Origin of the sequence: Streptomyces durocortorensis (assembly GCF_031760065.1) — a bacterium.
GTDB lineage: Bacteria > Actinomycetota > Actinomycetes > Streptomycetales > Streptomycetaceae > Streptomyces.
In genome coordinates, this window is sequence record NZ_CP134500.1 from 2,685,928 (window position 1) to 2,743,598 (window position 57,671).

44 protein-coding genes, 1 tRNA gene, 2 pseudogenes and 1 riboswitch (1 of these 48 running past the window's edge) are annotated in these 57,671 nt (G+C 71.2%); of the genes and pseudogenes, 19 read left to right on the top strand and 28 right to left on the bottom strand.

Features of this window, described 5'->3' with window-relative positions:
• Window positions 1-1,009 carry the end of an ABC transporter permease gene (locus RI138_RS11780; protein WP_311119875.1) on the top strand. Its footprint begins 1,526 nt before the window's first position, so 1,009 of the gene's 2,535 nt are visible here — the last part of the coding sequence; its start codon lies off the left edge, out of view; the stop codon is at window positions 1,007-1,009.
• Window positions 1,010-1,114: 105 nt separating this feature from the next.
• Here RI138_RS11780 and RI138_RS11785 read toward each other — a convergent pair whose 3' ends face one another.
• The 15 genes from RI138_RS11785 to RI138_RS11855 form a co-directional block, all read right to left on the bottom strand.
• Window positions 1,115-2,458, bottom strand: a complete 1,344-nt coding sequence (locus tag RI138_RS11785; RefSeq protein WP_311119876.1) for a cyclopropane-fatty-acyl-phospholipid synthase family protein — start codon at window positions 2,456-2,458, stop codon at window positions 1,115-1,117.
• 287 nt (window positions 2,459-2,745) lie between these two features.
• A complete protein-coding gene (locus RI138_RS11790; protein WP_030730565.1) occupies window positions 2,746-4,131 on the bottom strand; it encodes an NAD(P)/FAD-dependent oxidoreductase in 1,386 nt (461 codons plus the stop codon).
• A gap of 374 nt (window positions 4,132-4,505) precedes the next feature.
• Window positions 4,506-5,450: a Ppx/GppA phosphatase family protein gene (locus RI138_RS11795; protein WP_311119877.1), complete on the bottom strand. Its 945-nt coding sequence runs from the start codon at window positions 5,448-5,450 to the stop codon at window positions 4,506-4,508.
• Window positions 5,447-5,986 (bottom strand): DUF501 domain-containing protein, encoded by a 540-nt coding sequence (locus tag RI138_RS11800; protein WP_096627003.1) that lies wholly within the window; start codon window positions 5,984-5,986, stop codon window positions 5,447-5,449. Before RI138_RS11800 ends, RI138_RS11795 begins: the two co-directional genes overlap by 4 nt.
• A 58-nt stretch (window positions 5,987-6,044) precedes the next feature.
• Window positions 6,045-6,515, bottom strand: a complete 471-nt coding sequence (locus tag RI138_RS11805; protein WP_096627002.1) for an FtsB family cell division protein — start codon at window positions 6,513-6,515, stop codon at window positions 6,045-6,047.
• 93 nt (window positions 6,516-6,608) lie between these two features.
• Window positions 6,609-7,889, bottom strand: coding sequence for a phosphopyruvate hydratase (gene eno, locus RI138_RS11810; RefSeq protein WP_096627001.1), 1,281 nt, complete (start codon window positions 7,887-7,889; stop codon window positions 6,609-6,611).
• A 357-nt stretch (window positions 7,890-8,246) separates the two neighbouring features.
• A complete protein-coding gene (locus RI138_RS11815) occupies window positions 8,247-8,942 on the bottom strand; it encodes a transglycosylase family protein (RefSeq protein WP_311119878.1) in 696 nt (231 codons plus the stop codon).
• A 5-nt stretch (window positions 8,943-8,947) separates the two neighbouring features.
• A riboswitch (cyclic di-AMP (ydaO/yuaA leader) is annotated at window positions 8,948-9,102 on the bottom strand.
• 290 nt (window positions 9,103-9,392) lie between these two features.
• The gene (locus RI138_RS11820) at window positions 9,393-10,460 is read right to left on the bottom strand and encodes a transglycosylase family protein (protein ID WP_311119879.1); all 1,068 of its coding nucleotides are present in this window, start codon (window positions 10,458-10,460) and stop codon (window positions 9,393-9,395) included.
• A gap of 175 nt (window positions 10,461-10,635) precedes the next feature.
• Window positions 10,636-11,937 (bottom strand): cytochrome P450 family protein, encoded by a 1,302-nt coding sequence (locus RI138_RS11825; protein WP_311119880.1) that lies wholly within the window; start codon window positions 11,935-11,937, stop codon window positions 10,636-10,638.
• On the bottom strand, window positions 11,934-14,324 hold the full coding sequence (locus tag RI138_RS11830) for a tetratricopeptide repeat protein (RefSeq protein WP_311119881.1): 2,391 nt from the start codon (window positions 14,322-14,324) through the stop codon (window positions 11,934-11,936). Before RI138_RS11830 ends, RI138_RS11825 begins: the two co-directional genes overlap by 4 nt.
• Window positions 14,325-14,365: 41 nt before the next feature.
• Complete coding sequence (locus RI138_RS11835) at window positions 14,366-15,358, bottom strand: nucleoside triphosphate pyrophosphohydrolase (protein ID WP_096626997.1); 993 nt, start codon at window positions 15,356-15,358, stop codon at window positions 14,366-14,368.
• 52 nt (window positions 15,359-15,410) lie between these two features.
• On the bottom strand, window positions 15,411-16,067 hold the full coding sequence (locus tag RI138_RS11840) for a SurA N-terminal domain-containing protein (RefSeq protein ID WP_311119882.1): 657 nt from the start codon (window positions 16,065-16,067) through the stop codon (window positions 15,411-15,413).
• A 141-nt stretch (window positions 16,068-16,208) separates the two neighbouring features.
• Window positions 16,209-17,849, bottom strand: a complete 1,641-nt coding sequence (locus RI138_RS11845) for a serine/threonine-protein kinase (protein WP_311119883.1) — start codon at window positions 17,847-17,849, stop codon at window positions 16,209-16,211.
• A complete protein-coding gene (locus tag RI138_RS11850; protein ID WP_311119884.1) occupies window positions 17,846-18,394 on the bottom strand; it encodes a hypothetical protein in 549 nt (182 codons plus the stop codon). The genes RI138_RS11845 and RI138_RS11850 overlap by 4 nt, the downstream gene beginning before the upstream one ends.
• A 186-nt stretch (window positions 18,395-18,580) precedes the next feature.
• Window positions 18,581-20,827 carry an N-6 DNA methylase gene (locus RI138_RS11855; RefSeq protein WP_311119885.1) on the bottom strand — a complete coding sequence of 749 codons (2,247 nt, stop codon included), beginning with the start codon at window positions 20,825-20,827 and terminating at the stop codon, window positions 18,581-18,583.
• Between the two features lie 221 nt (window positions 20,828-21,048).
• Here RI138_RS11855 and RI138_RS11860 point away from each other — a divergent pair, with 221 nt between their 5' ends.
• Window positions 21,049-21,780: a hypothetical protein gene (locus tag RI138_RS11860; RefSeq protein ID WP_311119886.1), complete on the top strand. Its 732-nt coding sequence runs from the start codon at window positions 21,049-21,051 to the stop codon at window positions 21,778-21,780.
• A gap of 341 nt (window positions 21,781-22,121) precedes the next feature.
• Complete coding sequence (locus tag RI138_RS11865) at window positions 22,122-22,604, top strand: GNAT family N-acetyltransferase (RefSeq protein ID WP_311119887.1); 483 nt, start codon at window positions 22,122-22,124, stop codon at window positions 22,602-22,604.
• A 43-nt stretch (window positions 22,605-22,647) separates the two neighbouring features.
• On the opposite strand, the pseudogene RI138_RS32380 reads toward RI138_RS11865, so the two are convergent.
• Window positions 22,648-22,774, bottom strand: a pseudogene (locus tag RI138_RS32380) (IS481 family transposase); the annotation flags it as partial.
• Window positions 22,775-22,884: 110 nt separating this feature from the next.
• On the bottom strand, window positions 22,885-23,631 hold the full coding sequence (locus RI138_RS11870) for an N-acetyltransferase (protein ID WP_311119888.1): 747 nt from the start codon (window positions 23,629-23,631) through the stop codon (window positions 22,885-22,887).
• Between the two features lie 165 nt (window positions 23,632-23,796).
• Between RI138_RS11870 and RI138_RS11875 the strand changes: the two genes are divergently transcribed.
• On the top strand, window positions 23,797-24,453 hold the full coding sequence (locus tag RI138_RS11875) for a hypothetical protein (RefSeq protein WP_311119889.1): 657 nt from the start codon (window positions 23,797-23,799) through the stop codon (window positions 24,451-24,453).
• Between the two features lie 60 nt (window positions 24,454-24,513).
• On the opposite strand, the gene RI138_RS11880 is transcribed toward RI138_RS11875, so the two are convergent.
• The 5 genes and pseudogenes from RI138_RS11880 to RI138_RS11900 all read right to left on the bottom strand — a co-directional run bounded on the left by RI138_RS11880 (window position 24,514) and on the right by RI138_RS11900 (window position 33,283).
• Window positions 24,514-25,287: an HNH endonuclease family protein gene (locus RI138_RS11880; protein ID WP_311119890.1), complete on the bottom strand. Its 774-nt coding sequence runs from the start codon at window positions 25,285-25,287 to the stop codon at window positions 24,514-24,516.
• 131 nt (window positions 25,288-25,418) lie between these two features.
• Window positions 25,419-25,671: pseudogene (locus tag RI138_RS11885) on the bottom strand (UTRA domain-containing protein); the annotation flags it as partial.
• A gap of 251 nt (window positions 25,672-25,922) precedes the next feature.
• Window positions 25,923-29,456 (bottom strand): transcription-repair coupling factor, encoded by a 3,534-nt coding sequence (gene mfd, locus RI138_RS11890; RefSeq protein WP_311119891.1) that lies wholly within the window; start codon window positions 29,454-29,456, stop codon window positions 25,923-25,925.
• Window positions 29,457-29,912: 456 nt separating this feature from the next.
• Window positions 29,913-32,498 carry an ABC transporter permease gene (locus RI138_RS11895; RefSeq protein ID WP_311119892.1) on the bottom strand — a complete coding sequence of 862 codons (2,586 nt, stop codon included), beginning with the start codon at window positions 32,496-32,498 and terminating at the stop codon, window positions 29,913-29,915.
• The gene (locus RI138_RS11900) at window positions 32,495-33,283 is read right to left on the bottom strand and encodes an ABC transporter ATP-binding protein (RefSeq protein ID WP_096630763.1); all 789 of its coding nucleotides are present in this window, start codon (window positions 33,281-33,283) and stop codon (window positions 32,495-32,497) included. Before RI138_RS11900 ends, RI138_RS11895 begins: the two co-directional genes overlap by 4 nt.
• Before the next feature lie 819 nt (window positions 33,284-34,102).
• Between RI138_RS11900 and RI138_RS11905 the strand changes: the two genes are divergently transcribed.
• The 3 genes from RI138_RS11905 to RI138_RS11915 are packed head-to-tail and all read left to right on the top strand — an operon-like array spanning window position 34,103 to window position 36,381.
• Window positions 34,103-35,650, top strand: a complete 1,548-nt coding sequence (locus RI138_RS11905; protein WP_398864253.1) for an MFS transporter — start codon at window positions 34,103-34,105, stop codon at window positions 35,648-35,650.
• Between the two features lie 51 nt (window positions 35,651-35,701).
• Window positions 35,702-35,995: an ArsR/SmtB family transcription factor gene (locus tag RI138_RS11910; RefSeq protein ID WP_311119894.1), complete on the top strand. Its 294-nt coding sequence runs from the start codon at window positions 35,702-35,704 to the stop codon at window positions 35,993-35,995.
• The gene (locus tag RI138_RS11915; RefSeq protein WP_311119895.1) at window positions 35,992-36,381 is read left to right on the top strand and encodes a VOC family protein; all 390 of its coding nucleotides are present in this window, start codon (window positions 35,992-35,994) and stop codon (window positions 36,379-36,381) included. Before RI138_RS11910 ends, RI138_RS11915 begins: the two co-directional genes overlap by 4 nt.
• A 250-nt stretch (window positions 36,382-36,631) precedes the next feature.
• On the opposite strand, the gene RI138_RS11920 is transcribed toward RI138_RS11915, so the two are convergent.
• Entirely contained in the window at window positions 36,632-37,672 is a 1,041-nt protein-coding gene (locus tag RI138_RS11920; RefSeq protein ID WP_311119896.1) for a terpene synthase family protein, read from the bottom strand.
• Window positions 37,673-37,919: 247 nt separating this feature from the next.
• On the opposite strand from RI138_RS11920, the gene RI138_RS11925 reads away from it, so the two are divergent.
• The 3 genes from RI138_RS11925 (at window position 37,920) to RI138_RS11935 (ending at window position 41,291) form a co-directional block, all read left to right on the top strand.
• A complete protein-coding gene (locus RI138_RS11925) occupies window positions 37,920-38,867 on the top strand; it encodes a peptidoglycan DD-metalloendopeptidase family protein (RefSeq protein ID WP_311119897.1) in 948 nt (315 codons plus the stop codon).
• A gap of 154 nt (window positions 38,868-39,021) precedes the next feature.
• Window positions 39,022-39,798, top strand: a complete 777-nt coding sequence (locus tag RI138_RS11930; protein ID WP_311119898.1) for an FHA domain-containing protein — start codon at window positions 39,022-39,024, stop codon at window positions 39,796-39,798.
• A 38-nt stretch (window positions 39,799-39,836) separates the two neighbouring features.
• A complete protein-coding gene (locus tag RI138_RS11935; RefSeq protein WP_311119899.1) occupies window positions 39,837-41,291 on the top strand; it encodes a serine/threonine-protein kinase in 1,455 nt (484 codons plus the stop codon).
• A gap of 128 nt (window positions 41,292-41,419) precedes the next feature.
• Here RI138_RS11935 and RI138_RS11940 read toward each other — a convergent pair whose 3' ends face one another.
• The 3 genes from RI138_RS11940 to RI138_RS11950 all read right to left on the bottom strand — a co-directional run bounded on the left by RI138_RS11940 (window position 41,420) and on the right by RI138_RS11950 (window position 46,090).
• Window positions 41,420-42,337: a coiled-coil domain-containing protein gene (locus RI138_RS11940; protein WP_311119900.1), complete on the bottom strand. Its 918-nt coding sequence runs from the start codon at window positions 42,335-42,337 to the stop codon at window positions 41,420-41,422.
• A gap of 217 nt (window positions 42,338-42,554) precedes the next feature.
• Window positions 42,555-45,107, bottom strand: a complete 2,553-nt coding sequence (locus RI138_RS11945; protein ID WP_311119901.1) for an SUKH-4 family immunity protein — start codon at window positions 45,105-45,107, stop codon at window positions 42,555-42,557.
• A 5-nt stretch (window positions 45,108-45,112) separates the two neighbouring features.
• Window positions 45,113-46,090: an SMI1/KNR4 family protein gene (locus RI138_RS11950; protein ID WP_096630778.1), complete on the bottom strand. Its 978-nt coding sequence runs from the start codon at window positions 46,088-46,090 to the stop codon at window positions 45,113-45,115.
• Between the two features lie 235 nt (window positions 46,091-46,325).
• Here RI138_RS11950 and RI138_RS11955 point away from each other — a divergent pair, with 235 nt between their 5' ends.
• A complete protein-coding gene (locus RI138_RS11955) occupies window positions 46,326-46,850 on the top strand; it encodes a YwqJ-related putative deaminase (RefSeq protein ID WP_096630780.1) in 525 nt (174 codons plus the stop codon).
• Window positions 46,851-46,860: 10 nt separating this feature from the next.
• The gene (locus RI138_RS11960) at window positions 46,861-47,391 is read left to right on the top strand and encodes an SUKH-3 domain-containing protein (protein WP_311119902.1); all 531 of its coding nucleotides are present in this window, start codon (window positions 46,861-46,863) and stop codon (window positions 47,389-47,391) included.
• A gap of 198 nt (window positions 47,392-47,589) precedes the next feature.
• Here the strand turns inward: RI138_RS11960 and RI138_RS11965 are convergent, their stop codons facing one another.
• A complete protein-coding gene (locus RI138_RS11965; RefSeq protein ID WP_311122863.1) occupies window positions 47,590-48,915 on the bottom strand; it encodes a sensor histidine kinase in 1,326 nt (441 codons plus the stop codon).
• A 156-nt stretch (window positions 48,916-49,071) separates the two neighbouring features.
• Between RI138_RS11965 and RI138_RS11970 the strand changes: the two genes are divergently transcribed.
• The 7 genes from RI138_RS11970 to RI138_RS12000 all read left to right on the top strand — a co-directional run bounded on the left by RI138_RS11970 (window position 49,072) and on the right by RI138_RS12000 (window position 54,872).
• The gene (locus RI138_RS11970) at window positions 49,072-49,965 is read left to right on the top strand and encodes a hypothetical protein (protein ID WP_311119903.1); all 894 of its coding nucleotides are present in this window, start codon (window positions 49,072-49,074) and stop codon (window positions 49,963-49,965) included.
• A tRNA-Gln gene (locus RI138_RS11975) sits at window positions 49,966-50,037 on the top strand.
• A gap of 108 nt (window positions 50,038-50,145) precedes the next feature.
• On the top strand, window positions 50,146-51,594 hold the full coding sequence (glmU, locus tag RI138_RS11980) for a bifunctional UDP-N-acetylglucosamine diphosphorylase/glucosamine-1-phosphate N-acetyltransferase GlmU (protein ID WP_311119904.1): 1,449 nt from the start codon (window positions 50,146-50,148) through the stop codon (window positions 51,592-51,594).
• Between the two features lie 119 nt (window positions 51,595-51,713).
• Window positions 51,714-52,691 (top strand): ribose-phosphate diphosphokinase, encoded by a 978-nt coding sequence (locus RI138_RS11985; RefSeq protein ID WP_096630787.1) that lies wholly within the window; start codon window positions 51,714-51,716, stop codon window positions 52,689-52,691.
• Window positions 52,692-52,916: 225 nt separating this feature from the next.
• On the top strand, window positions 52,917-53,507 hold the full coding sequence (locus tag RI138_RS11990; protein WP_096630789.1) for a 50S ribosomal protein L25/general stress protein Ctc: 591 nt from the start codon (window positions 52,917-52,919) through the stop codon (window positions 53,505-53,507).
• Between the two features lie 112 nt (window positions 53,508-53,619).
• Complete coding sequence (gene pth / locus RI138_RS11995; RefSeq protein ID WP_096630790.1) at window positions 53,620-54,213, top strand: aminoacyl-tRNA hydrolase; 594 nt, start codon at window positions 53,620-53,622, stop codon at window positions 54,211-54,213.
• A gap of 188 nt (window positions 54,214-54,401) precedes the next feature.
• A complete protein-coding gene (locus RI138_RS12000) occupies window positions 54,402-54,872 on the top strand; it encodes a hypothetical protein (protein WP_311119905.1) in 471 nt (156 codons plus the stop codon).
• Between the two features lie 42 nt (window positions 54,873-54,914).
• Here RI138_RS12000 and ppc read toward each other — a convergent pair whose 3' ends face one another.
• Window positions 54,915-57,644, bottom strand: coding sequence for a phosphoenolpyruvate carboxylase (gene ppc, locus RI138_RS12005; protein WP_096630793.1), 2,730 nt, complete (start codon window positions 57,642-57,644; stop codon window positions 54,915-54,917).
• Between the last annotated feature and the right edge of the window lie 27 nt (window positions 57,645-57,671).

Here is a 57,671-nt window from a genome sequence, read left to right on the forward strand (position 1 = left end):
CGGCGTCACCCTCGGCCAGGCCATCGACAAGATGACCACGGACAACATCAAGGCCGACTACATGGTCACGATGGCCAGTGGCGACTCGCTCGACCGGTCGGCGCTCACCGCCCTGGAGAAGGCCGACGGGGTCTCCGCGATCTCCCCGCAGCAGGCTGCCTGGTTCGAGGTCGACGGGGAGTTCCAGTCCGCCTCCGGCGTCAACCCGGGCGATGTGGAGAAGGTCTTCTCGCTGGAGACCGTCTCCGGTTCGCTGAGCTCGCTGAAGGACGGCCAGGTCGCGGTCGGCTCCAAGACCGCGAAGTCGAACGGCTGGAAGACCGGCGACACCCTCCCGGTGAAGTTCGACGACGACAAGAAGGGCGAGATCACGGTCGGGGCGGTCTACAAGGAGAACGACTTCCTGTCGACCTTCGTGATCCCCAAGGAGCTCGCCGACAAGCACAGCGCGTCCTCCCGCCCCGAGATCCGCGAGATCTGGATCAAGACGGACGGCGGCGCGAGCAAGGCCAACGAGCAGTCCATCGTGGACGCGCTCGGCGACAACCCGGCGATGAGCGTCATGGACCGGCAGGACATCCGTGACATGTTCGGCGGCTTCATCAACACCGCCCTGAACATCATGTACGGGCTGCTCGCCATGGCCCTGCTGATCGCGGTCCTCGGGGTCGTGAACACCCTCGCGATGTCGGTGTTCGAGCGGCAGCAGGAGATCGGCATGCTCCGCGCGATCGGTCTCGACCGCGGTCGTGTCAAGCGGATGATCCGTCTGGAAGCCGTCGTCATCTCGGTCTTCGGCGCGGTGATCGGGGTCGGCCTCGGGGTCTTCCTCGGCTGGGCGATCGGGCGGACGCTGTCCGCCGACATCCCCGGCTACGCCCTGGTCATCCCGTGGGACCGGCTCGCGCTCTTCCTGCTCCTCGCCGGACTGGTGGGCGTCCTCGCCTCGCTGTGGCCCGCCCGCAGCGCGGCGAAGCTCAACATGCTGACGGCGATCAAGACCGAGTAGGCGGGCGGCCCGAGGGCCGGGACGAGGGGACGACGAGGGGCCGGTGCACCGCTGGGAGAGCGGAGCACCGGCCCCTCGCCCGTACCGGAGGCGTACGCGTACGGGTCAGCCGCCCGTCCGCTCCGTCCAGGCGCGGGCGCGCAGCGGCGACCGGGAGCCGCCGCCCTCCAGCGGGCGCACCGCGAGGATCTGGTTGACGCCGATCTTGTTGTGCTCGAAGGAGAGCGCGGAGGCGGCCATGTAGAGGCGCCAGACCCTGGCCCGGCCCGGAGATGTGGCTGCCACCGCCCGCTCCCAGTGCCGCTCCAGGTTGGCCACCCACTGGCGCAGGGTCAGCGCGTAGTGCTCGCGCAGCGCCTCGACGTCCCGCGCCTCGAACCCGGCCTCCTCCAGGGTGGTCAGGGTGCGGCCGACCGGGGCCAGTTCGCCGTCGGGGAAGACGTAGGAGTCGATGAACGCGTCGATGCGGTAGGCGGCCTCGTCCTGCTCGGGGCGGCGGGCGATCTGGTGGTTCAGGAGGCGGCCGCCGGGCTTCAGGAGGGCGTAGAGGTCATCGGCGTACTCGCGGTAGCGGGCCGAGCCGACGTGCTCGGCCATGCCGATCGAGGAAATCGCGTCGTACGGTCCGGGTGGGGTATCCCCTGTTCGAGCGGAGCCGAGAGCTTGGGGAAGGACGTCCCGGTAGTCCTGGACGCGGATCTCGATCCGGTCGGTCAGGCCCTCCTCGGCGATGCGCTTGCGGGCGTGGGCGGCCTGTTCCCGGGAGAGGGTGACGCCGGTGACCCGCGCCCCGTACTCGCGGGCGGCGTGGATGGCCATCGAGCCCCAGCCGCAGCCGACGTCCAGAAGGCGGTCGCCCTCCTTCAGGGCGAGCTTGCGGCAGACCAGGTCGAGCTTGTCGCGCTGGGCGTCCTCCAGGGTTCCGCCGTCCTGCCAGTAGGCGCAGGAATAGACCATGGACGGGCCGAGGACCAGGGCGTAGAAGTCGTTGCCGACGTCGTAGTGGTGGCTGATGGCCTCCTTGTCGCGGCGTCTGGTGTGCAGCGGCCCGGTGCGGCGGCGCACCTCCTCGGCGGGCGGGGCGGGCGGCGGCCAGGGGCCCGCCAGCTGGAGGAGGCCGCGGGCGAAGGCGCGGGCGGCGGGGTCGCGGACCGGGTGGACGGTGCCCTTGGCGTCGGCGCCCCGGTCCCACAGGAGCCCGGCGATCCGGGCGAGCACTTCGTACAGATCGCCGTCGACGTCGATCTCCCCGGCCACCCAGGCACGGGCCAGGCCCAGTTCGCCCGGCTTCCACAGGAGCCGGCGCAGGGCACGGCGGTGCCGGATCACGAGCACGGGGGCCCCGGGCGGCCCCGATTCGCTGCCGTCCCAGGCCCGGATGCGGACCGGGAGGGGTTCCGAGAGCAGCTCCTCGGCGAGAGCGGTCAGCCGCGACGCGGCGTCGGCCATGGCGCACACCTCCGTGTGGTGTTTCCCCGATATGCACGTATCACGATGCGTAGGACATGCTCACTGCCTCGCCGCGACACGCCCCCCGGTGCCACGCGAGGTACATCTGCGTCAACTGTCTCCGTACGCTCCGTCATCCCGCTACCGGGCAACGAATCGGCAAAGCGTGTACGAACGGCACAGACAGCGCCCGGGAACGCCGAAGGGGCCGTCCGCACCACGGATGGCGGACGGCCCCTTCGGGCGTCGTACGGGTGTGCTCCTTGCGGAGCTGCCTCACCGGGAGGTCAGGAGGCCTTGGCCTTCTCGCCCTCGGGCTTGGCGGCGGCCGGAGCCGGGGCCGGCTTGGCGGCCTCGTAGAACTCCTCGCGCGGCGTCTCCATGGCGCCGAGCGAGACGACCTCGCGCTTGAGGAACATCGCCAGCGTCCAGTCGGCGAAGATCCGGATCTTGCGGTTCCAGGTCGGCATGGCCATGCCGTGGTAGCCGCGGTGCATGTACCAGGCGAGACGGCCCTTGAGCTTGATCTTCACCTTGCCCATGACGATCATCGCGACGCCCTTGTGCAGGCCGAGACCGGCGACCGCACCCTTGTTGGCGTGGCTGTACTCCTTCTGCGGGAAGCCCCGCATACCGGAGATCACGTTGTCGCCGAGGACCTTCGCCTGACGCAGCGCGTGCTGGGCGTTGGGCGGGCACCAGGCGTTCGGGTTGCCCGCGCGGCGGCCGACCATGTCCGGCACCTGGGCGTTGTCGCCCGCGGCCCAGATGTAGTCGGTGCCCTGCACCTGGAGCTTCTCGGAGGTGTCCACGTGACCACGGGGGCCGAGCGGCAGACCGAAGCGGGCGAGCGCCGGGTTCGGCTTCACACCGGCGGTCCACACGATGGTGCTGGAGTCGACCTCCAGGCCGTTCTTCAGGACCACGTGGCCGTCGACGCAGGAGTCCATCGAGGTGGAGAGGTAGATCTCCACACCGCGGCTCTCCAGGTGCTCCTTGCCGTAGGCGCCCAGCTTCGGGCCGACCTCGGGAAGGATCTTGTCGGCGGCGTCGACCAGGATGAAGCGCATGTCCTCGCGCTTCACGTTGGTGTAGTACTTCGCCGCGTCGCGGGCCATGTCCTCGACCTCGCCGATGGTCTCCGCACCGGCGAAGCCGCCGCCCACGAAGACGAACGTGAGCGCCTTGCGGCGGACGTCCTCGTCGGTCGTGGAGTCAGCCTTGTCCAGCTGCTCCAGGACGTGGTTGCGCAGGCCGATGGACTCCTCGATGCCCTTCATGCCGATGCCCTGCTCGGCGAGGCCGGGGATCGGGAAGGTACGGGAGACCGCGCCCATCGCGATGACCAGGTAGTCGAAGGGCAGCTCGTAGGCCTCGCCGACGAGCGGCGCGACCGTGGCGACCTTGCGGTCCTGGTCGATGGTCGTGACACGACCGGTGAGAACCTCAGCCTTGGGCAGCACGCGTCGCAGCGGGACGACGACATGCCGAGGCGAGATGCTGCCTGCGGCAGCTTCGGGGAGGAAGGGCTGGTACGTCATGTACGACCGCGGGTCGACGACCGTGACGGTCGCCTCTCCGTACCGCATCTTCTTCAGAATGCGACGAGCTGCGTACAGGCCTACGTACCCACCGCCTACAACGAGGATCCTGGGACGCTCCGTGGTGCTCATGCCATCGAGTATCCACCCCGCCCGGAGGGGGTGCTCGTGAGCCCCTTCACAAGGATTGAGTGGCCCTCTGCTACACTTCGCCGCCCACGTGACCCAGGTCATGGGCACAAAAGGGAACCACGACCCCGCGGAAGACGTTGTTCACCGCTTGTGAGCTGGCCCTTGGCCCTCCGGACCGGGTGAACCACCGCCCCCTTCCATGCGCGCGCAATGCGTACGGAACATGTCCGGAACCGTTCGTTACGGCCCTGCGGGCGACCCGTACGGCCCGCGAGAGGCCGAACTGCACCCGACAGGGCCGAATTCCTTGTGAAGAAGTTCACGAACTTCCTCGCGGCGCAGGTGGCCGAGCGGTTGAGAGCGGTCGGCCCGGGTCAGCCCGCCGCACTCCAGGCGATGCCGTCGAGGATGTCGTGCTCGCTGACGACGACCTCGTGGGCGCCGGTCCGCTCCATCACCGCGAGCAGGACGAGCGCCCCGGCCCCGATCACGTCGACCCGGCCCGGGTGCATCACGGGGATCGCGGCGCGCTCCTCGTGGGTCGACCGGAGCAGATGCTCGGTGATCGCGCGGACCTGGCCGCGGGTGATCCGGGAGTGGTGGATGGCCTCGGAGTCGTACTCCCCCAGCTCCAGCGCGATCCCGGCGACCGTGGTCACGGTGCCCGCGAGGCCGACGAGCGTCGCCGCCTCGGTGAGCGGCACGCTTCCGGCGGCGAGGTCGAGCGCGGCGTCCACGTCCGCACGGATCGCGGCGACCCGCTCGGGCGTCGGCGGGTCCACCACCGCCCCGTCCGCGACCAGGTGACGCTCGGTCATCCGGACGCAGCCGATGTCCACGGAGCGGGCCGCTGCCACCGTCTCGGAGCCGAGGACGAACTCGGTGGAGCCGCCACCGATGTCGACGACGAGATACGGCTTCGCCAGGTGGTCGCCGCCGGCCAGCTCCTTGGTCGCCCCGTCGAAGGAGAGCTGGGCCTCCTGGTCGCCGGTGATCACCTCGGGCTCGACGCCGAGGATGTCCAGGACACCGGCCACGAACGCGTCGCTGTTCTCGGCGTCCCGGGAGGCGGAGGTGGCGACGAAGCGGACGCGTTCCGCGCCCAGCTCCTTGATCACGGCGGCGTACTCCCGGCAGGCCGCGAACGTCCGCTCCAGCGCCTCGGGGGCGAGCCTGCCGGTCCGGTCGACACCCTGGCCCAGGCGGACGATCGTCATCCGCCGGTCCAGCTCGGTGAACGTGCCGGTCGCGGGGTCCGCGTCGGCGACGAGCAGCCGGATGGAGTTCGTACCGCAGTCGACGGCGGCGACCCGGGTCATGCGTCCGGCCCCTCGGAGTCGGTGCACGGGGTGACGCACGGGCCCTTGGCCCACCACTCCGGCAGCATCGCGATGGCCTCGTCGCCGAGCGGGTTCACCCCGGGCCCGGCCGCCAGCGAGTGGCCGACCAGGACGTGCAGGCACTTGACCCGGTCCGGCATGCCGCCCGCGCTCGGGAAGCCCTCCAGGACCTCGATGGCGTCGCGGCGGGTGATGTAGTCCTCGTGCGCGGCCCGGTAGGCCTCGGCCAGCTCCGGGTCGGTCTCCAGACGGGCCGTCATCTCCTTCATGACCCCGTTGGCCTCCAGCGTGCCGATCGCCGAGGCCGCCCGGGGGCAGGTCAGGTAGTACGTCGTCGGGAACGGCGTGCCGTCCTCCAGACGGGGCTGGGTCTCCACCACGTCCGGGTTGCCGCACGGACAGCGGTGCGCGATGGCGCGCAGGCCACGCGGCGGACGGCCGAGCTGCTGCTGGAACGCGGCGATGTCCGCGTCGGTGGGCTTGGTGGACTCGGTCTGCGGAGGGGGCGTTTCCATGCCTGCCTTGGTTCTGCTCGGAAGCTCGTCGGAGGGGAGGTCGGATGAAGTAGGTACGTCAGTCGCGGTCGGCGCTGTCCACGCCGTCCCAGAGGTTCGTGTGCCAGGGGCGGTCGTTCGCCCCCGGCTCGCCACGGCGGTCCTTCGCCGCGTCGGGGTCGGCCACGGTGTAGCCGGTCTCCCCGGGGAGTACGTAATGGAGGTGCTGGCGGGCCAGCCGCATGATGTACGCGTCGTCCTGGAGCCGCGCCTTCTCGTCCCGCAGCTCCTCGGTGCGCCGCTCCGCCTGCCGCGAGAGCCGCTCCTGCTCGGCGATCTCGTCGCGCTGGGAGACGTACTGCCGCATCGGGTAGGCGAGCGCCACCACCAGGGAGCAGACGATCAGCGCGAGGAACGCGGCCCGGCCGGTGAGCCGGGAGCGACGGGCCTGACGGCGGCTCTGCGAGCGGTACACGCGGGCCGCGGTCTGCTCGCCGAGCAGGCGCAGCCTGGTCGCGGTGGAGAACCGGTCGCGGTTCTTCCCGGCCATGTCTCCCGCCTCCCCGTTACGCACGTCCGTCCCCGCACACGGTACGGGACCGGGTGCGGGGACGGGCGGAGGCTACCGTCTCGGGGCTACGGGTCAGCCCTTGAAGCGCGGGAAGGCGGAGCGGCCCGCGTACACCGCGGCGTCGTCGAGGATCTCCTCGATGCGCAGCAGCTGGTTGTACTTGGCGACGCGGTCCGAGCGGGCCGGGGCACCGGTCTTGATCTGGCCGCAGTTCACGGCGACGGCGAGGTCGGCGATGGTGACGTCCTCGGTCTCGCCGGAGCGGTGCGACATCATGCACTTGAAGCCGTTGCGCTGGGCCAGCTCGACGGCGTCCAGGGTCTCGGTCAGCGAACCGATCTGGTTGACCTTGACGAGCAGGGCGTTGGCGGAGCCCTCCTCGATGCCACGGGCCAGGCGCTCCGGGTTGGTGACGAAGAGGTCGTCGCCGACGATCTGGACCCTGGAGCCGATGCGGTCGGTGATGATCTTCCAGCCCGCCCAGTCGTCCTCGTACAGCGGGTCCTCGATGGAGACCAGCGGGTACGCGGAGACGAGCTCCTCGTAGTACTCGGTCATCTCGGCGGCCGAGCGGGACTTGCCCTCGAACTCGTAGACGCCGTCCTTGTAGAACTCGGAGGCGGCCACGTCGAGCGCGAGCGCCACGTCACGGCCCGGGACGTAGCCGGCCTCCTTGATGGCCTCGACGATGAGGTCCAGGGCGGCGCGGTTGGACTCCAGGTTCGGGGCGAAGCCGCCCTCGTCGCCGAGTCCGGTGGACAGGCCCTTGGTCTTGAGGACCTTCTTCAGCGTGTGGTAGATCTCCGCACCCCAGCGCAGGGCCTCGGAGAAGGACTCCGCGCCGATCGGGGCGATCATGAACTCCTGGATGTCCACGTTGGAGTCGGCGTGCGAGCCGCCGTTCAGGATGTTCATCATCGGAACGGGCAGCAGGTGCGCGTTCGGGCCGCCGAGGTAGCGGAAGAGCGGCAGGTCGGACGCCTCGGAGGCGGCGTGGGCGACGGCCAGCGAGACGCCGAGGATGGCGTTCGCGCCGAGCGAGGCCTTGTTCTCGGTGGCGTCCAGGTCGAACATCGCCTGGTCGATGAGGCGCTGCTCGGTGGCGTCGTACCCGACGAGCTCCGGGCCGATCTGCTCGATGACGGCGAGGACGGCCTTCTCGACACCCTTGCCCTGGTAGCGGTTGGGGTCACCGTCGCGAAGCTCGATGGCCTCGAACGCACCGGTGGAGGCGCCGGACGGAACGGCAGCACGACCCGTACTGCCGTCGTCGAGGCCAACCTCGACCTCGACCGTGGGGTTCCCCCGGGAGTCGAGGATTTCCCTGGCTACGACGACGTCGATGGACGGCACGAGGCATCTCCTTCTGGGATATGACACTGGTTGTGCAGGGTCACTGTGGCCTTGCGACACGAGCCTAACCGGCCCGGCCGCGTGAGCCGGCCGACCGCCCGCCTCCTGGGACGAAAAAGGACCCAAGGACCCGCATGACGGGACAAAACTCCAAAAATCTACTGAGCAGTAACAAGTACTGCCGGCAAGCTGCCGACAAGAGGTGAACGCATCCGGCCCCTGGCGCACGCCGCACCCGCGCCCCGCACGCCCAAAGACCCCGGCCCGGCGCGCACGGGGGTGAGCGCGCCGGGCCGGGGAGCCGTGCGAGGGAGGGGGCCGCCGGACATCCTCCCTCCGGGGAGGAGAGACGGCGTTCTACTTCAGGTGGAGCTGCTGACCCGGGAAGATCAGGTCCGCGTCCTCGACGATGTCGTCGTTGAGCTTGAAGAGCTTGCTCCAGCCGCCCTTGACGTCTTCCTTCTCGGCGATGCTGCTCAGCGTGTCGCCGGGCTTGACCTCGTACTCGCCATCACCCTTCTTGACCTTCTCGCCGGTCGGGGTGGTGACGGTCTCCTTGCTCTCGGCCTTCTTCTCGGCCTGCGGAGCGGTGCGCTGCTCGCTGCGCGTGGTGGGCTGCTCGGCCTGGCGCTCGGGCTGCGCCTGGCCGGAGCCGGTGTTCACACCCGGGTCCACACCGTCGTTGGTGAGACCGCCCGCACCGGCGCAGGCCCAGGCGCCCGGGCCCTGCATGTCGAGGAGCTTCTCGGCGGTGGCGATCTGCTGGCCCTTGGTGGCCAGGTCGGCGCGCGGGGCGTACTGCGTACCTCCGGCGGCGGCCCAGCTGGACTGCGAGAACTGGAGCCCGCCGTAGTAGCCGTTGCCGGTGTTGATGGACCAGTTGCCGCCGGACTCGCACCGGGCGACGGCGTCCCAGGTCTCGACGGAGGCCGCGGAAGCGCTGGTCGCACCCATCAGCGGGACGGCGACGGCGGCACCGGCGACACCCGCGAGGGTGGCGAGACGGACGGCCTTGGACGGGCGGCGGTGCTTGCCCTTGCTGTTCAGCAGCATGGAACGAATCTCCTCACCGACGCCTACGAGGTGAGCTGTCGGGTTCGGGCTGATGAGTTGCCCGGTCGCGCGGCTCGCACGACTTCACCCCAAGCCGGTCCCGTACGGATCCGGCGGCCTACCTTGGTTCCCCCGCTCCTGCCTACGGCGCTTACGCGTCTGTTCCCCTCGACCGACGGCAGGATTCGGCGTGACGGTCGACGGGGCCCGCGGTGCGAGCGGTTCCGACCGTAAACACAGGCAACCCCGACATTCAAAGATGGACATAGGGGGCAATAAGCCCGAACTCGCCAGGAGCGGCAGACCGTTTCCGCAGGTCGGAGGCGATGCGTGCGGACGAGCCGGGCGAGCTGGGTCAGTTGAAGCAAAGAGACCCATGTCTCACTTACACAAAAGTGGACATAGGCCTCTGAACTGCCCGGGATTTCGGGGCGTTTTCCCGAATTTGAATCAGTTGGCGGCGGGCTCCCCCGCGGCCTCGGAAGCACCCTGCCCCAGCCCCACGTCCAGGCTCTGACCGGGGAGGATCAGGTCCGGGTCGGAGCCCAGGAGGTCCTTGTTGGCCTCGTACAGACCGGTCCAGCCCTGGGGAAGTTTCTGTGCGTCAGCAATCGCCCAGAGGTTGTCCCCGGGCTGCACGACGTAGTCACCGGCGGCCGCGCCGCCGTCCCGCACGTCGCCCTCGCCCCGCGAAGCGTGCCGGCCGGACTCACGGGGGCCGCCCCCGCCCGCGGCGTCGGCCTCCTCGGGCGCGGGGGCGCCCCGGTGCTTGCCGCCGGCCTCGCGCTCGTCGCCCGTCGAGGCGTCGGGGGCGGTGGAGGGCTCCGAGGCGTCGGGCACCTCGGACGCCGGCGGGGCGGAAGGGGTCGTCGAGGGGGCGGGGTCACCGCTCTCCTCCCCCGCACCGCCGTCGCCGTCACCCTTGGCGGCGTCGCCCGCACCGGCGGACGCATCAGGCGTATCGCCCTTACTTCCCTTATTGCCCTTGTCGTCCTTGTCGTCCCCGTCGCCCCTGCCGCTTCCATCAGCCTGGTCGACCGTGTTCGATTCACCCGTCTCGCCGGATGCGTCCGTCCCGTCGGTCGGGGCTGACGTCGGCTCACCCGAGGGCGCGGTGCCCGGGTCGACTCCCGGCAGGCTGCCGTCCACCGCGAGGCCAGAGATCACCGCGCAGCTCGGCCAGGCCTTCGCCCCCTGGTCGTCCAGGACCTTCTCGGCGACGGCGATCTGCTGCGAGCGACTGGCGAGGTCGGCCCGGGGCGCGTACGTGGTGCCGCCGTACGCCGACCAGGTCTCCTGCGAGAACTGGAGCCCGCCGTAGTAGCCGTTGCCGAGATCGGCGCTCCACATGCCGCCGCTCTCGCACTCCGCGACCCGGTCCCAGGTGGCGGACTCGGCCGCGTGTGCGCCGCTCGCGCCGAGCAGCGGGATGGCGATGGCCGATCCCGTGACGCCTGCGGCGACGACGATGGCGGGTGCCTGGCGAGGGCGGCGGTGTCTGCCGTTCGCGGAGCCCATGGGTATGCCTTCCGTGCGACTGACAAGCGAGTGACTTGAGCACCGCGCCGCGGGAATCCGCGCATGCACGGTGCGCAAGTGACGCGTGGGCAACATGCGACCGACGCGTCGAACCGTGAACCTAGCGGGACTCGAACGCATGTCACAAGTCGATGCAGCGCAGATCACGTGAAAGTCACAGAGTTGACAGCGAGTCACTTTTTCCGAGACGGCTTCCGGGCTCGAACTCGACCGGGAGAGTCCGCAGTCCACGCATGATCAGGCCGCCACGCCAACGCAAATCGGCAGGTTCCGCCGCAAGTCGCAGGCCAGGAAGCCGCTTCAGCAGCGTGGCCAGTGCGGCCTGGCCCTCCAGCCGGGCCAGCGGCGCTCCCAGACAGTAGTGGATGCCGTGCCCGTAACCGAGGTGCTGATTGTCACTCCGCGCGAGGTCCAGAGTGTCCGGTTCCGCGAACCGCTCCGGGTCCCGGTCGGCGGCCGCCAGCACCACCAGTACGGGATCTCCGGCGGCGATCTCCTGCCCGCCCAGGGTCAGCGCCTCGGTGGCGTACCGCCAGGTCGCGAGCTCCACCGGCCCGTCGAACCGGAGCAGTTCCTCGATCCCGGTGGCCAGCAGTCCGCTCTCCCCCGCGTCCAGGGAGGCTTCCAGCCGGGCGCGCTGCTCGGGGTGGCGCAGCAGGGCGTAGGTGCCGTTCCCGATGAGGTTGACCGTCGTCTCGAACCCGGCGAAGAGAAGGATGAACGCCATCGCCGCGGCCTCGTTCTCCGTGAGGTGCTCGCCGTGGTCGCTGGCCCGGATCAGCCCGGAGATCAGGTCGTCGCCCGGATTCTCCCTTTTACGGTGGATGAGTTCGGCGAGATAGCCGCGCATCTTCTTCACCGACCGCGCCACCCCGCCACGCGGACCGCCGCCGTGCCGGATCATCATGCCCGCCCAGTCCCGGAAGTCGTCCTGGTCCTCGCGCGGGACGCCGAGCAGATCGCAGATGGCGTAGATGGGGAGCGGGAAGGCGAAGTCATGGATCAGATCGGCCTCCCCCTTCTCGACGAAGTCGTCGATGAGCCGGTCCGTCAGCTCCTGCACCCGGGGAGCGAACTCCGCGACCCGGCGCGGGGTGAACGCCTTGGACACGAGCCGGCGCAGCCGGGTGTGGTCCGGCGGGTCGATGTTCAGCAGATGCGTCATCAGGTCCGCTTTGCGCTCGCCCGGAATGCCCGTCTTCCCCTTGGCGTGCGGCGACTCGGCGTGGTGCGCCGGGTTCTTGGACAGCCGCGCGTCGGCGAGCGCCTGCCGGGCGTCCCCGTACCGCGTCACGAGCCACGCCTCGACCCCGCTGGGCAGCGCGGTCCGGTGTACGGGGCTGTGCTCGCGGAGCCAGGCGTAGGCGGGGTAGGGGTCGGTGGCGAACTCCCAGGTGAAGAGTTCGGGGGCACCTTCGGGGGAAGCGGCATGGGGGCAGGCGGGGCTGTCGTTCACTCCTTGACGGTATCCGGAGTCCCGCCGGTGGAGCCGTCGAGCCGGGGGCCACCGCCCCGCGCCGCCTTGAGGTCGGCCAACTCGCGCTCGGCGTAGTGATGGCCCACCTCCTTGGCCTTGCGGAACCATTCCTCGGCCTCGCCGTACCGCTTCTCCGCCGTCAGGGAGCGCCCGAGGAGGTAGGCCGCGGCGTAGTCACCCAGTTCGTGGGCCTTCGCGAACCACTTCCGGGCCTCTTCCGGTTCGCCCCGTTCATCCAGGAGCAGGCCGAAGTTGCTGGCCCCGGTGGCATCCCCCTGTTCGGCGGACTGCTGGAACAGGAGGGCCGCCTCCTCCGTCTCACCGCGCTGCTCCAGGGCCAGGCCGAGATCGTTGACCGCCTGGCTGTCCCCCTCTCGCACCGCGATCCGGTGCCATCGCACCGACTCCTCGTAATCGCCCCAGGAGTAGTACAGCGAGCCGATGCGTGAGGCGACGTCCTTCACCCGGCCCCACTCGGCGGCCCTCTGGTACCAGTGCAGGGCCAACTGGTGGTCCCCGTCGCCCCGGAGCAGGTCGCCCAGCCAGAACGCGGAGACCGCGTCACCGCTCTCCGCCGCCGCCCGCAGCCAGTGCTCCGACCGCTGGGCGAGGGCGATGCCCAGCAGCCGCTGAGCCTCGACGTTCCCGCTCTCCGCGGCCTCCTCCAGATACGGGGTCGCGGCCGCCAGGTCCTCCCGGTCGAACAGCAGACTCCCCAGCCGGCCCGCGGCCTCGGTGCTGCCCGCCTCCGCGGCCCGGCGGAACCAGACCCCGGCGGCCGCGTCGTCCCCGTACTCCTCCTCGATGCGGCCGAGGGTCAGCAGCGCCTCCGGGTCCCTGTCCGCCTGCGGCCCCAGGACGGCGCGGGCGGATTCGAGGACGACGTCCACCGCGGGCGACGCGGCGTCCTCGCGCGCCACCGCCTCGAAAGCGCGCGGCCACAGCTCCAGCGGAACAGGGCCGAAACCCGGCAGACCGTCCCGTGCGTCCTCGATCAGGGAGCCGTACACCCGCCAGGTGCCGCCCTCCGCGCCGGGCACGAGCATGCCCGTGACACCGTGACGGATACCGGACGCCCAGGCGAGGGCCTGATCGAAGTCCTCGTGCGGGGCGCCCGGGACCGCGTTCTCGTAGAGGTCGCTCGCCGCGCGCAGCACGTCCACCGGGACCGCCGCCTCGACCCCGCAGCGCGCCAGGTCGATCGCGGCGAGCACGAGGCGGTGGCCGAGCGGGTGCGCGTTCGCCCGACGGGCCCGCCGCCACTCGCCCAGGAGTTCCGGCCCGACCGTGAGGTACGCGGGGGTGCTGTGCCGGGTGCGATGTGTGTACGCGCCCGCCAGGCGAAGGTCGTCGCGGGCGGCGGCCGCGAGCCGTTCCTGCTCGGCCGGGGACCATTCCGTGCTCAGCTCGACGGGTTCCACGCCGCTCAGGAGCCGGGCGTGCGCTGGGCTGCCGAAGCGGTGGGCGTCGTACGCCTCGTCACTCATGGTGGCGAGCACCGGGACGCGCAGGCGGACGAGTTCGGCGAGGAGGGCGGCGGTCAGCCCGTGCTCGCCGAGGTGGCCGTCCAGGTCGTCGAGCCAGAGCACGCACTCCGCGCCGCCCCGGGCGCGCAGCACGGCGGGCAGCTGGCGCAGATCCGTGCCCGGCACCGGGGTGAGGACTCTCGTCGTGCCGGAGAGATTGGTGAACAGCGCGGACCAGAGCGTCCTGGTCCTCCCGGAGAGAGGCTCACCGGTCACCAGCACCAGCCCGCCGTTCCGCGCCGCCGTCCGGACCTGGGCCTCCAGTCCGGGGTCGCAGTCCCGTACCACGTACCGCGGCAGGGGCGGTTCGTCGGCGATACGGCGCGGGCGGCGCACGCCGAGGTCGATCGGGTCGGCCAGGTCCAGCTGCGGCCAGTCGGTGACCGGGGGCAGGCCGGAGTGCGGCGGCTGTCCGTAGTAGGTGTGCATGCCGCCGGTGACGGTCCCGGCCTGGATCACCGGTTCGTGGAAGGTGCCGCCGGAGACGGCGTTGCGCGTGGAGGTGACGCCTACGGCGGGTGAGGGCTCCCGCTCGGCGGGCCACCGCGCCACGACCTCACGAGCGCGGCGCAGCTCCGCCGTTCTGCGGTCCTCAAGTATCCGACGCAGTCGCCCGGTCTCCTCCGGGTGCTCGTTCCCCATTCTCTGGAGCATCGCCCTGACCCTGCGTCGGGTGGCGGACCTCTGGAGCGAGGTGTCCCCCAGGCGCTGCCACTCCCGGACCTGGCGGAGAAAGTCCCCGAGCGGTGCGCTCACCCCGGCGGGCTCCTCGCGCCACCACTCGGCGTCCAGCGTCGCCCCCATCAAGGCGTCCGTCAGCGCCTCCAGTTCAGCGTCCACACCCGTTCCCCGCCCCTCGTAAAGCCCCTGCTGCCACGGTACTAACCCGCCTCGCCCTCCGCCGCCACGATCGCGTCCCGGTAGGCGCGGGCCGCCGCGCGGAGGGCGGCCTCCGGGTCGGCGCCGTCCGCCTCGGCGCGCACGGCGAGGGCGAGGAGCTCGTAGCCGATGGTGTCGCCGACGGGCAGGGGAACCGTGAGTCCCGCGGTACGGACACGGCTCGCGAGCTTCGCGGCGAGGGCCAGGCCGGGCTGTCCGAGGGGGACGCCTTCGGTGACCGAGGTGCGCTGCTTCTCGATCGCCTTGGTGCGCAGCCAGTGCGCGTGGACGTCCTCCGGGGTCTCGGCGCTCTCGTCGCCGAAGACGTGCGGGTGGCGGTGGATCAGCTTCTCGACGAGGCCGCCCGCGACATCGTCCACGTCGAACGGTTCCTCGGGATGCTCCTCGGCGATGCGCGCGTGGAAGACGACCTGGAGGAGGACGTCACCGAGCTCCTCGCGCAGTTCGTCCCGGTCGCCGTCCTCGATCGCCTCGACCAGTTCGTACGCCTCCTCGATCGCGTACTTGGCGAGGCCCTTGTGCGTCTTCCGTGAGGTCCAGGGGCACGCGCGGCGGATTCGGTCCATGACCTGGACCAGGTCCAGAAGGCGGGCGCCGGGCAGGTCGTACGAGCCGGGGAGCAGCTCCAGGTCCGGCATGGCCACCCGGCCCGATCCGCCGAGCCGGGCCAGGCCGTCGGTCAGACGGCTGTCGCCCTCGCCGCCGACCAGGACGACCACGCTCCGCCCGCCCGCGCAGGCGGCGACCAGCTCGTCGGCGGAGGGGGCGGCCTGCTCGACGCGGACGCCCGCCTCGCGCAGGTAGGGCAGTTGGGGCTGGTCCGGGTCGGTGCACAGGACCCGGTCGGCCGCGTGCAGGGTCTGCCAGGCGGGCCAGGACAGCAGCCCGGGGGCGACCCGGTGGCTGGCGGTGAGCAGGACGATACGGCCGGTGTCGGGCGAGCTGTCGGGGGCGGCGGGGGCTTCGGCGTTCACCCTGCGAACCTACCCCGGGCTCCCGGGCCCCGGCGGACGGCTCCGCGTCGGCTCAGGCGCCCGCCTGGGGGTCCTGCGGGGCGAACGTGGTGACCTGGCTGATCCAGGGCGCGCTGTAGTTGCCGAGCTGCATCTTCTGGTCGTCCCAGGTGCCGAAGCGCGGGTTGACGTCGATGTCGAGCGCCTTTGACGCCTTGGTCAGCGCCTCGCCGACGACCTGCTGCCCGGCAGGCGTTCCGAGGTCCGCGCCGAGCGCCTCGGCGAGCTTCGGGAGCTGGACCTCCTGGCGCATGTCGGCGTCGATCTGGTCCGGGGCGACCCAGCGCTGCTGGAGCATCATCGCCCGGAGCTGCTCCTCGCCGCCGTACTGCGCGCGGTTGGCGAGCCGCATCTCCTGGATCTCCTTGCGGGTGACCGTGACGCCGGCGTCCTCGGCGGCCCGGTCCAGAATGCGGCTGAAGATCAGCCCGTGCAGCTTGGCGCGGTTGAGCTGGCCCGACTTGTTCACCAGCTGGACGGCCTGCGGGGAGCTCTCCTGGGCGCTGCGGACGTCCGCCGCCTGGGCCTGGACCGCCGACACCTCGATGCGCTCGCCGCCCACGACGGCCGCGGCGCCGGGGTGGGCCTGGTTGCCGCAGGCCGAAAGGAGCGGCGCGGCGACGAGTGTTGCGGCGAGGATGGAGAGCGCGGTGCGATGACGGCGGTGCAAAGGAGCCTCCCGGGGAGAGTTTGTGCATCGGTGCACAAAGCCTTGCGGTGATCGATGTTAGGCAGTGGATGTGGCCTGTGCCACTGATTCGACCAACGATTCGGGAGGAGTTGGGGATGTGGCCGGGGACGGGTGCCGCCCTCAGCCGCCGCGGACGTCCCGCTGGTGGCTGAGGAGGCGGCGCAGGTCCGCCGGCAGCGGGTGGTGCGGCCCGTAGGTGCGCTCGGCGTCGTACAGGAGCGACTGGAGCTGGGCCCGGCCCGCCGTGTGGTCGCCGACCGCCAGGAGCAGCTGTCCGATGCGATGCCGGATGTCGAGGGCCCGGCCGGGGTCGGAGGTGGCGCCCCCGTAGGCGTTCTCGTAGTACGGGAGTACCGCGCGGTACTCCCCGAGCGCGGCCACGGATTCGCCGAGCTGTTCGAGGCACTGGGCGGCGTCGTAGCGGAACTGGAGGACCTGGGCGTCGGCGGGGCCCGCCTCGGCGGCGCGGTCCTCGGTGAGGCGGCGCAGCTCGGGCAGAGCGCGGCGGTACTGCCCGTCGTCCATCAGCGTCGCGGCGTACTGCTTGCGCAGGATACGGACGACCGGTGAGTGCTCGCCGTGCTCGGCGGCGGCGGCCGGGAGGGTCGCGCCGAGGATGTCCACCGCCTGCGTGATCCGCCCCTCGCCGAGCAGCCGCTTCACCTCGTCCACGGCGCGCGCCACGTCCGGCCGGGCGGGCTGCGGTACGGGGGTGGGCTGCGGTACGGGGGTGGGTTGCGCGGGTGATCCGAAGGCGACCGGGGACGGGGTCGGGGCGGGCGACGCGCCGGTGAAGGACGTGGGCGCGGGGGTGGCAGCGGGCGCCATAGCGGCCGCCGCGGCGGCCCGGTCCGGCCACGGGGCGTGCGGCCGCAGGAACGGGCGGGTCGGGTCGAGCGGCCCGGCGGGAGCCCCGTGCTTCGGCAGCAGCGGGGCCAGCTCCTCGTACACCTCCTGCGCGGAGGCGGGCCGGGCCTGCGGGTCCTTGGCGAGCAGCCGCAGCACGAGCGCCTCCAGCGCGGCGGGGATCTCGGGGCGGGCGCGGCGGACCGGGACCGGCGGTTCGTAGAGGTGGCGGTGCAGGACGCCGAGCGCGGTGGACCCGGCGAACGGCACGTCGCCGCTGAGCAGTTCGTGCAGCAGCACTCCCAGTGCGTACAGGTCGGTGTACGGGCCGACCGCGCCCCCCATCGCCTGCTCGGGGGCCATATAGGCCGGGGAGCCGATCGGTGAACCGGTGTGCGTGAGGCGGGTGGTGTCCGTGTCGAGGACGGACGCGACACCGAGGTCGAGCACGGTGACGGTGCCGTCGGGGCGGACCATCACGTTCCGGGGCTTGAGGTCGCGGTGGACGATCGGCACGGCGTGCACCGCGCAGAGGACGGCACAGAGCTGGGCGGCGACCGCGACGGCCCAGGGCCAGGGGTACGGGTCCTGTTCGGCCAGGTGGTCGGCGAGGTCGGCGCCCTCGACGTACTGCATGACGAGGTAGAGGTCCTCGCTGTCGCTGCCCGCGTCGTGCACGGTGACCAGGCCCGGGTGGTCGACCTGCGCGGTGACCCGGCACTCGCGGACGAACCGGCGGCGCAGTTCGTCGGCCGCGTCGCTGCCGGTGGGCCCGGCGACCCGGTCGGGGCGCAGCAGCTTCACGGCGACGCGGCGGTCCAGCCGCCGGTCGTACGCCGTCCACACCTGGCCCATGCCGCCCTGGCCGAGGATGGTCGCGAGCTCGTACCGGTCGGCGATGATCCGCCCGCTCACCGACCCTCGCCCTCCTTGCGGAGGTAGTCGCTCAGCTCGTCCAGCTCGGCCCGCACCTGGTCGAGGCGCCGGGGCGCGGGGGCGGGCGGCGGGGCCTGGACGGTGTACGGGTTGGGCTGCTGGTACGCGGGGTGCACGGGGTGCACGGGCGACACGGATTGCACGGGTTGCACGGGGCCGCTGTAGGGCTGCGGGGTGCTGTAGTGGCGGATTTCCGCGTACAGGTAGTAGGCGACAACTCCGGCCAGCACGCCGACGAGCCAGAAGAAAAGGATCAGCGCCTGGGCGTCCGTCATCTCGTCGGGGTCGTCCGGGGTGGCCATGATGAAGGCGAACAGCCCGGCGTTGAGGACGACCACGACCGCCAGCAGAACCCAGTCGCGCGGCCTGCGGGTGACGATCGCGAGCCGCAGCATCGCCGCCCAGCCCAGCAGACCGCAGCTCAGGACGGTCACGACGACAAGGATCACGCGCACCGCGACGAGCGTCCCCGAGGACGGCCGGGGCGTCGGCGGCTGCTGCGGCGGATAGCCGTAGCCGTGCATGTGCTGCTCCTGGGGGCGTATGTCGGACGTGTGCAGTGAGCGTATACACCGACACCGACAGGCCGTCCCCGGATGTACCCAACCGTTGTGCACGAGCGGTGTGCACGAGCGTGTGCCGAGCAGTGTGCGCCAGCGCCGCACACGGGCGGTGTACACGAGGGCCGCGCACGAGCTGTGCGCCGGGCCTCAGCCCGGCGCGACCGTGCCGTCCGTCAGGCCGTCGTACATCCCCTGGACCAGCAGCCCGCCGAGCCGCCCCGCCGTCCGCAGTGCGTCCTCGAAGGCGGCCAGGGCGCGGAACCGCTCCCCGTACCGCTGCTGTTCGGCCAGCGGCAGCCGGGGCAGCTGGAGGCGTCGGGCGTCCAGCCGGGCGGCGGTGGAGGCATAGCTGCTGGCCTGTCGGTTGTTGGCGGTGCCGCGCAGGAACCCGGCGAGGAACCACGGGTCGAGGGCGGCCGGATCGGGCCGCAGCAGCTGGAGGTTGCGGCCCAGGGCTGCGCCCGCGTCGGCCTCGTCGACGACCCGGACGACGGCCCCGCCGCCGAGCACGGGCACGACGACGTCACCGGGTTCGAGCAGGACGGGTTCGTCGGGGGCGGAGGGCGTTGCGGGGGCGGAGGGCGTTGCGGGGTCGACGGTTCCGGTTCCGGTTCCGGCGGGGGCGGCCGGGGTTCCGGTGAGGACGTCGTGCTCAGTGAGGACGGGCCCCCCGCCGCCGCCCGGGAAGGCATTGCCGGTGCGCAGCGACAGCGCCCCGGCGCGGGCGAGTTCGCCGACGGTGGTCAGCGGGCGGCGGGCGGGGGCCGAGGGCTCGGCGGGCGGTGGAGTGAGGCGCGCGGTCAGCCGGAGCGTCTCGGCGAGCTGCTCCCGTACCTCTCCGAGTCCGGACGCGCCTCCGGGCGCGGGCCGTGGCAGATGGCGGGCCGGGGTCAGGTCCACATCGTCGTCGAGGAGGGCGACCACGGGCACGACGCGGCTGACGCCCGGAAGGTCCGCCCGGTCGCGCCAGGCGTCGAGCACGGCGGTGTGCACGGCGGGCCAGTCGAGCCGGTCGCGCCCACCGCCGCCCACCGCCTTGCCGGGCCCGGCGCCCGGGTCAGCGGCGGAGCCCGCGGGGTCGGCGGTGTCGACCAGGAGCAGGTCCGCACCGGCCCGGACGTCGGCCTCCGGCCTGCGCAGGACCCAGAGGTGGAGCGGAATGCCGTACGGGGGCGCCGCCCCGGCCGGGAGGGCGATCACCGCGCGGAGGGCTCCCCGGCGCAGGAGATCGGCGCGGATGCGGCGGCCGGAGCGCCGGGAGGCGGCGGCGGGCGGCATCAGCAGGACGGCGGTGCCGCCGTCGCGCAGGCGGGCCAGGGCGTGCTGGACCCAGGCGAGTTCGGACTCGGTGCGGGCGGGGAAGCCGTACTCCCAGCGCGGGTCGTAGGCCAGTTCGTCGTGGCCCCAGTTGCGTTCGTTGAAGGGCGGGTGGCAGAGCACCGTGTCGGCGGCGAGCCCGGGGAACGCGTCGGCGCGCAGGGTGTCGCCGGTGCGCACGACCCGGGCAGGGGCGTCCCCCCCGGGACCGTCGCCGTACAGCACCAGGCGCAGCGCGGTCAGGGCGGCGAGGGCGGGGTCGGCCTCCTGGGCGTACAAGGCCGCGGGGCCGTCGACCGCGCGGAGCAGGGCGCCGGTCCCGGCAGCCGGGTCGAGGACCGTACGGACGGACTGCCTGCCGCCGGGAGCCCGCCCCGGTTCCTTCGCGGGGGTGGCCAGGGCGGCCATCAGCGCGGCGAGATGCGGCGGAGTCAGCGTGTACTGACGGGGGTTGGCGTCGAGCTGCCGCCCGAGCAGGAACTCGAAGACCTGCCCCGCCCCGATCCCGGCGGCCAGTTCGGCGGCCGCGCGCAGGAGCGGTACGGACGGCAGGAGGGCGCTCGCGGTGGGGATCTGAACAACACGGTCTGTGTGAACAACACGGTCAGTGTGAACAACACGGTCGGTATGCACAGCACGGTCAGTGTGCACAGCACGGTCGGCCTCGGGCTCCGGAGCGGCCGGGCCGAGGCGGTCCGCGAGGACGTGCTCCAGGGCGTGCGGCAGGAGGGCGGCCATCCGCTCGTCGGGGGCGGCGGTGAGCTCCAGCCAGGCGGTGGGCCGGTCACGGACGAGCAGCAGGGCGCAGCCGGTGTGGATCAGTGCCTCGACGGCCCCTGCCGGGTGTCCGGCCGCCTGCTGCCAGACCCGCTCGCGGAGGGGGACCTCAGCAAGTTTCCCCTGGTCGCGCAGCCACTGCTCGACCTCGGGCAGCGAGAAGGACGGACTGGCGCCGGTGCCACCGACGGGCTGGGGGAAATCGGCGTGGCGGCGGCGCCAGTTACTGACGGCGGCACGCCCCACCCCCGCGAGCCGCGCGATCCCGGCCGCGGTGACCTCGGTCGAGTTCTCCGGCACTGGCTCTCTCCCTGGTCTGTCCACGTAGTACGTCCGCGCACTGCCTGCCCGCGAGCATAGCGACTCTCCCGCACCACACCCACAAAGACCATTACCCAACCCGTCACTCGTGAACCGTGTTGACTCGGTTCACAGCTTCTGTTGTTATTGACCCGTCCTCACCGGGCCACTTCCGCTCACTCTGTTCGGCGCCCCGCGCCCCTCTCCCCGGAGCCCTGACCATGCGTCTCATCACCCGCATTTCCGTCAACACCGTCTGCGCGCTGTCGCTGTTCGGCCTCGCCGCATGCGGCGCGGGCTCCGGGCCAGAGGAGACCGGGCCGTTCGCGAACCAGTCGGGGCCGGAGGTCGCCAACAAGGCCCTCACGGCCACGAGCAAGGTGAAGTCCCTGCGGATCGGCCTCGACATGACCACCTCCGACGGCCGGATCAAGGCCGACTTCGCCACAAGCCTGGGCGGCGACTGCACGGGGACCATGAGCATGGGCGGTACGGGCACGATGGAGGTCATCAAGACCGGCGACAGGGTCTACACGAAGCTCGACGAGGCCCTGTTGCGCGAACAGGGGAAGGGTGAGCCGAAGGCCGACATCGACGCGGCGGTCAAGCTGATAGCGGGCCGCTGGATGGAGTCGAAGGCCTCGGACCCGGACGCCGAGGAAGCGACCGAGTTCTGCGATCTGAAGGCCATCCTGAAGGAGTTCGAGGCGACCGACAACGCCGCTCGCAAGGTGGGCCCCTCGGAGGTGACGGGCAAGCCGGCCCTGCGCCTCACGGAGAAGGACGGCAAGGAGACGTTCACCTTCGACGTCGCCGCCGAGGGCGAGCCGTATCTCCTGCGCGTCACGTCCAAGGGCGGCGAGGAACCGATGACGATGAACCTCTCCGACTTCGACGTGCCGGTCGTGGCGAAGAAGCCCGCCGCGAAGGACATGGTCGACCTGGAGGGCTGAGGCTCAGGTCGACCTGGAGGGCCAGGCAGTGTCCGGCGGATCATGAGGCCGTAGGGGCTGACCGTGAATACCGACCTCTGGCGTCCTGAGGTCTGGATATGCGTCGGGGCCGTGACGTGATCCGTCCGGGCTGGTGCGCCGGATGCCCGCGGTATCCGGCGCGCCCGGCAGTCGACCGGCGGCTGGGCGCAGGGGCGGCTCAGCGATGCGCCGCGCGCTACGCGGCAATTCAGCGTTTGGGATCTGCGACGATCATCCCGCCCCGCCGCGTGCCGCGGTAGCGGCGTAAAACGCGTTGCGCCGGCTGTGGGTGGACCGCGAGGATCGGGAGCATGCCGCCCGTGAAGATCGAGATCCGGCCTTACGCCAACGATGACTGGGACGCGATCGCGCGAATTCACGATGCCGCGCGCCTTGACGAGTTGCGCGATTCCGCCGGTGTCGAGGCATTCCTGACGCTCGCGCAGACCGCTGAGCAGGAGGGGCTGTTCGACGGCCAGTTGTGGGTGGCGGAGGCCGACGGGAGCGTAGCCGCTTTCGTCGCGCTCGATGACGACGAGGTCACCTGGCTGTACGTCGACCCGCAGCGCTACCGACAGGGAATCGGCAGGGCACTGCTGCGCCACGCACTTGCCGCTGCCGGCCCGAGGGTTGAAGTCACCGTGCTCGACGGCAACCCAGCCGCCGAGGCGCTCTACGCCAGTGAGGGATTCGTCGTCACAGAGACCCGGACCGGCGCACTGGTCGGCAATGAGGCGTTCACCGCCACCGGCCACATCATGCACCGCGACACCACGACGGCACCCACCAGCGTCACTGGCTGATTCAAGTCTTCTCACGGCCCAACCCTGCTGCGGGGACAAGGGCCCTACTGATGAACTGTCCGGCGGGCCGGTCGAGGAACCAGACGATTGAGGCCGTGCCGGGTGAGGACACGGTGCACCGTCGAGGCGGGCAGGCCGAGGACCGGCCCGAGTCGTACGGGTCCGAACCTCCACCACACACGGGGGCCTTCGCCATGATCAAGCCCGACCAGCGTCAACAACGCCCGTGATCAACGCACCCAGGGCCCGGAGCGGCCCGGAGCGGTGAAGGGCCCCGCCCTCACACCCGGTGGCGCACCCAGACGTTGGGCTCGGTGTACACCGCGTACCCGTGCGCGAGCGCGCAGTGCACCGGGACCAGCGCCCCCGGCACCTCCACCGGCCCGTCCGTGTCGAACGGGAGACCGGTCCACTCCCGCCACTGCGCGAGGGAGCCGCTCACCGTCATCGACACCGGCGCGACCGAGTCCACCAACCCGCCCGCCCGGACATGGACCCGCAGCCACGGGTCCTCGGGCAGCCCGTCCTCGGGCCGGGTGCGCCGGACGTACTCCTCCATCGGCAGTGCGGCCCGCAGATGCTTGCCGCTCGGCCGGACCGGGGCGACGACCTCCCGGAAGCCGAGCCGCTCCGCGTTGGCCCGCACAGCCGCGAGCATGCGCCCCGATATGCCCCGCCCCTGGCGGCCGGTGGCCACCGTGATCTCGATCGCGCCGACGGTGTCGGGGGTCCGCCCGCGCCGCAGGTCCGAGAACGCCCACAGCAGCATCCGGTCCCAGCCGCCGACGGGCAGCTCCCCGCGCCCGGGAGCGTCCAGGGCGAAGGGGACGCTGTAGGCACGGGCGACCACCGCGCCCTCCTGGTCGGTGGCGACCAGAACGTACTGCGGGAACTCGACGGCGATCCGCGGGAAGTTGGCCCAGCCGACGATGTCCTCCAGCACGAACTCCGGCCAGGTGTCCGGCATCCGGTCCAGGGCGGCGGCGAGTTCGGGGCGCTCGGCAAGCGTGGTGATGTTCAGCTCCATGATGCCGACCTTAGAAGGCCGTCACCCGCCCGACCAGCGACTTTCCGTGCCGTCGGCGCCCGGCCGCGAGCACGGCCCGCCCGGCCGACCGGAACCGTGAGGTGCACATGCCGCGTCCCCACCCGTGACTTCGTACCCGCGCGTCACCCGACGAGGAGCAGCACCATGACCCAGCCAGGCAGTACACCGCCCCGCCCCCGGAGAGCTGCCGGGTGCCTGCAGAGCCTGGTGGTACTCGCGGTGATGCTCGGACTGGCATACGGCGCGTCCAAGGTCTTCGGCGACGACTCCTCGAAGTCCTCGTCGTCCTCGTCCTCTTCCGCCTCGGACGGCAAGGGCGGTTCGTGGGAGGTCGGCGACTGCGGAGGTCCGGACCCCGACAACAAGCCGGACGGCTACCGCGCCTTCGACTGCGACGAGTCCGGAGCGACGTTCAAGGCGCTGGAGATCAAGCCCGCGAGCATCATGCCCAACGCCATCCAGTGCCCGGCCGGAACGGACCTGATCATTCAGGTCTCCCGGGTCTTCGGCTCCGGCGACGACAAGAAGGCCGGCGGCATCCCCACCAACACTGTCTGCGGCCGGAACCTGTCCGGGGACCACCCCGGCGACGCGGGTGCCGGTGGCGGCCAGTTGGTGGAGGGCGACTGCGTGACGTCGACCGCCAAGGAGATCGCCTGCGCCTCGGCCGGGTCGGACGCCTTCAAGGTCCTCGCCCTGGTCAAGGAGAAGGAGGAGTGCCCCGCGGCGACGACGGAACCCATGCAGCTGATGATGGCGATGGGCAGGCCGTACGACGTGATCTGCGGCGGAAAGGCCTAGGAGTCATTCCGGCGGGGCCACGGGACCGTGACCCCGCCGGACGAAGGCCGCGCGGACGGCTCAGCCCCCGCACTGGGCGAGCATGGCCTCCTTGTCCGCCGCAGTGACGGGGAGTTCGTACTTCAGCGAGACCTGGGCGAACCGCACCGCGTACGAGCAGCGGACCGGCTTGTACGGCGGCAGCCAGGAGGCGGGGCCGGAGTCGCGCTTGGCGTTGTTGGCCGGGCCGTCCACCGGGAGGAGGTTGAGCGGGTCGTTGGCGATCTGCTCCCGCTTGGTGTCGTTCCAGCGGGCGGCGCCCATCTGCCAGTTGTAGGACAGCGGCATCACATGGTCTATCTGCACCGCGGTCGCCTGCTGCTTGCGCCAGTCGATGCTCCGGCCGGTGTAGGGGTCCTTGAGCTTCATCGAGACGACGACGCAGTCGGAGCCCGACCGGTGCTCGATGTCCTTGCCGTCCCGGGCGAGCAGGTCGTTACGGGTGTCGCAGCCGTTCCGGGCGAGCGGGATGCCGTCGATCCCGTCCTTCCAGGCGGAGCCGAACTTCTTCCGCTCGTACCCGGTCTTCGGGCCTCGCCCCTTGGTGGCCACCTTCTCGATGACCTTGCGCGCGGCAGCCCGGTCCGCGTCGGTGGTGAGGGGGGCCAGGCCCGGCTTCGTACCGTCGGGGTTGTCCAGCGGGCTGGCGCCGAAGCCCTCGGCGGACTGCGCCCCGCCGCTGCCCCCATCCTCCTCGGCCGCGAGGTCGCCGGGGTTGCACCCGGCCAGGGCGAGCACGACGAGGGCACTGAGGGCGGGCAGGGCCGCTGTTCGGTACGTACGGGGAGCTATCACGTGGAGCCATCCTGACGGGCCTGACTGGCCTGGCGGGGAGAAACCGGACGCGGAGAATCCTATGGGCGTCTGCCCCGCCGTGGACGCGTTCATGACCGGCCCCGGCCGGGCGGCGGCTCCGCGCCGTGGGTTCAGCCGGATTCCGGGGTGCACTCGTACTGCACCTCGTACAGATGCCCCGCCTTGACCATCACCGTGGCTTCGACGGTCCGGTCGTGGTCGCTGAACACCACCCGCAGGGTGCGCAGGACCGGCAGGTCTCCTGGGAGGCGGAGCAGGCGGTACCGATCCTGCGTCGCGACGCGGGCCGAGACTCGGTCCACGCTGAGCCGGGGCGGGGTAGCCGGGCGAGGCCAGGAGCGTGGGCGTGCCACCCGTGCACCGTCATCCGACCCTGATCCGTGCACCGTCATCCGATCCTGATCTCGTACCGCAGCCGGAGGACTACAGCTGCTCAGGGCGCGGTCTGTTCCTCGTCAGTGAACTCGCCGCGGACTTCGGCATCGACCACCACGTCGTGGGCGAGACGGTCCGGGCCGCGTTCAAGCTGCCCTCGGCGCCCTCGCGGGCCGCACCAGCGCATCGGGCCTTGCCGGACCGGTCCGGCAAGGCCCGATGGGGTCTGGAACCCGGACCTACGACCCCAGGATCGTCGTCAGGAACTCCCCCGTCCACGCCAGCAGTTCGCGGCCGATGACCGGCTTGCCGCCGATCTTGCCCGTCGTCGGGCGCGGGACCAGGATCTGGTGGGCGGCCGGCTTGATGACCGACTTGGGGTGCAGGCGCTTGAGGCGGAGTTCCTGGGACTCTCGGAGTTCCACCGGGGCGAAGCGGATGTTGGGGCCCTGGAGGACGATCTCGCCGACTCCGCAGGCGCGGGCCAGCATGCGCAGGCCTGCGACCAGGAGGAGGTTCTCGACCGGTTCGGGCAGGGGGCCGTAGCGGTCGGTCAACTCCTCGCGGACCGCGCGGATGTCGTCCTCCGAGGAGGCCGAGGCGATCGCACGGTAGGCCTGGAGGCGGAGGCGCTCGCCGGGGGCGTAGTCGTGCGGGACGTGCGCGTCGACCGGGAGCTCGATCTTGACCTCCAGCGGGGGCTCCTCCTCGACGCCACCCTCCATCTGGGCCCGGTAGTCGGCGACGGCCTCGCCGACCATGCGTACGTACAGGTCGAAGCCGACGCCCGCGATGTGGCCGGACTGCTCGCCGCCCAGGAGATTGCCCGCGCCCCGGATCTCCAGGTCCTTCATCGCCACGTACATGCCCGCGCCCATCTCCGTGTGCTGCGCGATCGTGGCGAGACGCTCGTGGGCGGTCTCGGTGAGGGGCTTCTCCGGGGGATACAGGAAGTAGGCGTAGCCGCGGTCGCGGCCTCGGCCCACCCGGCCGCGCAGCTGGTGCAGCTGGGAGAGGCCGAAGTTGTCGCCGCGCTCGACGATCAGGGTGTTGGCGTTGGAGATGTCGATGCCGGACTCGACGATCGTCGTGGAGACCAGGACGTCGAACTTCTTCTCCCAGAAGTCCACCACCACCTGTTCCAGGGCCGCTTCCGACATCTGGCCGTGGGCCGTGGCGATCCTGGCCTCGGGGACGATCTCGCGCAGGCGGGCAGCGGCCCGGTCGATGGACTCGACCCGGTTGTGGATGTAGAAGACCTGGCCCTCCCGCAGGAGTTCACGGCGGATGGCCGCGCCGATCTGCTTCTCCTCGTACGGGCCGACGAAGGTGAGGACCGGGTGGCGCTCCTCCGGCGGGGTGGTGATCGTGGACATCTCGCGGATGCCGGTGACCGCCATTTCGAGCGTACGGGGGATGGGCGTAGCGGACATGGTGAGGACGTCGACGTTGGCGCGGAGCTTCTTCAACTGCTCCTTGTGCTCGACGCCGAAGCGCTGCTCCTCGTCCACGATGACCAGACCGAGGTCCTTGAACTTCGTCTCGGAGGAGAACAGGCGGTGGGTGCCGATGACCAGGTCGACCGCGCCGTCCTTGAGCCCTTCGAGCGTCGCCTTGGACTCCGTTTCGGACTGGAATCGGCTCAGTGCCCGTACGTTGACCGGGAATTGGGAGTAGCGCTCGGTGAACGTGCCGTAGTGCTGCTGGACGAGGAGGGTCGTGGGGACCAGGACCGCGACCTGCTTGCCGTCCTGGACCGCCTTGAACGCCGCGCGGACCGCGATCTCCGTCTTGCCGTAGCCGACGTCGCCGCAGATCAGGCGGTCCATCGGGACCGTCTTCTCCATGTCCTCCTTGACCTCGGCGATCGTGGAGAGCTGGTCGGGCGTCTCCGCGTACGGGAAGGCGTCCTCCAGCTCGCGCTGCCAGGGCGTGTCCGCGCCGAAGGCGTGGCCGGGGGCGGCCATCCGGGCGGAGTAGAGCTTGATGAGGTCGGCGGCGATCTCCTTGACCGCCTTCTTCGCCCGCTGCTTCGTCTTCGTCCAGTCCGCGCCGCCGAGCCGGTGCAGGGTCGGGGCCTCGCCGCCGACGTACTTGGTGACCTGCTCCAGCTGGTCGGTCGGGATGTAGAGACGGTCGCCGGGCTGACCGCGCTTGGCGGGGGCGTACTCGACGAGCAGATACTCGCGGGTCGCGCCCTGGACCGTACGCTGCACCATCTCCACGTACCGGCCGACGCCGTGCTGCTCGTGGACGATGTAGTCGCCGACCTCCAGGGTCAGCGGGTCGATCGTCTTCCGGCGGCGGGCCGGCATCCGGCCCAGGTCCTTGGTGGCGGTGCGCTGGCCGGTCAGGTCCGTCTCGGTGAGCACGGCGACCTTGAGCACCGGGTCGACGAAGCCCTGGTCGATGGCCCCGCAGGAGACGTGCACGAGGGAGGGGGCGATCTCGGTGAGGTCCGGGGTCAGACGGGCAGCGATGCCCTCCCCGCTCAGCACCTCGACCGTACGGGAGGCGAGCCCCTGGCCCTCCGTCACGTACACCGTGCGCCAGCCGTCGGCCAGCCAGCCCTTGGTGTCGGCGAGCGCGCGGGCGGTGTCGCCCCGGTACGCCTCGGGGGCGTGCATGGAGAGCTGGAGGGTGTCGTCGTCGTGGTCGGCGGCGTCGGCGGCGAAGGGCGAGATGGACCACCACATCATGCCCAGCTCGCGAGCCCGGTCCCGGACGTCCGCGATGCCCCACAGCGAGGCCGCGCCCACGTCGATCGGGGCCTCGCCGCCGCCCGCGCTCGCCGCCCACGACGCCTGGAGGAACTCCTGGCTGGTGGCGACCAGGTCGGCGGCCCGCGTACGCACCCGCTCCGGGTCGCAGACCAGCGCCATCGCGTCCTTCGGCAGCACGTCGAGCAGCAGCTCCATGTCGTCGACCAGCACCGGGGCCAGCGACTCCATGCCCTCGACCGCGATGCCCTCCGCGATCTTGCCGAGCAGCTCGCCCAGCTCCGGGTGCGCCTCGGCCAGCGCCGCCGCCCGCTCCCGCACCTCGTCGGTCAGCAGCAGCTCACGGCAGGGAGGCGCCCACAGCCCGTGTGCGGCGACCTCCAGGGACCGCTGATCGGCGATCTTGAAGTAGCGGATCTCCTCGACGTCATCGCCCCAGAACTCCACCCGAAGCGGGTGCTCCTCGGTCGGCGGGAAGACGTCAAGAATCCCGCCGCGCACGGCGAACTCGCCCCGCTTCTCGACCAGTTCGACCCGGGCGTACGCGGCGGCCGCCAGCGCGTCCACCACCTCCCCCAGGTCCGCGCTCTGCCCGCTGCTCAGGCTCACCGGCTCCAGCTCGCCGAGCCCCTTGACCTGCGGCTGGAGCACGGACCGGATCGGCGCGACGACCACGGAGACCGGGCCGGTCTCCGGGTCGTCCTCGCGCGGGTGGGCCAGGCGCCGCAGCACGGCGAGGCGGCGGCCCACGGTGTCCGAGCGGGGCGAGAGCCGCTCGTGCGGCAGGGTCTCCCAGGACGGGAACTCCGCCACCGTGTCCGGCGGCAGCAGCGTGCGCAGCGCGGCGGCCAGGTCCTCGGCCTCCCGGCCCGTCGCGGTCACGGCCAGCACCGTACGGCCGGTCTGCCGGGCCAGCGCGGCGACGGCGAACGGGCGCGCACCGGGCGGACCCACCAGGTCGACGTGCATCCGGTGCCCGTCCTCGGCGGCCTTCACCGCCTCGGCGAGCGCCGGGTCCGTAACGACGACATCCAGCAGACCGTGCAGACTCATGGGGTTTCCGTCCGGGTGATCAAGGGGTTGCTGGCAGCCGGCTGCTGCCAGGGGGCAACGCGAAGGGCCCGACACGTGGAGGGTGACCGGCTCTGATCCGCCGGACACCCCGGGAACGGGCCGGGGGTTCCAGCCTACGGCCCGGGGGTGACAGCCGCTCCCTCAACCGGCGGGGAGCCCACTTCCCGGAGCCCCGGGCCTTCCCGGAGCCCCCAGGCCTTCCCGGAGCCCCCGGGCCTGCCACGGGGAGCCCGGGCCTGCCCCGGGCAGCGGGCCCGCCCCGGGACAGGCCCGGAAGAACAGGATCGACCCGGGGACAGGCCTGGGAGAACAGGATCAGCCCGAGGCGAACCCGGAAGAACAGGATCGGCCCCGGGACGTTGGAGGAACGTCCCGGGGCCTGCCCGTCATCCTACGGTGACCCCGCAGGAGTCATCCCAAGTGTCCGGCGCCCCCTCAGCCGTCCGTGGCGATCGCGTTCAGGACGTTCATCCGGCCCGCCCGGAAGGCCGGGACGAGAGCGGCGAACAGTCCGACGAGCGCCGAGCAGGCGAAGACCGTGAGGATCGTCGGCCACGGGATCTCCAGGACTTCGAGGCCCTCCAGAGCCAGCAGCTTCTGTGCCGCGGTGCCCCAGCCCATCCCGAGGCCCAGTCCGAGCAGGGCGCCGAAGAGGGCGATGACGACGGACTCCAGCCGGATCATCCGGCGCAGCTGGCGACGGGAGAGCCCGATGGCGCGCATCAGGCCGATCTCCCGGGTCCGCTCGACGACGGACAGGGCGAGGGTGTTCACCACACCGAGCACGGCGACGATGATCGCGAGGGCGAGCAGTCCGTACACGATGTTCAGCAGCTGGCCGATCTGGTCCTTCAGCTGTTCCTTGAAGTCGGCCTGGTTCTGAACCTTGTAGACCGGGTATTCGGCGAGCGCGCTCTTGAGGGCCGCGTACGCCTCCTTCTCCTTGCCCTCCTCCGCCTTGCCGAACATCACCACGTTCTGCGGCATCCGGTCGGCGGGGATGTGGGAGGCAGCCGTGGTGAGGTTGGTGTACATCGCACCGCGGTCGATGTTGGTGTCGTCGGAGGTGATGGCCGCGACCTTCAGCTTCGCCGTCCGGCCCGCATCGAAGGCGACGGTGAGGGTGTCGCCGACCTTCACCCCGTGCCGCTCGGCGTACTCGTCGCCGACGGACATGGCGTTCTTGCCATACGCCTTCGCGAGGTCGCCGGAGACGGCCGTGCGGCGGACGTCCTTCTGATACGTCGGGTCGGCGGCGACGACGCCCTCGTCCTCCGTCTTGCCGTTGGGCGCGGTGACCTTCGCCTTGACGAAGGTGTAGTCGGTCATGTGCTCCAGGCCCGGCACGGCCCGCACGGCGTCGGCGGCCTGGGGCACGATCGGCCGCCCGGCGCCGCTGTCCTGGACGATGAAGTCCGCGCCGACCGACTTGTCGAGCTCCTCGGTGGCCGAAGCCACCATGGAGGACCCGACGACGGACAGACAGGCCACCAGGGCGAGCCCGATCATCAGGGCGGCGCCGGTCGCTCCCGTACGCCTGGGGTTGCGCAGCGCGTTGCGCTCGGCGAGCCGGCCGACCGGGCCGAAGAGCCGCAGGACGACGACGCTGAGGGCCCGCACCACCACACCGGCCAGCAGCGGGCCGATCACGATGAAGCCGATCAGGGTCAGCAGCACGCCCAGGGCCAGGAACATCGAGCCCTCAGTGGCCTTGTCGGCCTGCGTGGTCGCCCAGAGGGCCGCACCGCCTGCCGCCGTGAGGACCAGACCGATACCGGCCCTGACCCGGCCGGAACGGCCGTCGGCGGGGGTCCCGGCGTCGCGCAGGGCGGCCATCGGGGAGACCTTGCCGGCCCGGCGCGCCGGGATGTACGCGGCGAGGACGGTGACGACGACGCCGAGCACCAGGCCGATCACGGGGGTCGTCCAGGCGACGGTGAGGTCCCTGGTGGACAGCTCCATGCCCACGGCGCCCATCAGCTTCATCAGCCCGACGGCCAGTCCGATGCCGGCGACGACACCGAGGACGGAGCCGACGATGCCGAGGAGGACGGCCTCCAGGAGGACGGACCGGTTGACCTGCTTGCGGCTGGAGCCGATGGCCCGCATCAGGCCGATCTCGCGGGTCCGCTGGGCGACCAGCATCGAGAAGGTGTTGACGATGAGGAAGATGCCGACGAGGAAGGCGATTCCGGCGAAGCCGAGCATCGCGTACTTCATGACGTCCAGGAAGGCTCCCATGGAGTCCTTGTTGGCGTCGGCGGCCTCCTGCTGGGTCTGGAGCTTGTACGCGGCGGAGCCGTCCAGGGCGGCGGCCACGTTCTTCTTGAGCTGGATGTCGCTGACGCCGCTCTTCGCGGTCACCAGGATCTGGGTGAAGACGTCGGGGGCGCCCAGCAGGTGCTTCTGGGCGGTGGCGGTGTCGAGGTAGACGACGGCCGCGCCCGGGTTGGTGACGGTGAAGGACGCGATGCCGCTGATCTTCGCCTTGATGTCGCCGGTGACGGCGATGGTGCGCAGCTCGTCGCCGATCTTGAGCTTGTGCTTCTTCGCGGTGTCGGCGTCGACCATCACCTCGGTGGGACCGCGGGGCGCGTGTCCGGAGGTGATCTCCATCGAACGCAGGTCGTTCCGGGTCCAGTTGCTCGCGATGGTGGGGGCTCCGGTCTCGGAGCCCATGTTCTTGTTCTCGCTGTTGACGACGGTGACCGCCATGGAGAAGGCGGCGCCCTCGGCGCGCTCGACGCCCTCGGCCTTCTCGACCTGCTGGATCACGGAGGCGGGCAGTGAGGCGGGCTTGCCGTCGGCGGGCTGCTCGTCGTTCTCGTCGGCCTCCTTCGGGCTGACGGTGACGTCGGGCGAGGAGACGGCGAAGAGCTTGTCGAAGGTGGTGTTCATCGTGTCGGTGAACACGAGCGTGCCGCAGACGAACGCCACCGACAGCAGCACCGCCACCGCCGAGAGGGCCATCCGGCCCTTGTGCGCGAAGAAGTTGCGCATCGAGGTCTTCCAGACAGTCATGACGTCCGCCCACGTGCGTCGAAGTGCTTCATACGGTCGAGTACCTGGTCCGCGGTCGGGTTGTACATCTCATCGACGATGGAGCCGTCGGCGAGGTAGAGCACCCTGTCCGCGTAGGAGGCGGCGACGGGGTCGTGGGTGACCATGACGATGGTCTGGCCCAGCTCGTCGACCGACTTGCGGAGGAAGGACAGGACTTCGGCACCGGCCCGGGAGTCCAGGTTTCCGGTGGGCTCGTCACCGAAGATGATCTCCGGCCGGGCGGCGAGCGCCCGGGCGACCGCGACGCGCTGCTGCTGGCCGCCGGAGAGCTGGGTGGGGCGGTGCTTGAGCCGCTCGGCGAGCCCGACGGTCTCCACGACCTGCTGGAGCCAGGCGGCGTCCGGCTTGCGGCCCGCGATGTCCATCGGCAGCGTGATGTTCTCGATCGCGTTGAGCGTCGGGAGCAGGTTGAAGGCCTGGAAGATGAACCCGATCCGGTCGCGCCGGAGTTGGGTGAGCTTCTTGTCCTTGAGCCCCGTGATCTCGGTCTCGTCGAGGAAGATCTCGCCCGACGTGACCGTGTCGAGCCCGGCCAGGCAGTGCATCAGGGTGGACTTGCCGGAGCCGGACGGTCCCATGATCGCCGTGAACTGCCCGCGGGCTATGTCCACGTCCACATGGTCGAGCGCGACGACCCGGGTCTCCCCAGTGCCGTACGCCTTCACGACCTGCCGCGCTCGCGCCGCGACGGCCGTACGCCCTCCAGTGCCCCCGTGCCTGGGAATGGTCACAGCCGTTGTCACGGTATATCTCCTATGTCAGTCGATGACTAGACGTTTTTGGGTACAGCCCAAGTCTGGGTTCAGGAGGCGTTCCGGCACGATGGTGCCCAGCGCAGTCTTGAGGTGGGGTTTTCCCCACCCGCCCCCCTGCGGTACGCCGCAAGCGCGACGTAAGAACAGGCTAAGGAAGCACCCCCGCCCACCACGTCCTCCGCCGGGAGGAAGGGGCCCTGGCCACTATGAGGGGGTGCCCCCTAGGGGGCCTCGTCCCCCGGGTGAAGACGAGGTCAGGGGCATGGTTCCGGGCGACGGGGCCGCCCACCAACCGGAGCCGGAACGTCCGCCGCCGACCCGCAAGCGGAGCCGACCGTCGCCGCCACCGTGCTCGGCGTCCTGGCCGCCGAGCACGGTGGCCGCCTTCCTCCGTACGACCGTCGTCACCCCCTGCTACCGCACCCCTGGATCGCCGACTCGCCGCCCAGGGTTGTCCGGCTCGCCGCCCGGGGGTGTCTGTCCGTCATCCGTCTCACGGCAAAGGCTCCCCCTCCCGCACCCCGGATGAGACAGTGCCACGGGAGATACGTGCAGGGGGAAGGGAAATCGGTGAGCGGCAGAGGAGCCACAGGCAGCGCGGACGGCACTGGCGGCACGGAAGCCACAGGCAGCACCGACCGCACCAGCACCACGGAAGCCACAGGAAGCACGCCGGAAGCCGGTGGCCCAGGAGCCCCGGTCGCCCCGGGCACCAGCCGCGGAGCACCGGGCGGGCCGCCCGACGCTCCCGCTCCCGCCCCCTCCCTCACCACCCCCCGGGGCCGCCGCCCCGTCGTGGCGGCGCTCATGCTCGGCATGGCGCTGGCCGCGATCGACGGGACGATCGTGTCCACCGCCGTCCCCCAGATCGTCGGCGACCTCGGCGGCTTCACCGTCTTCTCCTGGCTCTTCTCCGGCTATCTCCTCGCCGTCACCGTCACACTCCCCCTCTACGGGAAGCTCTCCGACACCTTCGGCCGCAAGCCGGTCCTGATCGCCGGGATCATCCTGTTCCTGGTCGGCTCGCTGCTCTGCGCCGCCGCGTGGAACATGGCCGCGCTCATCGCGTTCCGCATCGTCCAGGGGCTCGGCGGCGGCGCGCTCCAGGGCACCGTGCAGACGATCGCCGCCGACCTCTACCCCCTCAAGGAACGGCCCCGCATCCAGGCCAAGCTGTCCACGGTCTGGGCCACCTCAGCGGTCGCCGGACCGGTGGTCGGCGGGCTGCTCGCCGGGTACGCGGACTGGCGGTGGATCTTCCTGATCAACCTCCCCGTCGGGGCGATCGCCCTCTGGCTGATCGTCCGCCACCTCCACGAACCGTCCCGCCCCCGCCCCGCCGCCCGCCCGCGCGTCGACTGGGCGGGCGCGCTCGCCGTCTTCGCTACGGGTTCCCTGCTGCTCACCGCACTCGTGCAGGGCGGGGTGGCCTGGCCGTGGCTCTCCGCACCCTCACTCGGCCTGTTCGGGGCGAGCGCGGTGCTGGCCGCACTGACCGTGGTCATCGAGCGGCGGGCGGCGGAGCCGATCATCCCGGGCTGGGTCTGGCGGCGGCGCACCATCGCCTCGGTCAACCTGGCACTCGGCGCGATGGGCCTGCTGATGGTCGCGCCGACCGTCTTCCTGCCCACGTACGCGCAGTCGGTGCTCGGCCTCGGCCCGATAGCCGCCGGTTTCGTGCTCTCCGTGATGACCCTGAGCTGGCCGGTCTCGGCGGCGCTGTCCGACCGGGTCTACAACCGCATCGGCTTCCGGCTGACCGCGATCACCGGCATGAGCGCCGCCCTGCTGATCCTGCTGGCCTTCCCGCTGCTCCCCTACCCCGGCGAACCCTGGCAGCCCGCACTGATCATGCTGCTCCTGGGCGCGGCTCTGGGCCTGTTCCAGCTCCCTCTGATCGTGGGTGTGCAGTCGACGGTCGGCTGGTCGGAGCGCGGTACGACGACGGCGTCCGTGCTCTTCTGCCGCCAGGTCGGCCAGAGCGTCGGCGCGGCGCTCTTCGGGGCCGTCGCCAACGGCGTCCTCGCCGCCCGCCTCCTGGACGCCCCGGCCCCCGGCCTCCCCGACGACCTGGACGCGGTCGCCCGCACCCTGGAGGACCCGGGCGCCCTCTCGGCTGTCGCGACGGACTACCTGCGCCGGGCGGTGGACGCGGCGGTGGACCACGTCTACCTCGGCGCGGCGGGGGCGGCGGCCCTGGCCCTGCTAGCCCTGATCACCCTCGCCCCGCGCCGCTTCCCGGTCCTCGCCGACCCGGCCGAGGCGACCGACACAGCTCGGGCCGCCGACACCACCCAGGCGGCTCCCACCGCCGGGGCGACCGACCGGCAGGACGGACGGTCGCCGCTGCGGTGATCAGACGCCCCGAGTTGATAGGCAAGTCGATACTTGCCTATCGTGATGGTCATGGCGGAAGATGTCTTCAAGGCGCTGGCCGACCCCACACGCCGGCTCATCCTCGACGAGCTGGTGGAGCGGAACGGCCAGACCCTGTTCGAGATATGCACGCGACTGGTGACCAAACACGGCCTGGGACTGTCCCGCCAGGCGATCAGCCAGCACCTGGCCGTCCTGGAAACGGCGGGCCTGGTCCTCACGCGACGCCAGGGCCGCTACAAGTTCCACGATCTGAACACCGAACCCCTGGAGCACATCGTCAGCCGATGGCTCAGGCCCCGAGCACCGGAGGACACCCCATGAAGATCCACCTGACCAGCGTCTTCGTCGACGACCAGGAAAAGGCCCTGCGCTTCTACACGGACGTCCTGGGCTTCGAGAAGAAGCACGACGTCCCGTTGGGCGGCGAGGACCGCTGGCTGACCGTGGTCTCGCCGGAGCACCCCGACGGCCCCGAACTGCTGCTGGAGCCCGACAAGCACCCCGCCGTGAAGCCGTACACGAGCGCACTGGTCGAGGACGGCATTCCGGCCGCCTCCTTCGCCGTGGACGACGTACAGGCGGAGTTCGACCGGCTGCGCGCGCTCGGCGTGCACTTCACCCAGGAGCCGCTGACGATGGGCCCTGTCACCACGGCCGTGCTGGACGACACCTGCGGCAACCTGATCCAGATCGTGCACAGCGCGTAGGCCGGACGCTCCGTCCGTCCCAGTGGCACGTTCACGGCGCTCACGCCTGTCGCCGTGACCTTTCGCCGGGGCGGTGCAGGCGCATGGCCAGGGCCCGGGGCGTGAGGATGACATGCCGGGACGGCCGAATCCGGTCCCGGACACGGTTCGGGTCGCCACCGCGCGGCCACGGAAGCAAGCGCGAGAGCGATCTCGGTACGGGCGAAGCTGTCGCCGACGCGTTGCCGTGCGCCCCCGCCGAAGGCACCCTTCAGGGGCCGGTCGGCCGGGGCCCGTCGTGGTGGAGGAGGTCCTCCGCGAAGTTCGGCGCCTCGGGCGGCACCGTCGCCTCCGCCGCGTAGCGGTGCGTCTCCGTTTCCCACTGGTGGTAGCCGCGCATCCACGCCTTCATCGCGTCGACGTAGCGGTCGACGGCATGCCGGCCCTCGTCGCCGAGAGACAAGCCCGAGCAGACGTCGGGCAGTTGGCGCTCCAACTCCACGAACACCTCGATCCGCGCCATGGCCAGATCGCGGACGCGGTCCAGGGCCCGCTCGCGACAGAGGTTCTGTTCACGTTGCACCACCAGCACCGCGTTGTCGACGTCGCCGCGGGGCTCCTCCTTGACGACGGAGTACACGTCGTTGCAGAAGATCGGGACGTCAGTGGCGACCTGCCGCATCATGCGCAGTTGCGGCGTGTGGAACACGGCGGGCGGAACGAGGAACCCGCCGATCCGTTCGCCGTAGTCCATCAGAGTGGAGGTGCCGGCCATGCCTCGCCGCACCTGAAGGAAGTGCTCCATCCCCGGGACGGCACCGCCGACCCGGTCCATGGCCTCGCCCACGTAGGCGGCCAGGTAGTACTCCCAGTTGTGGGCGGCCCGAGCGCACCACGACGGCGCCATCCCGCGCACGCTGCGCTCCCAGAGCGAACCGAAGAACGACACCAGCGGCGACTCACCACGGCGCCGCTGCCGCAGCGGGGTGAACAGGACGTCGATCAACTCGCCGCACACCGCCGCAACGCGTTCGGGACACCTCCCCAACGGCCCGTCGAACTGGTCGTCGAAGAGAAAGAAGAACGCCATCTGGTCCACGCCCAGGGCCAGTTCGTCGCGGTCGGCGTACGGATATCCGTACCCGGCCAGCTGCGCCATGTCCCAGCTCAGATACCACTCCAGGGCCTCGTCGGTCGCGAGCATCCCGTGCGACCGCAACCGCTCCAGGTTGACCTCGCGCGCGTACACCACATGCGGGCTGCCGCGCAGCGGGAAGGGGATGTCGAACACGGGCAGGTGTACGTCAGCCATATGTGCGCCCCTCACCGGATACGCGCCCATCACCAGCGGGCCGCGTTGACGTCATCGCCGACGACACCAGACCGGCCGTCGATACCGGAAGGGCGCAGGGCGGCGCGGCGGGAGCGCACGAATGCGCCCCGGCACGCCCGGCCGCTCTCCCTCGCACCTAAGAGGTTGCCGGACCGTCCGCCAGTCCCCAGCATGTGTTCCGACGCTGCCCGAGGAGGCAGGGTCGGCGCCTTCCACAGGGGGGAACATGCTTCACCGCACGCACAGGCGGACGCGCAGTCGGACACACAGGCGCACGCGCCCCGGCCGACTCGGTCGGCTGCGTGCCGTCCTGGTCGCCGGATTCGCGGTTCTCGGGCTCGCGGGCACCACCGTGGCCGCCACGGCCGACGAGGGGACCGGCCCGACCGCCGACACCCGGGCGGCGGCCGCCGCCAAGCCGCTGTTCCAGATGCCGTTCGCGTGCGACACGCGGTGGCAGCTGAACACCTACGGCTCCGGTCACAGCCCCGCGCTGGACATCGTCGTGGAGAGGAACACCGGCTCCGACGCCAAGCCGGTGCTCGCCTCCGCCCCCGGCACCGTGTCCGCCGCCTACTGGGACAACGGCTCCGGCAACACCATCCAGATCAACCACGGCAACGGCTGGTTCACGGCGTACTACCACCTCAAGGACTCCCCCACCACGTACGTCCGCAAGGGGCAGTCGGTCCAGCCGTCCACCCGGATCGGACGCATCGGCACGACCGGCGCCTCCAGCTGGTCCCACCTGCACTACGAGCAGCGCTACAAGGCGTCGGGGGACTTCACCGACGAACGCCACCGCGTTCCCGTGCACTTCGACGGCGTCCAGTACACGGGCACCAACAAGGAGTGGCCGAGCGTGACCAGCCGCAACTGCTCGGGCTCCACTCCGGGCTGGCAGGACTGCCCGGCGGGATACGTCTGCTTCTACTCGGGCGCCAACGGCACCGGCTCGGTCTGCCGGTCGGCCGGCGACCAGCCCAACAGCACCTGCGGCTTCCGTAAGTCGTACTACAACAACGGCAATCCGCAGCCGGGTTACGACCACGTGCAGGTGTACTTCAAGGAAGGCGGCAGCCAGTGCATCCACCACGGCTGGGCCGACGGACGCGGGAACTTCGCGAGCGGCGGCAGGACGATCGACCGCTTCCACTGGCGCGGCGAATGCTGACAGCCTGACGGCCTGGCAGCGAACACTGACAGCCCGGCCGCGAATGCTGACGCCCTGACAGGGGGGGGCGAGACTCCGCCCGGCCTGCACGTCATGCAGATGTTTATCGACTCTTCCTACCCTTACGGCGCACCTTGGGGGAAGGAATCAGTCCATGTACACCATTATCGTGGTGCCGGGGCCCGGCATGAACCCCGGCGAGCAGCTCAGGCTGGCACCGGGAGAGACCCTGCGCTTCGGCCGGAAGGCATCCACCGGCCCATCGCCCCGGCTGACCATTCCGCATGACGGTGTCTCACGTTCCGCGGGCGAGATCACCGCGACGGACACGTACTGGTCGCTCAGCAACTTCAGCCGCACGGCGACGTACGCCGTCGAGAACCCTGAGGGCGCAGGGGAACACATCAAGGTCGCGCCGAGGCGGCTGGGCGCACCCGTGGCGTTCGAGTTCTCGCGGGTCGTCCTGCCCGCGGGCACCGAGCTGCTCAGCTTCGACGTGTGGGCACCGCGGCACGACTACGCCGCCGTCACGGCGGACGGGTCGGACCGGGACGAGCCCGCCGAGGACTGCGGAGGGGAGTCGACCGCGCTCGCCTTTCCCCTCGACCGGTCAAAGCGGTACTTCATCGTGCTGGCGGCCCTGTGCGAGTCACGCCTGAGCGGCGAGCCGTACGCGCCGGTGCCCACCGTGGAACAGGTCGTCGAGCGGCTGCGCCCGCAGTGGCCCGCGGCCAACCGGGCCGCCGTGCAGTGGAACATCGACTACCTGGCGGTGAAGCTGCGGCTCAAACCCGGCCCCGAGTCCTGCGAGCCCGGCCCCCGTCTCAACGGCAAGAAGGAGACCCTCGTCTCCCTCGCGCTCCGCTTCGACCTGGTGCGCGAGGACGACCTCGCGGCGCTGGCGCCCTCCACGAGCGGCGCGGCCCGATGAACGATCAGTCCGGCCCGGGAAGCGAAGGGTCCGGCCCGGTGAGCGGGCGGCAGCAGTCGTACGCCGTCGCGTCCGTTCCGCCCGGCTACCGCGTCGGCCCCTGGATCGTCGAGGAGCCGCTCGGCGCGGGAGCTTTCGGCAACGTGTACGCGGCCCACCACGAGGACCCCGACGCGGCCCCGGCCCGCGCCGCCCTGAAGTTCCTGCCCACCGGCACGCACACACCGCGCCAGCTACGCCATCTCCGGGAACTGGCCGAGCGGGAAGTGGCCCTGCTGAGCCGCCTCCGTTCACCGCGGCTGATCCGGATGTACGACGCGCTGACGGTGGACGCCCCGGCCCACCCGGAGCTCGACGGCGCCACCGTCCTCGTACTGGAGCGGGCACGGGGCTCCCTCGACACGCTGCCGGCCGCCGGCCGTCCGCCGCGGCAGGGGCCCGCCCTGCTCGTGCAGATCTGCGAGGGCCTGCACCAACTGCACGGCGCGGGCTGGGTGCACGGCGACCTCAAACCGGGCAACGTCCTGCTGATGGAGGACGGTACGGCACGGCTCGGCGACTTCAACATGGCCGCCGAACTGGAGGGCACACACGCGTACTGCCCCGCGTTCACGACCGCCGACTACACCCCGCCCGAGCTGCTGTGGTCCGAGGTCGGCGAGCGGGGCATGCGGATCCGGCCGACCGCGGACATCTGGGCGTTCGGGGTGCTGGCCCACCTGACCCTGACCGGCTCGTTCCCGCTGCCGGGCGGCACCCCGACCGCCCGGCGGGACGCGGCGGTGCGCTACGCCCGCGGCGAGGAGGAGCTGCGCCTCTCACCCGAACTCCCCGCACCCTGGCGGGGGATCGTACGGGACTGCCTCGCCCGTACGCACGAGGAACGGGCCCCGCACGACACCGCGTCGCTGCTGCGGCGAACCTCGGAGGCGGCGGCGGGCCGACTGCCGCACCGCAAGCACCGGCACCGCCCTCTGCTCGCGGCGGCGGCCTGCGCGCTGGCCCTGGCGGTGACGGGCCTCGGCATGCGGATGCTCCTGGACGGGGACCCCGGAACGAAACCGGTCGCCCCGACGAACGCCGGGCCCGTCGCGGACGCCCGCCCGGACGGGAGCGGCACCGGCCCCGAGCCGACGCAGACACCGACACCGACACCGACACCGAGGCAGACGGCCACGGGCTACGACCGCTGCATCCCCGGTTCCGTCTGTTTCTTCTCGGAGACGGACGGCAGGGGTGATATGTGCGCCTGGAGTGGCGACGACTCCAACTGGTTCGACGGCCAGAACGACTGCTCCTGGGCGGACACCCGCCGCCCGGGCTCGATCTTCAACAACGGCCTGCCCGACGCCAACGGCTACATCCACGTCACATACTTCGCCGAGCCCGGACTACGCAAGCGCCTCGGCTGCATCAAGAAGGGGCAGCGTCACGACCTCGCCCTGACGTCGAACGTGCTGTCCCACACCTGGGCCAAGACCTGCGCCTCATGACCTGCGTCGGCCCCGACCATGTCTCCTCCAACGGGACGGACCCTGCCTCGACATGGGCCCGGTGAAAGATCTCGACATGGCCCGGTGAAAAGATCCGGTCCGCTTCGGCACTCCGTCCGCTCCAGCCCTCAGGCCTCCTCCGCCCCTGCCGCCGCCTCCGCCTCCGGTGCCACCCGGCCCGTGAGCGCCGCCAGCGAACTGCGTACGTGCACCATGTGCGCCTGGACCTCCTCGCGGCCCTCCTCGTGCTCCCGCAGAACCCGCTCCGTCTCCCGGACCACCCGCTCCTCACGGACCCGGGCCTGAGCCAGCAGCTCGGCCGCCCGGGCCTCCGCGTCCTCCTGGCCGTGGCGGGCCGCCTCCTGGGCGGCGGCCAGCTCCCGGCCCGCCTCCGCGAGCAGCGCCTCCGCCCGCTCGGTCAGCTCCGCGTGGCGCACCGCCAACTCCGCCTCGGCCTCGGCGATCTCGGCCTCGGCGGCCTTGTGCCGCTCGGCATGCTCCTGCTCCTGGTGGGCCAGCACGCTCGCCGTGCGGCGGCGCGTCTCCTCCATCCCGGAGGCAGCGGCCGCCCGCACCTCATCGGCGTCCTGCCGGGCCGCGGCGAGCAACCCCTCGGCCTCCCGGACCGCCTCGGCCACCCGCTCCTCGGCCGCCCGTACGGCCGCCTCCCGCACCGCGTCCGCCGCCTCCCGCGCCGCGTCACCGGCCGCCCGGCCCTCCGCCCCGGCCTCGTCCCGCAACGCCTGGCCCGCCGCCACCGCCTCCGCGTGCAGCGCCTCGGCCTCGCTCTCGGCCAGCGCCAGAATCCGCTGGGCCCGCTCCCCCAGCTCCGCGTAGTCCTGCGGAGGCAGCGCCGCCACAGTCTCCGCCAGCCGGGCCGCCCCGGCGAGAAGTTCCTCGACCCTGACCGTCAGCCGGGAGACCTCCGCGAGCGCAGTGTCCCGCTCGGCGACCAAGGCAGCGGTCGCACGGTCCACCTGCTCCGGACTGTAGCCACGCCCCCGCACGCCGACGGTGTCGTACGCGGACACCGGTCCAGCACTCATCCCTGAAGCCCCTCTCCGACTCACCGATTCATCGATACGCCTCACCGACATGCCAAGGATGCGGCAATTAGTGCCGGAAGTCGGAATCGATCAGATGCTTTCAGGACGGAAGCGACCGGCATCACAGCCCCGGCCGCGCGGCATCGACCCCCATACGACGAGAGGCGCCCGAACCCTCCCCGGGTCCGGGCGCCTCATCACATCGATGACGTACGGCTCAGAGCAGGCCGTCCCACATCTGCTCCAGCAGCACCGACCACCAGTTCTCCGGCGACGCCAGCGCCGCCGGGTCCAGCGCCACCAGCTGCGCCTGGAAGTCGACCGTCCAGCGCCCCGCCTGCTCCGGGTTCAGCCCGAACCGCAGCCGCCACATCCGGCCCAGCAGCGCCATCGACCGCACGAACTCCGGCAGCCCCGTGTTCACGAACTGCGGCGCCACCGACTGACCGCCGGGCCCGGCCTCCACCGGAACGGCCACGATGTTCGCCGTCCCGTACTGGACGCAGAGCGCCTTGCCGAAGTCCGTGCCCATCACCAGATACGACCCCGCGTCCGGCGCGGCCTGAACCTGTCGCTGCGCCGCCAGCTCCCCCAGCGTCGGCACCACCGGCTGCCCCGGCTGCGCCCAGAAGAACGGCCCGAAATCGGCGGGCAGACCCGCCCACACCAACGTACGGGCGACGACCTCCGGCACCCCCTGACGGGACACCGCACGCTGATCGAACCGCAGAATGCCCTGCGGCCCGAACGCCTGCACCAGCTCCTCTGCCACCGCCTCCGGCGGCAGCGCGGGCGCGGGCGGCATCTGCGGCAGCGGAGCCCGCACCGGCGCGGGCCGCGCCGGGCCGTCCGCCACCTGGTGCAGCTCGCCCTGGTGCGTCAGCAGATGCTGCATGCCCTGCTGACGGCTCGCGTGGTCGGTGCCGTACGGAGCGACGCTGGTGATGCGCACCTGCGGCCAGGTCTCCCGGATCATCCGGGCGCAGTAACCGCCCGGCAGCTCACAGGACTCAAGCTCCGTGTGCAGCTCGATGACCTGCTGCGGCGGCACGTTCATCGCCCGCAGCTCGTGCAGCATCTGCCACTCGGGGTGCGGGGTACCCGGCGCCGAGCGGCGGATCAGCTGCTGCTCACTGCCGTCCGGAGCCCGGAACCGCAGCACGGCCTGGTAGCCGGGGCCCACGGTCGGCTGACCGGTGGGCTGCTGCGGATAGCCGTACGCCGGGGGCGGCGGGGTGTGCTGCCCGGGCGCGGGCGGCTGCGGTACGGGACCCGGGGCCCCGCCCAGCGATGCACCCGGGACACCCGGCGCACCGGGCATGCCGGGAGGACCGGGCGGGCCCACCTGGCCGGGCGCCGCGAACATCGTCTCCGCCTGGTGCACCCCGCCACCCGGAGGCGGCGTCGCACCCGGCGGCGGAGGCGGCGTCGCACCTGGCGGACCCGGAGGACCCGGAGGCTTCGGCGCACCGGGCGCGCCGGGCGGACCCGGAGGAGCCGGGACGCCCGCACCGATGCTGCTCCCGTCGGCCAGCATCGTCGCGGCATGGTGCACCCCGCCACCCGGAGGCGGCGTCGAACCCTGCGGCGGAGGAGGCGGACCAGGAGGCGGCGTCGCACCGGGCGGACCCGGAGGACCGGGAGGACCGGGAGGCTGCGGCGCGCCGGGGGTTCCGGGGGGCGGCGTGGCACCCGGCGCACCGGGCGGGCCGGGCGGGCCGAGCTGGGAGACGAGCTGCGTCGGGACGTACCCGCCCGCCGGAGCCCCGGGCGCACCCGGGCCCGACGGCGGCGGCGTCGAACCCGACGGCACCCCGGGAATCCCGGGCGCACCGGGAGGCGGCGGAGTCGACGAACCGCCCCCGCGCGCCCCGCGCGGCGGCACCGCGGCCTTGCTCGTCGCCGCGTCCGCGATCTCACCGGCCCCGCCCTGCGAGCCCTGCTCGGGCCGGAGGGCCGGAGCCACCTGCGTACGCGGCAGCTGGCTACCCCCGGACATCAGCGCGGTGGGCGCCTCCGCCGGGACGACCGGCGGCGGGGCCTCCTCGTCGTCCGTCCCCGACAGCGGCGGCGCGAACACGGTCGCGGGCAGCGGAACGGCCCCGTCGTCGGAGTCCGAGTTGGTGTCCGTACCCGCCCACGGGGTCGCCCCCGCGGGAACACCCTCGGACGCCGTCGGCTCGTAGGCCCCGCCACCGCCGGCCGCGGGCCAAGAGGCCCCGGAACCCCCGGAGCCCCCGGAGTCCCCGGAAGAGGAACCCCCGGACGCGGAACCTCCGGACTCCGCGGGCTCCTGAGCAGGAGCCGCAGCCGGAGCCGCAGCGGACGTCCCGTCCGGCGCGGGGGCCGCATCCGGGGCCGCCCCCGACTCCCCCCGCTCCGCCCGATGATCCGGAATACCCAGCTTGTCCGCCGCCTCCTGGAGCCACTCCGGAGGAGTCAACAGGAACGACGTCTGATTCAGATCCACCCGCTGAGGCGGCTCCGGCGCAGCGGCGGGCGCATCCGCCGCGACCCCGTACTCCTCCTCGTACCGCCGGATCACCTCACCCACCGGCAACCCCGGCCACAACGTCGCCTCACCGCTGTCCCGGGCGATCACCAACCGCTGACGACCACCGTCCGAGACCGGGCCCTCCGCCCGGTCCTCGGCCCACACCACGAAACCCAGATCGAACTCACGGACCCGCACCTCACGGTGCTGATACGCGGGCACGTCACCGTTGACCCACTCGTCCGCCCGCTCCTGCGCCTGCGCGAAAGTCACCACCGCGCTCACCCCTCCACCGGGACGACGCGCGCGAAGCCACCGTCCACCATCAGGTTCGCCACCGTCTCCAGCTCCGGCGGATTACCCGCGAGCCGCTGAAGGAAGGCGTCGAAGTCCGCCCCACAGGGCAGCAACAACCGCTCCGAACGCTCCTGGACACTCCAGCCGTCCTGGTCTCGGGCATCGTCGTACGGGCAGAACCACACCGAGCCGGGATCCTGACCGCGCACCTTCACCGCGAGAATCCCGCCCTGCACGAAAGCGACACCCAGGAAGTCCTTGGTGAAGTGGTCCCGCAGGCACTTGTTCACGTACACCAGATCGTTCACCGCCGCCTCGTCACGCACCGTGAAGAACGGCTGGTCCACCAGCAGCCCCAGCTCCGCGTCCAGCGCCGCACCCACCGGGGCCGAACCACCAGCAGCCTTCAGGAACGTGCGGTACGCACCGGGCAGCCGGTAGCCGAGATCCTCCTCGACACCCTGGATCTGCTGCTCGCTCACCGCGACAGCACCCTTCGGCAGCCGGAAATGCGCCGGACGCGTCTCCTGCAAGGGACGGGTACCCCGCCGGTTCTGGTCCACCTCGGTCCCCGCCAGACCACCGTGATGACGCAGCAGCGCCTTCACCTCGACCGGCACCAGCTCCATCCGCCGGCCACCCGCCACGTGGTGCCACGTCCAGCCGTGCGGGGTCGCCACCGCGGGAATCGTGTCCCACAGATCGTGACCACTCGCCGCCATCGCCGCATTCGCCGACACGTAGTCGGTGAGACGCAGCTCGTCGATACCGAACCCCTGCGGCGGATCCGCGATCTCCGCGGCGGCACGCGCATACGGCGAAAGAACCGGATGACCGTTCACGTCCATCCGCACACCTCTGGGGTGGCGGGACGCCCGGACCGGGTCCGGGAAGTGCACGACCTGCCCGGCATAGGCCGCGTTCGGTGGCGCGGCTTGCTGCCCGAGCCGACCTGTCGTCATGGCTGTTGCCCCCTGCTGCGTCTGGTGTTCCGCACAGCCTAAGCGGTGGGACAACAGCGGGCCCCGCCCCGCCGGTTCCGTCACGAACGGTCACATTCACGTGACAGTGAGGCGACGGTCTCGCACCTTCGGGCGACACGCAGGCACGATTCCCTGCCCCAGCTTCCCCACCACCCGGCACATTTGGCAGGCTGTCCCCGCAACTCGGGGGATTGCAGGGAGGGACGTCAGCACAATGCATTCCGCACAAACCGTCACATCAGGGGATCCGCGACTCAGCTGGAGCAGCACCGAGAACAGCACCACACCACGACTGCTCCACCGCCGCGACGGGATCCTCCCCGCCGTGGCCGCCGCCCTCTCCGTACGCGGAGAGACCCTCACCTGCACCGCGGGCAAGGGGGACCAGCCGCCCGCACTGCACCCACTCGTCCAGGACTTCCTCGACACCCTCACCACCGGCCAGCGCGAACGCTTCACCGGCCGCTGCCCCGAAGCCATACTGCTCTCCCGCCAGCTCACCGCCGCCGAGAGCGGACGCTCCAAACGCGCCCAGCGAAAACCCCTGACCAACGGGGAAGCCCGCCGCGCACTCAAACACTCCCGCCTCACCGCCCGCCGCATCCGTGAGGACGGCGACCCCCTCCACGGCAGCTACGCACCACCCTGCCGCTCCTGCTCCGCACTCCTGTCCCACTTCGGCGTACGCCCCGTCGACCTCACCACCACCGGCGCCGCGACCACCGCCGAGAAGGGCTGACCGCCCACACATGCACGACCAGCTCCCGCACCTTCCGCAGCAGCACAACACCACCCGCTTCCCCGTCGCCGTCGACGCCGCCCTGCGCGAAGCGGGCTGGCAGCCCGGACGCTGGGACATCCGCCAGGCCGAGGAATGGGCCGACGCCCTGCGCTCCCACGCCTCCCCCGCCGGCCACCGGCACGCCGTCTTCCCGGCCGCGGTCGAGGCCTGGGCGGAATTCGGCGGCCTCCACATCACCGCATCCGCACCCGGCCGGCACATCGCACCGGCCGCGGTCCGCGTCGACCCCCTGCACGGCCTCCACCTCGCCCGTACGCTCGGCGACCTCGGCCGCGCCCTGGAAACAGAGGTCGCCCCACTCGGGTCGGAAGGCCAGGAACAGGCGGTCCTGGCCATCGACACGGAAGGCCGGGTCTACAGCGTCGACCACACAGGGGACTGGTTCCTGGGCACGGACATCGATCAGGCGCTCGCCACGCTCATCACGGGCACGCAGCCATCCCGCCTGACGTCCTCCCCCAGCCCGCCCGGCGCCTGAGGACGAACACACCACCCGGCACGAACGGGCACCATCGCTCCCCGCACACGGAGGGGCAGCCGCTCCCCACAACCAGGGCTCCGTCCTCGAACGCCGGACGGGCTGGGGCCAAGCGCCACCGTCAGACACCGCACGGGCCTGAGGGGGGCCAGCCCGTCATCAGGGCGCCTCAGGGGCGAAAGCGGCCGAAACCCGCAGTCAGGCGCTCGAACCGTCCGGAAGCACCGCTGACACCCGGAAACCCCCCGCGTCCGTCGGACCCGACACGAACACACCCCCCAGCCCCAACACCCGCTCCCGCATACCCACCAGCCCGTTCCCCCCGCTCGGCAACCCCGCATCCGCCGCCGCCGCATCCGAAGGACCGTTCTCCACCTGCATCGCGACCTCGGACTCCCGATGCGCGAGCCGCACCCACGTCTTCGCGCCCGCCGCATGCTTGTGCACGTTCGTCAACGCCTCCTGCACCACCCGGAACGCGGTCTGCTCCACCTCCGGCGGATACGGCCGCAGCTCACCGTCCACCGACAGCTCCACCACCATCCCCGCCTGCCGCGACTGCGCCACCAGCGCCTCCAGCTCACTCAGCCGAGGCCCGTCCTCCGACGCCTCGGCGGCAGCCGCGGCCACCGCCTGCCCCACCGAAGCCAACGGCACCACACCCCCGCCCGCAGCGGCAGGCGCGGTCAGCGCATCCCCCGAACGCAGCACCCCGAGCATCTCCCGCAGCTCCGTGAGCGCCTGCCGGCCCATGTCCCCGACCAGCGCCGCATTCCGGACCGCCTTCGCCGGATCCTTCGGCGCCACCGCCTGGAGAGCGGCGGCGTGCACCACCATCAGACTCACCCGATGGGCGACCACGTCATGCATCTCCCGCGCGATCCGCGTCCGCTCCTCCGTACGCGCCCACTCGGCCCGCTCCTCCGCCCGGTCCGCGAGCAGCGACAACTCCCGCTCCAGCGAATCGGCCCGCTCCCGCAAGCTCTCCATCAACCGCCGCCGGGCCCCTATGTAGAGGCCCAGCAACACGGACGGAGCCGTGAGCCCCACCGCCATGAAGACGGACATCAGCGGTACGTACCAGTCCCCAGGCCCGAAATCCGCCTGCTCGGCCACGGTCTGCCGCAGCCGCACGTACGTCACGATGAACGTCCCCACCAACGCCATCCCCGCCAGCACGACGGTGATCCGGCGCGGCACCTCGGACGCGGCCAGCGTGTACAGGCCGACCAGAGCCATCAGGAAGCCCATCTCGGCCGGCGTCATCGCGATCGACACCAGCACCACGACGATCGGCCACCGCCGCCGGACCAGCAGCACCGAACCCGACAGCAGCCCGAACACCACACCCACCGGCACCGGCAGACCGGCACTCCGGGCGAACTCCACCCCCTCCAGGCCACACTCCAGCGCCGATACCAGCGCCAGTCCCACGTCCAGGGCGACACTGCGTCGCCGCTCCCACCACCAGTAGCCGCGGGTGGTCGATCCCGCCGCCTCCTGGTCTGCCCCCGTTGCGGTCATGGCATCCAGCCTACGGGCGGACGCATCCCAATTTCCGGTGACCGGCAACAGCACGTTCCGCGTTCGAACGTGCACGAAACAGATGCCGATCGCCTGAAATGGCGAATCGACCGCGCTTTCGACCCGGACGTTCGCATTCCGGACGACGATCACCGTATGACGGAAACCACAAGCAAGTACGCCGACTTCGAGGGCTTACGCGCCCAGGCGGTGGCGCTGCGCCGGGAGGGGCTGAGCCGCCGCCAGATCCGCGACCGCCTCCACGTCGACAACAACGACATCCTCAACCGCCTCCTCCAGGGCGAGCCCGCCCCGGAATGGACGAAGCGGCCGAACGCCAAGGACGACCTCCGGGAGAAGGCCCGGGAACTGCGCCTGCAGGGGATGACATACGACCAGATCCAGGTGGAGCTTGGGTGCTCGAAGAGTTCGATCTCGCTCTGGGTACGGGATCTGCCGAAGCCTGAGCGCAGCCGTAGCGCCATCGAGCAGGCGCGCCTCGCGGGTCGTATGCGCTGGGACCACGAGCTGGCGGTGCGTGACGCCGAAAGGCGGCGGACGAAGGCAGCAGCCCGGGACGAGACGGTGACCATGTCGGACCAGGAGCTCTTCTACACCGGAATCGCGCTGTACTGGGCTGAGGGAGGCAAGGACAAGGTCTACGACCGGCGCGAGAACGTCACGTTCATCAACAGCGACCCGGGCGTCATAGCCGTCTATCTGGCCTGGCTGGACCTGCTGGAAGTCGGGCGGGACCGCCTCTCCTACCGGGTGATGATCCACGAGACGGCCGACGTCCCGGCGGCGGAACGCTACTGGGCCGATCTGGTCGGCATCGACGTATCCGCCCTCCAGAAGACGACTCTCAAGAAGCACAATCCGAAGACGGTCCGGAAGAATGTGGGCGAGGCGTACCGGGGGTGCCTGGTCATCCGCGTCGCCAAGGGCGCCACGCTCTACCGCCGCATCGAAGGGTGGTGGTCGGGGATCGCGGAAGAGGCCACCTCCCGACTCAAGGGCGGTGATCGACCCGGTAGGGTTGAGGCGTGATCCGCCGTGGGGTAGCGGCATCCCGCAGGCCTTTGGAGCCTTGAGACGCTGGTTCGAATCCAGCCGGCGGAGCTCACGCATCGGGCCCCGACCACACCGGTCGGGGCCCGCCCCCGTTCCCCGCCGAAACGCCCCCGGTATCCTGCGGATGACCACCACCCGAAGCCGAAGGGCACATCCGTGAGCGCAACCAGCCCGGCAGCCGTCGTCGTCCTCGCAGCGGGTGAGGGCACCCGCATGAAGTCGAAGACTCCCAAGGTCCTGCACGAGATCTCCGGGCGCTCGCTCGTCGGCCATGTCGTCGCCGCAGCCCGTGAGCTGGACCCGCAGCACCTCGTCGTCGTCGTCGGCCACGCGAGCGAGCAGGTCACCGCACACCTGAACGCCGGTGACGCCCCCGTGCGCACCGCCTTCCAGGCGGAGCAGAACGGGACCGGGCACGCCGTCCGGATGGGGCTCGAAGAGCTCGGCGGGGGTGTCGACGGGACCGTGATCGTCGTCTGCGGCGACACCCCGCTGCTGTCGGGCGAGACGCTCGGCGCGCTCGCCGCCACGCATGCGGCCGACGCCAACGCGGTCACCGTGCTGACCGCCGAGGTCCCGGACTCCACGGGCTACGGGCGCATCGTGCGCGATCCCGCCACCGGTGCGGTGACCGAGATCGTCGAGCACAAGGACGCCACCGAGGCGCAGCGGGCGATCCGGGAGATCAACTCCGGGGTGTTCGCGTTCGACGGGCGGCTGCTCGGGGATGCGCTGGGCAAGGTGCGCACGGACAACAGCCAGGGCGAGGAGTACCTCACCGATGTGCTGTCGATCCTGCGCGAGGCCGGGCATCGGGTCGGGGCGTCGGTGGCGGGTGACCACCGCGAGATCCTCGGGATCAACAACCGGCTTCAGCTGGCCGAGGCGCGTCGGCTGCTGAACGAGCGGCTGCTTGAGCGGGCGATGCTCGCGGGCGTGACGGTTGTGGACCCGGCGTCCACGTTGATCGACGCGACGGTGACGTACGAGCGGGACGCGGTCGTGCATCCGGGGACGCAGCTGCTGGGGACCACTCACCTCGCGGAGGACAGTGAGGTCGGGCCGAACTCGCGGCTCAAGGACACCGCGGTGGGGGCCGGGGCCCGGGTGGACAACTCCGTGACGGACTCGGCGGAGATCGGGCCGGGGGCGTCGGTGGGGCCGTACGCGTATCTGCGGCCGGGGACGCGGCTGGGGACGAAGGCCAAGGCCGGTACGTACGTGGAGATGAAGAACGCGACCGTCGGCGAGGGGACGAAGGTCCCGCACCTGAGTTACGTCGGTGACGCGACGATCGGTGATCACACCAACATCGGTGCGGCGAGCGTCTTCGTGAACTACGACGGGGTCGCCAAGCACCACACGACGATCGGTTCCCACTGCCGTACCGGTTCGGACAATATGTTTGTGGCACCTGTCACGGTCGGGGACGGGGTGTACACGGCCGCCGGGTCGGTCATCACGAAGGATGTGCCGTCCGGTTCGCTGGCGGTGGCGCGGGGCCAGCAGCGGAATATCGAGGGTTGGGTGGCCCGGAAGCGTCCGGGCAGCGCTGCCGCTCAGGCCGCTCAGGCGTCGTCCTCGGGGGCCGAAGGACAAAGCTGACCGGAAACAGGTAGGCCGGTGACGGCGTACCGTGATAGATGCTCACCCATTTCGGCTGGCTCGTTGCACATCGGGACCTATGCGTGCAGCGCCAGATACACGTCTGAGGAGACTGTGCTGTGACCGGGATCAAGACGACCGGCGAGAAGAAACTGATGCTCTTCTCCGGCCGCGCCCACCCCGAGCTTGCCGAGGAGGTCGCCCATAAGCTGGGAGTCGGTCTCGTGCCGACGAAGGCCTTCGACTTCGCCAACGGTGAGATCTACGTGCGCTTCCAGGAGTCGGCACGTGGCGCGGACTGCTTCCTGATCCAGAGCCACACGGCTCCGATCAACAAGTGGATCATGGAGCAGCTGATCATGCTGGACGCGCTGAAGCGCGCGTCGGCCCGCTCCATCACGGTGATCGTGCCGTTCTACGGGTATGCCCGTCAGGACAAGAAGCACAAGGGCCGTGAGCCGATCTCGGCCCGGCTGGTGGCGGACCTGATGAAGACGGCGGGTGCGGACCGGATTCTCACCGTCGATCTGCACACGGACCAGATCCAGGGCTTCTTCGACGGCCCGGTGGACCACCTGTTCGCGCTGCCGATCCTGGCGGACTACGTGGGCGCGAAGGTCGATCGTACGAAGCTGACGGTCGTGTCACCGGACGCGGGCCGGGTGCGGGTCGCCGACCGCTGGTGCGACCGGCTGGACGCGCCGCTGGCGATCGTGCACAAGCGCCGTGACAAGGACGTGCCGAACCAGGTCTCGGTGCATGAGGTCGTGGGCAACGTCGAGGGCCGGGTGTGTGTGCTGGTCGACGACATGATCGACACGGGTGGCACGATCTGTGCCGCGGCGGACGCGCTGTTCGCGCACGGTGCGGAGGACGTCATCGTGACGGCGACGCACGGTGTGCTGTCGGGTCCGGCGGCTGACCGGTTGAAGAACTCGAAGGTGAGCGAGTTCGTGTTCACGGACACCCTGCCGACGCCGGGTGAGCTGGAGCTCGACAAGATCACGGTGCTGTCGATCGCCCCGACGATCGCGCGCGCGGTGCGTGAGGTGTTCGAGGACGGTTCGGTGACGAGCCTCTTCGAGGAGCAGGGCTGAGTTCGAGGGGTGGGGCCGAGTGCTCTGACGCCGGTCCGTTATTGATCCACTTTGGGTGCGGCCTCCCGGCCGGGTAGACTCACGGAGTTGCTCGGCGAGGGAGGCCGTACCTGTGTGTACGGCGGTCCGTTATCGACGCGCTCTTCGTAGCAGGCCTGTCGTGGGCCGGGTGACCGTTCGTGTTCCGTCGCCTGACGGCTCACCCACCTGACGAGGAGTGCAATCATGGCTGAGATCAAGCTCGCCACTGAGGTCCGTACCGAGTTCGGCAAGGGCGCTGCCCGCCGTATCCGTCGTGCCAACCAGGTTCCCGGTGTTGTCTACGGCCACGGTGCCGAGCCGGTCCACGTCACGCTGCCGGGTCACGACCTGCTGCTCGCGCTGCGTACGGCGAACGTGCTCATCGGTCTGGAGATCGACGGCAAGGACGCGCTGGTCATCCCGAAGGCTGTGCAGCGTCACCCCCTCAAGGGCACCATCGAGCACGTCGACCTGCTGACCGTGAAGCGCGGCGAGAAGGTCAACGTCGAGATCGCGGTGCACGCCGAGGGCGACCTGGCGCCGGGTGCCAACCTGCTTGAGTACGTGCTGAACACGCTGCTCGTCGAGGCCGAGGCCACCCACATCCCCGAGTCCGTGACGGTCTCCGTCGCGGGCCTGGACGCCGGTGACTCGATCCTCGCCAAGGACATCGCGCTGCCGAAGGGTTCCACGCTGGCCGGTGACGAGGACGCCGTCGTGCTCCAGGTCGTCGCCGCGCAGGCCGAGGAGCCGACCGCTGAGCAGGCCGCCGCGGCCGAGGGCGCGGAGGCCTGAGCCTCGCCGCTCCCGTTCCACCTGCTTGACTGACGGGGTGGTGGTTCCCTTCCGGGGGAGCCGCCGCCCCGTTTCCCTGTGATCCCCCGGCTTGTGAGGAGACCGAGCGCTGATGTCCGACGCCAACGACCCCTGGCTCATCGTGGGCCTGGGCAATCCGGGTCCCGACTATGCGGCGAACCGGCACAACGTCGGGTTCATGGTCGCCGATCTGCTCGCGGAGCGGATCGGCGGGAAGTTCAAGCGGGCGCAGAAGGCGCAGGCGCAGGTGGTGGAGGGGCGGATCGGTCCGCCGGGGCCGGCGAGCCGTCGGGTGATTCTGGTGAAGCCGATGTCGTACATGAATCTGTCGGGTGGGCCGGTTTCGGCGTTGCGGGATTTCTACAAGGTGCCGACGGATCATGTGGTGGCGGTCCATGACGAGCTGGATGTCGATTTCGGGATGCTGCGGCTGAAGCTGGGTGGCGGTGACAACGGGCACAACGGGCTGAAGTCGATGACGAAGGCGATGGGGCCGGATTATCACCGGGTGCGGTTCGGGATCGGGCGGCCGCCGGGGCGGATGCAGGTGGCGGATTTCGTGCTGAAGGATTTTGGTTCGGTGGAGCGCAAGGAGTTGGCGTTTCTGGTGGACCGGTCGGCGGATGCGGTGGAGTGTCTGTTGGCGGAGGGGCTGGAGCGGGCGCAGAGCGCGTACAACTCCTGAGCGTCGTCGTGTGCGGCTCTGGCGTCGTGTGCGGCGCTGTCGTCGTGCGGTGTTCTCCCGCCATGCGCGGCTCTGTCGTCGTGTGCCGCTCTCCCACCGTGCAGATCCCCTGACATTTCCCTCGCTGCTGGGGCATTTTTCGGCCATAGGTTGACCTGGGGACGACGCCTGGCCAAGGATCTGCCCCCATGGAACGGAGCTCTTCCCGGCGTGCGGCGCTCGTGGGCCGTCGGGTCGCCATGGGGCTGGTTGCCGTGGTGCTGCTGGTCGCGGGTGCGTGGTCGTCGTGGGACACCGCGCATCACATCGTTCTGGCCAAGGGCCGTGAGCACGGCACGGTGACGGTGACGGAGTGCGGTGAGGAACTGTGCGCCGGGCGGTACGAGCCGGATGCCACGTCGTCGGCGCGGGCGCGGGTGACGGTGGAGCGGTCGGTGGCGGCGGGTGAGGGGGATCGTTTCCCCGTGGTGGTGAGGCCCGGTTCCGATGCGGTGGTCCGCACGGGGGTGCCGGGCTTTCTGCATGCCTGGATGCCGTTGGGCGGGGCGATGGTGCTGGCGGGGTTCGTGATCGGCGGCGGGTTGCGGATGGTGCGTACGGCGTGGGGGGTCGGAACGGCGGGGGCGGCCCTGCTGGTGGCGACGTTCGTCGCGCTGTAGCAGGGCCGCCCCGGTCGGCCTGGCGTTCCCGTGCGGGTGGCGTCAGCCGGTGTTGCGCAGACCTGCCGCGACGCCGTTGACGGTGAGCAGCAGGGCGCGGGCGAGGAGCGGGTCGGGCTCGTCGCCGCGCTCGGCGGCCTGCCGCTGGCGGTCGAGCAGGGAGACCTGGAGGTAGGAGATCGGGTCCAGGTAGGCGTCGCGGATGGAGAAGGTCTGCTGGAGCACCGGGTTGGTGTCGAGCAGCTTCTCACCGCCGGTGATGCGCAGGACTTCCTGCACGGTGAGGGCGTGCTCGGCCTCGATGGCGTCGAAGACGTGCTTCAGCTCGTCGGGGACGAGCGTGTCGACGTAGTGCCGGGCGATGCGCAGGTCGGTCTTGGCGAGCGTCATCTCGACGTTGGAGAGGAAGTTCTGGAAGAAGTGCCACTGCTCGTGCATCTCGTCGAGGACGGTGTCGAGTCCGGCTTCGCGCAGGGCCTTGAGGCCGGAGCCGACGCCGTACCAGCCGGGGACGATCTGGCGGGACTGGGTCCAGCCGAAGACCCAGGGGATGGCGCGCAGGCCGTCGAGCGAGACGCCGGAGCCGGGGCGGCGGGAGGGCCGCGAGCCCAGGTGCAGGTCGGCGAGCTGGTCCACCGGGGTGGAGGCGAGGAAGTACGCCGGGAGGTCGGGGTCCTGGACGAGCTTGCGGTAGGCGGCGTGGGCCGCGTCGGAGACGGTGTCCATGGCCGCGTCCCAGCGGGCGAGGGCCTCGTCGGACTGGCGGGGTGCCGTGTGCAGGGCTGAGGCCTGGAGGGTGGCCGCGACGGTCAGTTCCAGGTTCTCGCGGGCGAGGGCGGGGATGAGGTACTTGTCGGAGATGACCTCGCCCTGTTCGGTGACCTTGATCTCGCCTTCCAGCGTGCCCCAGGGCTGGGCGAGGATCGCGTCGTGGGAGGGGCCGCCGCCGCGGCCGACGGTGCCGCCGCGGCCGTGGAAGAGGCGCAGGCGTACGCCGTAGCGGTGGGCGACGTCGCGCAGGCGGCGCTGGGCGCGGTGGATTTCCCACTGGGAGGTGGTGATGCCGCCGAACTTGGAGGAGTCGCTGTAGCCGAGCATGACCTCCTGGACGTCGCCGCGCAGGGATACGAGGCGGCGGTAGGAGGGGTCGGCGAGCATTTCGTCGAGGATGACGTCGGCGGCGCGGAGCTCGTCGGTGGTTTCCAGGAGCGGGACGATGCCGATCTTGGCCCAGCCGGCGTGGAGGTCGACGAGTCCGGCTTCGCGGGCGAGGACGGCGGCGGCGAAGACGTCGTCGGCGCCCTGGCACATGGAGATGATGTAGGACTCGATGACTTCGGGGCCGAAGCGCTCGAAGGCTTCCTTGATGGTGTGGAAGACGCCGAGGGTCTTCTGGCCCGCCGCGTCGAGGGGGGCGGGGGTGGGGGTCAGCGGCCGGCGGGAGCGCAGTTCCTTGGCGAGGAGCTTCTGCCGGTAGTCGCGGGGCATGTCGGCGTAGCGCCAGGATTCCTCGCCGAGCCGGTCGAAGAGCTGGCCGAGGGCGTGGTGGTGGGCGTCGGCGTGTTCGCGGACGTCCATGGTGGCGAGCTGGAGGCCGAAGGCTGCCAGCGTGCGGATGGTGCGGTCCATGTGGCCGTCGGCGAAGAGTCCGCCGCGGTGTTCGCGCAGGGAGGTCTGGATGAGTTCCAGGTCGGCGAGGAGCTCGGCGGTGCCGAGGTAGTCGCAGCCGGGGCGGTGGGGGGTGCCCTTGGCGAGGCGCTCGCGGGTGTTGACGAGCTTCTGGCGGATGCAGGTGGCCTTGAGGCGGTAGGGCTCCTCGGCGTTCAGCCGCTTGTAGCGGGGGCTGATCTCGGGGAGGCGTTCCAGGTCGGCCTGGAGGGAGGTGAGGAGTTCCTCGGTGGCTCCGGCGTAGCGGATGGAGTTGGAGAGGAGGCCGCGGAGGTGGTCGATGAGTTCGAGTGCGTCGGTGATGCCGTGCTCGTGCTGGAGGATCAGGACGTCCCAGGTGACGGCGGGCGTCACGTTGGGGTTGCCGTCGCGGTCGCCGCCGATCCAGGTGCCGAAGGTGAGGGGGCGGGTGCCGGCGGGGAGTTCGACGCCGACGCGTTCGAGCTCGGCGGCGAGGTCTTCGAGGACGTCGCCGACGGCGTTGGCGTGGAGTTCGTCGAGGTAGTAGATGGCGTTGCGGGCCTCGTCGGCGGGCTCCGGGCGGACGACGCGGAGTTCGTCGGTCTGCCAGATGAGGTCGATGTTCTCGGCGAGGCGGAGGTCCAGGCGGCGGCGGTCGGCCTCGATGGCCGGGGTCTCCAGGAGGGCCGCGATGCGGCGGAGCTTGTTGAGGACGGAGCGGCGGGCGGCCTCGGTGGGGTGTGCGGTGAAGACGGGCCGGACGTTGAGGTTCTTGACCGTCTCGCGCAGGTGCTCGGGGTCGGCGTCCTTGAGCCGGTCGGCGGTGCGGGCCAGCAGGCCGCCCTCGGCCGAGCGGCGGTCGCGCATCTCGTGGGCGCGGTGGACCTGCTCGGTGACGTTGGCGAGGTGGAAGTAGGTGGAGAAGGCGCGCACGAGTTGTGCGGCGGTCTCCAGGTCCGTGTCGCCGAGGAGTGCGGCCGCTGCTTCGCCGTCGGTGCGGGTCAGGGCGCGTACCCGTTCGACGAGGTCGAGGAGTTCCTGGCCCTCCTGGCGTACGAGGGTCTCGCCGAGCAGGTCGCCGAGGCGGCGGATGTCGGCGCGCAGGGCGGTGCTGGCGGCAGGGGTCTGGTCGGCACTGCTCACAGTGTGCGGCTCCTTGCAGTGAAATGA

Coding starts and splice junctions, on each gene's coding strand:
- RI138_RS11785 (WP_311119876.1), bottom strand. CDS start 2,458: ATGGCCGACGCCGCGTCGCGGCTGACCGCTCTCGCCGAGGAGCTGCTC.
- RI138_RS11790 (WP_030730565.1), bottom strand. CDS start 4,131: ATGAGCACCACGGAGCGTCCCAGGATCCTCGTTGTAGGCGGTGGGTAC.
- RI138_RS11795 (WP_311119877.1), bottom strand. CDS start 5,450: ATGACCCGGGTCGCCGCCGTCGACTGCGGTACGAACTCCATCCGGCTG.
- RI138_RS11800 (WP_096627003.1), bottom strand. CDS start 5,986: ATGGAAACGCCCCCTCCGCAGACCGAGTCCACCAAGCCCACCGACGCG.
- RI138_RS11805 (WP_096627002.1), bottom strand. CDS start 6,515: ATGGCCGGGAAGAACCGCGACCGGTTCTCCACCGCGACCAGGCTGCGC.
- RI138_RS11815 (WP_311119878.1), bottom strand. CDS start 8,942: ATGCTGCTGAACAGCAAGGGCAAGCACCGCCGCCCGTCCAAGGCCGTC.
- RI138_RS11820 (WP_311119879.1), bottom strand. CDS start 10,460: ATGGGCTCCGCGAACGGCAGACACCGCCGCCCTCGCCAGGCACCCGCC.
- RI138_RS11850 (WP_311119884.1), bottom strand. CDS start 18,394: ATGCACGGCTACGGCTATCCGCCGCAGCAGCCGCCGACGCCCCGGCCG.
- RI138_RS11860 (WP_311119886.1), top strand. CDS start 21,049: ATGCGTCTCATCACCCGCATTTCCGTCAACACCGTCTGCGCGCTGTCG.
- RI138_RS11870 (WP_311119888.1), bottom strand. CDS start 23,631: ATGGAGCTGAACATCACCACGCTTGCCGAGCGCCCCGAACTCGCCGCC.
- RI138_RS11875 (WP_311119889.1), top strand. CDS start 23,797: ATGACCCAGCCAGGCAGTACACCGCCCCGCCCCCGGAGAGCTGCCGGG.
- mfd (WP_311119891.1), bottom strand. CDS start 29,456: ATGAGTCTGCACGGTCTGCTGGATGTCGTCGTTACGGACCCGGCGCTC.
- RI138_RS11895 (WP_311119892.1), bottom strand. CDS start 32,498: ATGACTGTCTGGAAGACCTCGATGCGCAACTTCTTCGCGCACAAGGGC.
- RI138_RS11905 (WP_398864253.1), top strand. CDS start 34,103: ATGCTCGGCATGGCGCTGGCCGCGATCGACGGGACGATCGTGTCCACC.
- RI138_RS11910 (WP_311119894.1), top strand. CDS start 35,702: ATGGCGGAAGATGTCTTCAAGGCGCTGGCCGACCCCACACGCCGGCTC.
- RI138_RS11915 (WP_311119895.1), top strand. CDS start 35,992: ATGAAGATCCACCTGACCAGCGTCTTCGTCGACGACCAGGAAAAGGCC.
- RI138_RS11920 (WP_311119896.1), bottom strand. CDS start 37,672: ATGGCTGACGTACACCTGCCCGTGTTCGACATCCCCTTCCCGCTGCGC.
- RI138_RS11925 (WP_311119897.1), top strand. CDS start 37,920: ATGCTTCACCGCACGCACAGGCGGACGCGCAGTCGGACACACAGGCGC.
- RI138_RS11930 (WP_311119898.1), top strand. CDS start 39,022: ATGTACACCATTATCGTGGTGCCGGGGCCCGGCATGAACCCCGGCGAG.
- RI138_RS11940 (WP_311119900.1), bottom strand. CDS start 42,337: ATGAGTGCTGGACCGGTGTCCGCGTACGACACCGTCGGCGTGCGGGGG.
- RI138_RS11950 (WP_096630778.1), bottom strand. CDS start 46,090: ATGACGACAGGTCGGCTCGGGCAGCAAGCCGCGCCACCGAACGCGGCC.
- RI138_RS11955 (WP_096630780.1), top strand. CDS start 46,326: ATGCATTCCGCACAAACCGTCACATCAGGGGATCCGCGACTCAGCTGG.
- RI138_RS11960 (WP_311119902.1), top strand. CDS start 46,861: ATGCACGACCAGCTCCCGCACCTTCCGCAGCAGCACAACACCACCCGC.
- RI138_RS11965 (WP_311122863.1), bottom strand. CDS start 48,915: ATGACCGCAACGGGGGCAGACCAGGAGGCGGCGGGATCGACCACCCGC.
- RI138_RS11970 (WP_311119903.1), top strand. CDS start 49,072: ATGACGGAAACCACAAGCAAGTACGCCGACTTCGAGGGCTTACGCGCC.
- RI138_RS11990 (WP_096630789.1), top strand. CDS start 52,917: ATGGCTGAGATCAAGCTCGCCACTGAGGTCCGTACCGAGTTCGGCAAG.
- pth (WP_096630790.1), top strand. CDS start 53,620: ATGTCCGACGCCAACGACCCCTGGCTCATCGTGGGCCTGGGCAATCCG.
- RI138_RS12000 (WP_311119905.1), top strand. CDS start 54,402: ATGGAACGGAGCTCTTCCCGGCGTGCGGCGCTCGTGGGCCGTCGGGTC.